The 55,982-nt window shown below is 69.1% G+C and carries 52 protein-coding genes (1 of these 52 only partly in view); 28 read left to right on the forward strand and 24 right to left on the reverse strand.

From position 1 onward, the window contains the following. Positions 1 to 707, forward strand: partial view of a phenylalanine 4-monooxygenase gene (locus EIP85_RS15260; protein ID WP_127903076.1) — the 3' portion only. It extends 94 nt beyond the left edge of the window; only the last 707 of its 801 coding nucleotides appear in the window; its start codon lies beyond the left edge, outside the window; the stop codon is at positions 705 to 707. A 113-nt stretch (positions 708 to 820) separates the two neighbouring features. Here EIP85_RS15260 and dnaE read toward each other — a convergent pair whose 3' ends face one another. Beyond that, entirely contained in the window at positions 821 to 4,321 is a 3,501-nt protein-coding gene (gene dnaE / locus EIP85_RS15265; protein WP_127903077.1) for a DNA polymerase III subunit alpha, read from the reverse strand. A 126-nt stretch (positions 4,322 to 4,447) separates the two neighbouring features. Between dnaE and EIP85_RS15270 the strand changes: the two genes are divergently transcribed. Beyond that, positions 4,448 to 4,633, forward strand: a complete 186-nt coding sequence (locus tag EIP85_RS15270; protein ID WP_127903078.1) for a hypothetical protein — start codon at positions 4,448 to 4,450, stop codon at positions 4,631 to 4,633. A 9-nt stretch (positions 4,634 to 4,642) separates the two neighbouring features. On the opposite strand, the gene EIP85_RS15275 is transcribed toward EIP85_RS15270, so the two are convergent. Continuing rightward, complete coding sequence (locus tag EIP85_RS15275; protein ID WP_164871757.1) at positions 4,643 to 5,605, reverse strand: cytochrome c oxidase assembly protein; 963 nt, start codon at positions 5,603 to 5,605, stop codon at positions 4,643 to 4,645. Between the two features lie 237 nt (positions 5,606 to 5,842). On the opposite strand from EIP85_RS15275, the gene xdhA reads away from it, so the two are divergent. The 10 genes from xdhA to EIP85_RS15325 all read left to right on the forward strand — a co-directional run bounded on the left by xdhA (position 5,843) and on the right by EIP85_RS15325 (position 18,566). Continuing rightward, the gene (gene xdhA / locus EIP85_RS15280) at positions 5,843 to 7,228 is read left to right on the forward strand and encodes a xanthine dehydrogenase small subunit (protein WP_127903080.1); all 1,386 of its coding nucleotides are present in this window, start codon (positions 5,843 to 5,845) and stop codon (positions 7,226 to 7,228) included. Further along, the gene (gene xdhB / locus EIP85_RS15285) at positions 7,225 to 9,564 is read left to right on the forward strand and encodes a xanthine dehydrogenase molybdopterin binding subunit (RefSeq protein WP_127903081.1); all 2,340 of its coding nucleotides are present in this window, start codon (positions 7,225 to 7,227) and stop codon (positions 9,562 to 9,564) included. The genes xdhA and xdhB overlap by 4 nt, the downstream gene beginning before the upstream one ends. Further along, positions 9,557 to 10,504, forward strand: a complete 948-nt coding sequence (gene xdhC, locus EIP85_RS15290) for a xanthine dehydrogenase accessory protein XdhC (protein ID WP_127903082.1) — start codon at positions 9,557 to 9,559, stop codon at positions 10,502 to 10,504. Before xdhB ends, xdhC begins: the two co-directional genes overlap by 8 nt. Next, entirely contained in the window at positions 10,501 to 12,027 is a 1,527-nt protein-coding gene (locus EIP85_RS15295; protein ID WP_127903083.1) for an ABC transporter ATP-binding protein, read from the forward strand. The genes xdhC and EIP85_RS15295 overlap by 4 nt, the downstream gene beginning before the upstream one ends. Continuing rightward, a complete protein-coding gene (locus EIP85_RS15300; protein ID WP_127903084.1) occupies positions 12,014 to 13,099 on the forward strand; it encodes an ABC transporter permease in 1,086 nt (361 codons plus the stop codon). Before EIP85_RS15295 ends, EIP85_RS15300 begins: the two co-directional genes overlap by 14 nt. Beyond that, complete coding sequence (locus tag EIP85_RS15305; RefSeq protein ID WP_127903085.1) at positions 13,096 to 14,025, forward strand: ABC transporter permease; 930 nt, start codon at positions 13,096 to 13,098, stop codon at positions 14,023 to 14,025. Before EIP85_RS15300 ends, EIP85_RS15305 begins: the two co-directional genes overlap by 4 nt. Before the next feature lie 49 nt (positions 14,026 to 14,074). Beyond that, a complete protein-coding gene (locus tag EIP85_RS15310; protein ID WP_127903086.1) occupies positions 14,075 to 15,160 on the forward strand; it encodes a BMP family ABC transporter substrate-binding protein in 1,086 nt (361 codons plus the stop codon). Positions 15,161 to 15,370: 210 nt separating this feature from the next. Next, complete coding sequence (locus EIP85_RS15315) at positions 15,371 to 16,741, forward strand: dipeptidase (RefSeq protein WP_127903087.1); 1,371 nt, start codon at positions 15,371 to 15,373, stop codon at positions 16,739 to 16,741. Between the two features lie 144 nt (positions 16,742 to 16,885). Further along, a complete protein-coding gene (locus tag EIP85_RS15320) occupies positions 16,886 to 18,169 on the forward strand; it encodes an NAD(P)/FAD-dependent oxidoreductase (protein WP_127903088.1) in 1,284 nt (427 codons plus the stop codon). 37 nt (positions 18,170 to 18,206) lie between these two features. Next, positions 18,207 to 18,566, forward strand: coding sequence for a carboxymuconolactone decarboxylase family protein (locus EIP85_RS15325; RefSeq protein ID WP_127903089.1), 360 nt, complete (start codon positions 18,207 to 18,209; stop codon positions 18,564 to 18,566). A gap of 34 nt (positions 18,567 to 18,600) precedes the next feature. Here the strand turns inward: EIP85_RS15325 and ruvB are convergent, their stop codons facing one another. The 4 genes from ruvB to ruvC form a co-directional block, all read right to left on the reverse strand. Further along, on the reverse strand, positions 18,601 to 19,629 hold the full coding sequence (gene ruvB, locus EIP85_RS15330) for a Holliday junction branch migration DNA helicase RuvB (RefSeq protein ID WP_127903090.1): 1,029 nt from the start codon (positions 19,627 to 19,629) through the stop codon (positions 18,601 to 18,603). A 93-nt stretch (positions 19,630 to 19,722) separates the two neighbouring features. Then, positions 19,723 to 20,637, reverse strand: a complete 915-nt coding sequence (gene htpX / locus EIP85_RS15335) for a zinc metalloprotease HtpX (protein ID WP_127903091.1) — start codon at positions 20,635 to 20,637, stop codon at positions 19,723 to 19,725. Positions 20,638 to 20,727: 90 nt separating this feature from the next. After that, the gene (gene ruvA / locus EIP85_RS15340) at positions 20,728 to 21,411 is read right to left on the reverse strand and encodes a Holliday junction branch migration protein RuvA (RefSeq protein WP_127903092.1); all 684 of its coding nucleotides are present in this window, start codon (positions 21,409 to 21,411) and stop codon (positions 20,728 to 20,730) included. Further along, positions 21,408 to 21,926 carry a crossover junction endodeoxyribonuclease RuvC gene (ruvC, locus tag EIP85_RS15345; RefSeq protein WP_127903093.1) on the reverse strand — a complete coding sequence of 173 codons (519 nt, stop codon included), beginning with the start codon at positions 21,924 to 21,926 and terminating at the stop codon, positions 21,408 to 21,410. The genes ruvA and ruvC overlap by 4 nt, the downstream gene beginning before the upstream one ends. A 341-nt stretch (positions 21,927 to 22,267) precedes the next feature. Between ruvC and EIP85_RS15350 the strand changes: the two genes are divergently transcribed. Next, complete coding sequence (locus EIP85_RS15350; RefSeq protein ID WP_127903094.1) at positions 22,268 to 22,480, forward strand: DUF1127 domain-containing protein; 213 nt, start codon at positions 22,268 to 22,270, stop codon at positions 22,478 to 22,480. A 150-nt stretch (positions 22,481 to 22,630) separates the two neighbouring features. Here the strand turns inward: EIP85_RS15350 and EIP85_RS15355 are convergent, their stop codons facing one another. The 5 genes from EIP85_RS15355 to EIP85_RS15375 all read right to left on the reverse strand — a co-directional run bounded on the left by EIP85_RS15355 (position 22,631) and on the right by EIP85_RS15375 (position 26,508). Continuing rightward, positions 22,631 to 22,993, reverse strand: a complete 363-nt coding sequence (locus EIP85_RS15355; RefSeq protein ID WP_127903095.1) for a hypothetical protein — start codon at positions 22,991 to 22,993, stop codon at positions 22,631 to 22,633. 199 nt (positions 22,994 to 23,192) lie between these two features. Beyond that, positions 23,193 to 23,723 carry a hypothetical protein gene (locus EIP85_RS15360; RefSeq protein WP_127903096.1) on the reverse strand — a complete coding sequence of 177 codons (531 nt, stop codon included), beginning with the start codon at positions 23,721 to 23,723 and terminating at the stop codon, positions 23,193 to 23,195. An 89-nt stretch (positions 23,724 to 23,812) separates the two neighbouring features. Then, on the reverse strand, positions 23,813 to 24,685 hold the full coding sequence (locus EIP85_RS15365; protein WP_127903097.1) for a 50S ribosomal protein L11 methyltransferase: 873 nt from the start codon (positions 24,683 to 24,685) through the stop codon (positions 23,813 to 23,815). Between the two features lie 27 nt (positions 24,686 to 24,712). Next, positions 24,713 to 25,267, reverse strand: a complete 555-nt coding sequence (locus EIP85_RS15370) for a P-loop NTPase family protein (protein ID WP_127903098.1) — start codon at positions 25,265 to 25,267, stop codon at positions 24,713 to 24,715. After that, positions 25,264 to 26,508, reverse strand: coding sequence for an MFS transporter (locus EIP85_RS15375; RefSeq protein ID WP_127903099.1), 1,245 nt, complete (start codon positions 26,506 to 26,508; stop codon positions 25,264 to 25,266). Before EIP85_RS15375 ends, EIP85_RS15370 begins: the two co-directional genes overlap by 4 nt. A 303-nt stretch (positions 26,509 to 26,811) precedes the next feature. Between EIP85_RS15375 and EIP85_RS15380 the strand changes: the two genes are divergently transcribed. The 6 genes from EIP85_RS15380 (at position 26,812) to EIP85_RS15405 (ending at position 31,740) form a co-directional block, all read left to right on the forward strand. Beyond that, positions 26,812 to 27,321: a sigma-70 family RNA polymerase sigma factor gene (locus EIP85_RS15380; protein ID WP_127903100.1), complete on the forward strand. Its 510-nt coding sequence runs from the start codon at positions 26,812 to 26,814 to the stop codon at positions 27,319 to 27,321. Beyond that, positions 27,318 to 28,106 carry an anti-sigma factor family protein gene (locus tag EIP85_RS15385; RefSeq protein ID WP_127903101.1) on the forward strand — a complete coding sequence of 263 codons (789 nt, stop codon included), beginning with the start codon at positions 27,318 to 27,320 and terminating at the stop codon, positions 28,104 to 28,106. The genes EIP85_RS15380 and EIP85_RS15385 overlap by 4 nt, the downstream gene beginning before the upstream one ends. Before the next feature lie 362 nt (positions 28,107 to 28,468). Beyond that, the gene (locus EIP85_RS15390; protein WP_127903102.1) at positions 28,469 to 29,176 is read left to right on the forward strand and encodes a DUF484 family protein; all 708 of its coding nucleotides are present in this window, start codon (positions 28,469 to 28,471) and stop codon (positions 29,174 to 29,176) included. Continuing rightward, positions 29,173 to 30,096 (forward strand): tyrosine recombinase XerC, encoded by a 924-nt coding sequence (locus EIP85_RS15395; RefSeq protein ID WP_127903103.1) that lies wholly within the window; start codon positions 29,173 to 29,175, stop codon positions 30,094 to 30,096. The genes EIP85_RS15390 and EIP85_RS15395 overlap by 4 nt, the downstream gene beginning before the upstream one ends. A gap of 102 nt (positions 30,097 to 30,198) precedes the next feature. Next, the gene (locus EIP85_RS15400) at positions 30,199 to 30,678 is read left to right on the forward strand and encodes a hypothetical protein (protein ID WP_127903104.1); all 480 of its coding nucleotides are present in this window, start codon (positions 30,199 to 30,201) and stop codon (positions 30,676 to 30,678) included. 366 nt (positions 30,679 to 31,044) lie between these two features. Next, positions 31,045 to 31,740 (forward strand): CDP-alcohol phosphatidyltransferase family protein, encoded by a 696-nt coding sequence (locus EIP85_RS15405; RefSeq protein ID WP_127903105.1) that lies wholly within the window; start codon positions 31,045 to 31,047, stop codon positions 31,738 to 31,740. 4 nt (positions 31,741 to 31,744) lie between these two features. Here EIP85_RS15405 and EIP85_RS15410 read toward each other — a convergent pair whose 3' ends face one another. Then, positions 31,745 to 32,194, reverse strand: coding sequence for a methylated-DNA--[protein]-cysteine S-methyltransferase (locus tag EIP85_RS15410; RefSeq protein ID WP_127903106.1), 450 nt, complete (start codon positions 32,192 to 32,194; stop codon positions 31,745 to 31,747). A 54-nt stretch (positions 32,195 to 32,248) separates the two neighbouring features. Continuing rightward, positions 32,249 to 35,179 (reverse strand): isoleucine--tRNA ligase, encoded by a 2,931-nt coding sequence (gene ileS, locus EIP85_RS15415; RefSeq protein WP_127903107.1) that lies wholly within the window; start codon positions 35,177 to 35,179, stop codon positions 32,249 to 32,251. A 243-nt stretch (positions 35,180 to 35,422) separates the two neighbouring features. Here ileS and EIP85_RS15420 point away from each other — a divergent pair, with 243 nt between their 5' ends. Further along, entirely contained in the window at positions 35,423 to 35,842 is a 420-nt protein-coding gene (locus tag EIP85_RS15420) for a group III truncated hemoglobin (RefSeq protein WP_127903108.1), read from the forward strand. Between the two features lie 72 nt (positions 35,843 to 35,914). Here the strand turns inward: EIP85_RS15420 and ftsY are convergent, their stop codons facing one another. Further along, positions 35,915 to 37,042, reverse strand: a complete 1,128-nt coding sequence (gene ftsY / locus EIP85_RS15425; protein WP_127903109.1) for a signal recognition particle-docking protein FtsY — start codon at positions 37,040 to 37,042, stop codon at positions 35,915 to 35,917. Between the two features lie 152 nt (positions 37,043 to 37,194). Here ftsY and EIP85_RS15430 point away from each other — a divergent pair, with 152 nt between their 5' ends. The 8 genes from EIP85_RS15430 to selD all read left to right on the forward strand — a co-directional run bounded on the left by EIP85_RS15430 (position 37,195) and on the right by selD (position 45,862). Continuing rightward, a complete protein-coding gene (locus EIP85_RS15430; RefSeq protein ID WP_127903110.1) occupies positions 37,195 to 38,235 on the forward strand; it encodes an alkane 1-monooxygenase in 1,041 nt (346 codons plus the stop codon). 100 nt (positions 38,236 to 38,335) lie between these two features. Next, positions 38,336 to 38,749 (forward strand): hypothetical protein, encoded by a 414-nt coding sequence (locus EIP85_RS15435; RefSeq protein ID WP_127903111.1) that lies wholly within the window; start codon positions 38,336 to 38,338, stop codon positions 38,747 to 38,749. Between the two features lie 79 nt (positions 38,750 to 38,828). After that, positions 38,829 to 40,106, forward strand: a complete 1,278-nt coding sequence (locus EIP85_RS15440) for a 3-deoxy-D-manno-octulosonic acid transferase (RefSeq protein ID WP_127903112.1) — start codon at positions 38,829 to 38,831, stop codon at positions 40,104 to 40,106. Next, complete coding sequence (locus EIP85_RS15445) at positions 40,036 to 41,127, forward strand: threonine dehydratase (RefSeq protein WP_241560060.1); 1,092 nt, start codon at positions 40,036 to 40,038, stop codon at positions 41,125 to 41,127. The genes EIP85_RS15440 and EIP85_RS15445 overlap by 71 nt, the downstream gene beginning before the upstream one ends. A 7-nt stretch (positions 41,128 to 41,134) precedes the next feature. Then, entirely contained in the window at positions 41,135 to 42,352 is a 1,218-nt protein-coding gene (locus tag EIP85_RS15450; protein ID WP_127903113.1) for a DEAD/DEAH box helicase, read from the forward strand. 238 nt (positions 42,353 to 42,590) lie between these two features. Continuing rightward, on the forward strand, positions 42,591 to 43,181 hold the full coding sequence (locus EIP85_RS15455; protein ID WP_127903152.1) for a thymidine kinase: 591 nt from the start codon (positions 42,591 to 42,593) through the stop codon (positions 43,179 to 43,181). A 25-nt stretch (positions 43,182 to 43,206) separates the two neighbouring features. Beyond that, a complete protein-coding gene (locus EIP85_RS15460; protein ID WP_127903114.1) occupies positions 43,207 to 43,626 on the forward strand; it encodes a bleomycin resistance protein in 420 nt (139 codons plus the stop codon). Positions 43,627 to 43,681: 55 nt separating this feature from the next. Then, positions 43,682 to 45,862, forward strand: coding sequence for a selenide, water dikinase SelD (gene selD, locus EIP85_RS15465; protein WP_127903153.1), 2,181 nt, complete (start codon positions 43,682 to 43,684; stop codon positions 45,860 to 45,862). An 87-nt stretch (positions 45,863 to 45,949) separates the two neighbouring features. Here the strand turns inward: selD and mnmH are convergent, their stop codons facing one another. From mnmH to EIP85_RS15515, 10 genes are all read right to left on the reverse strand, one after another. After that, positions 45,950 to 47,002, reverse strand: coding sequence for a tRNA 2-selenouridine(34) synthase MnmH (gene mnmH / locus EIP85_RS15470; protein ID WP_127903115.1), 1,053 nt, complete (start codon positions 47,000 to 47,002; stop codon positions 45,950 to 45,952). Between the two features lie 38 nt (positions 47,003 to 47,040). Beyond that, positions 47,041 to 48,240 (reverse strand): APC family permease, encoded by a 1,200-nt coding sequence (locus tag EIP85_RS15475; protein WP_206615554.1) that lies wholly within the window; start codon positions 48,238 to 48,240, stop codon positions 47,041 to 47,043. A 19-nt stretch (positions 48,241 to 48,259) separates the two neighbouring features. Continuing rightward, positions 48,260 to 49,252, reverse strand: a complete 993-nt coding sequence (locus tag EIP85_RS15480; protein ID WP_127903116.1) for an adenosine kinase — start codon at positions 49,250 to 49,252, stop codon at positions 48,260 to 48,262. Next, a complete protein-coding gene (nth, locus tag EIP85_RS15485) occupies positions 49,249 to 49,893 on the reverse strand; it encodes an endonuclease III (RefSeq protein ID WP_127903117.1) in 645 nt (214 codons plus the stop codon). The genes EIP85_RS15480 and nth overlap by 4 nt, the downstream gene beginning before the upstream one ends. Before the next feature lie 169 nt (positions 49,894 to 50,062). After that, on the reverse strand, positions 50,063 to 50,461 hold the full coding sequence (locus EIP85_RS15490) for a F0F1 ATP synthase subunit epsilon (RefSeq protein WP_127903118.1): 399 nt from the start codon (positions 50,459 to 50,461) through the stop codon (positions 50,063 to 50,065). 10 nt (positions 50,462 to 50,471) lie between these two features. Continuing rightward, positions 50,472 to 51,899, reverse strand: a complete 1,428-nt coding sequence (atpD, locus tag EIP85_RS15495) for a F0F1 ATP synthase subunit beta (protein WP_127903119.1) — start codon at positions 51,897 to 51,899, stop codon at positions 50,472 to 50,474. Positions 51,900 to 51,916: 17 nt separating this feature from the next. Further along, entirely contained in the window at positions 51,917 to 52,801 is an 885-nt protein-coding gene (locus EIP85_RS15500) for a F0F1 ATP synthase subunit gamma (RefSeq protein ID WP_127903120.1), read from the reverse strand. 24 nt (positions 52,802 to 52,825) lie between these two features. Then, the gene (gene atpA / locus EIP85_RS15505; RefSeq protein ID WP_127903121.1) at positions 52,826 to 54,364 is read right to left on the reverse strand and encodes a F0F1 ATP synthase subunit alpha; all 1,539 of its coding nucleotides are present in this window, start codon (positions 54,362 to 54,364) and stop codon (positions 52,826 to 52,828) included. Position 54,365: 1 nt separating this feature from the next. Further along, the gene (locus EIP85_RS15510) at positions 54,366 to 54,926 is read right to left on the reverse strand and encodes a F0F1 ATP synthase subunit delta (RefSeq protein WP_127903122.1); all 561 of its coding nucleotides are present in this window, start codon (positions 54,924 to 54,926) and stop codon (positions 54,366 to 54,368) included. A gap of 276 nt (positions 54,927 to 55,202) precedes the next feature. Beyond that, complete coding sequence (locus EIP85_RS15515; protein WP_127903123.1) at positions 55,203 to 55,949, reverse strand: class I SAM-dependent methyltransferase; 747 nt, start codon at positions 55,947 to 55,949, stop codon at positions 55,203 to 55,205. Positions 55,950 to 55,982 lie beyond the last annotated feature (33 nt).

Consider the following 55,982-nt stretch of genomic DNA (forward strand, 5'->3'; position numbering starts at 1 on the left):
TCTGGGGCGCGCTCTTCGACCGGCAGATGGACTACCTGCCCGGCCGCGTCGCGCCGGACTACCTTGCGGGGGTCGAGGCGCTGGGGCTGACCCGGGCGCATGTGCCGCAGGTCAGGGAGATCGACGCGCGGCTCGCCGGGCTGACCGGCGCGGGGGTCGAGGGCGTGCCCGCGATCATCCCGCCCTCGCGGTTCTTCGAGCTGCTCTCGCAGAAGAAATTCCCGGTCGCCACCTTCCTGCGGCGGCGCGAGGAGATGGACTACATCGAGGAGCCGGACATCTTTCACGAGGTCTTCGGCCATTGCCCGCTGCTGACCAACCCGGCCTATGCCGCCTTCATCGAGAAATTCGGCAAGCTCGGCGCGACGCTCGGAAAGCCTTACAGCTGGCGGCTGTTCCGGCTGTTCTGGTTCACGGTGGAATTCGGGATGATCCGCACGCCCGATGGGCTGCGCGCCTTCGGGGCCGGCATCGTGTCGTCGCCCGCCGAGGCGGAACATGCGACCTCTGGCAGGGCGGAGATGCTGGATTTCGACCTGATGACGATCTTCCGCACGCCCTACCGGATCGACATCCTGCAGCCGGTCTATTTCGTCATCGACAGCTTCGAGCAGATCGAGGCCGCGCTCGACGCCGATATCGCCGGCATGATCGACGAGGCCAAGCGCCTGGGCGACCTGCCGCCGCGCTTCGAGGCGGCCGCCTGAGGCCTCCGGCGGGGATATTCGGGCCAAGATGAAAAACCCTTTCACCTTGGCAAAATATCCTCGGGGGTGAATTGGCCAGAGGCCAAAAGGGGGCGGACAGCCCCCTTCTTTCCTCAGAGGTCCTCGACCAGCACGACGCCTGCGACATGCTTCAGCGCGCCCTTGATCTGGGGCGAGACCGGGAAGCCGTCACCGGCGGCGATGTCGATCTCGCGCCCCTGCTCGTCGGCGACGCAGAAGGTGATCGGGCCGCGCAGCCGCGCCGCCGCGCGGTCCTCGGCGAAGCGGGCGAGGATGCTGGCCACGGCCGCCGGCGCCTCGGGCCCGCCAAGGTGGATGCGCAGGCCGGAGCTGCCCGCCTGGGCCGCGACCTGGTCGATCGGCTGCACGCCCCGGGCAAGCAGCTTCAGCGTGTCGCCCTCGAGGTTGGCCTCCACCACCATCACCACCTTGTTGCCGGTCTCCAGCAGGTCGCGCGCGGCTTCCAGCGTGTCGGAGAAGACGGTGACCTCGTAGCGCCCGGTCGGGTCGGAGGCCTGCACGAAGGCGAAGCGGTTGCCGCGCGCCGATTTCCGCTCCTGCCGGCCGGAGACGGCGCCGGCAATCTTCGCCACCAGCGGCCCGCGGCGCGCGGCCTCCGTCACCTCGGCCAGCGTCTTCACGTCCTTGCGCTTCAGCGGCGCCATGTAATCGTCCAGCGGATGGCCCGAGAGGTAGAAGCCGATCGCCTGCTGCTCCTGGTCCAGCCGCTCGTTCAGGAACCAGTCGTCGCATTGTGCCAGCCGCGGCTCCGGCAGGTCCTCCCCCGCCTCGCCGAAGAGCGAGACCTGGCTGGAGGCCTTCTGCTCGTGGATCGCGGCGGAATAGGCGGCAAGCGCGTCGAGCGAGGCGAAGACGCGGTGGCGGTTGGCGTCGAGCTGGTCGAAAGCGCCGGCGCGGGCGAGCATTTCCAGCGGCCGCTTGCCGATGCGCTTCAGGTCGCAGCGGCGCGCGAAGTCGAAAAGCGTGACGAAGGGCTTGCCGTCGCGGGCTTCCACGATCAGCCGCATCGCCTCCACGCCCACGTTCTTCAGCGCGCCAAGCGCATAGACCACGCGGCCCTCTTTGACCGAGAAGGTGGCCAGCGAGCGGTTGACGCAGGGCGGGTCGATCTTGATACCAAGACCCTTGCGCACCTCCTCGGCATAGGCGCCGAGCTTGTCGGTAAGGTGGATATCGCAGTTCATGACCCCGGCCATGAACTCCACCGGGTGGTTGGCCTTCAGCCAGGCGGTCTGGTAGCTGACCACGGCATAGGCCGCGGCGTGGGACTTGTTGAAGCCGTAGTTGGCGAATTTCTCCAGCAGGTCGAAGACCTCGGAGGCTTTGCGCGCGTCCACCCCGTTCTTCTTCGCGCCCTCGACGAACTTGGGGCGCTCGGCGTCCATCGCCTCCTTGATCTTCTTGCCCATGGCGCGGCGCAGAAGGTCGGCGCCACCGAGCGAATAGCCCGCCATGACCTGGGCGATCTGCATCACCTGTTCCTGGTAAACGATGATGCCCTGCGTCTCGGCCAGGATGTGGTCGATCGTGGGGTGGATCGACTCGAGGTCCTTCAGCCCGTTCTTCACCTCGCAATAGGTCGGGATGTTCTCCATCGGGCCGGGCCGGTAGAGCGCCACGAGGGCGACGATATCCTCGATGCAGGTGGGCTTCATGCGCCGGAGCGCATCCATCATGCCCGAGCTTTCCACCTGGAAGACGGCGACGGTCTTGGCGCCCGCGTAAAGCTCGTAGGTCGGTTTGTCGTCGAGCGGGATGGCGTTGATCTCGTCCACCGCGCCCTCGGGGGGCTGGTAGAGCTCGGTCCCGTCGGCGGCGATGTGCAGGTGCCGGCCGGTGCCGCGGATCAGGTCCACGGCGTTCTGGATGACGGTGAGGGTCTTCAGCCCGAGGAAGTCGAACTTCACGAGACCCGCCGATTCGACCCATTTCATGTTGAACTGGGTGGCCGGCATGTCCGACCGCGGATCCTGGTAGAGCGGCACCAGCGCGTCGAGCGGCCGGTCGCCGATCACCACGCCCGCGGCATGGGTGGAGGCGTTGCGGAGCAGCCCCTCGATCTTCTGCGCGATCTCCAGCAGGCGCGCCACGACCTCCTCCGCCTTCGCGGCCTCGCGCAGGCGCGGCTCGTCGCTCATCGCCTTCTCGACGGAGACGGGCTTCACCCCCTCGACCGGGATCATCTTGGAAAGCCGGTCGACCTGCCCGTAGGGCATCTGCAGCACGCGGCCGACGTCACGCACCGCGGCCTTGGACAGCAGCGCGCCGAAGGTGATGATCTGCCCCACCTTGTCGCGGCCGTATTTCTCCTGGACGTAGTGGATCACCTCCTCGCGCCGGTCCATGCAGAAGTCGATGTCGAAGTCGGGCATGGAGACCCGCTCGGGGTTCAGGAACCGCTCGAAAAGCAGCGAGTAGCGTAGCGGGTCGAGGTCCGTGATGGTCAGCGCATAGGCCACCAGCGAGCCCGCGCCGGAGCCCCGGCCGGGACCCACCGGGATGTCATGCTCCTTGGCCCATTTGATGAAGTCGGCAACGATCAGGAAGTAGCCGGGAAAGCCCATCTGCTCGATGATGCCCAGCTCGAATTTCAGCCGTTCCTGATAGGCCTCGACCGAGGCCGCGTGCGGGATCACCTTCAGTCGCGCCTCGAGGCCCTCCCAGGCCTGGCGGCGCAGCTCCTCGACCTCGTCATCGGCGAAGCGCGGCAGAATCGGCGCGATCTTCTTCACCCGGTAGGCACAGCGCCGCGCGATCTCCACCGTGCTTTCCAGCGCCTCGGGCAGGTCGGCGAAGAGCGCGGCCATCTCCGCCTCGCTCTTGAAGTAATGCTGCGGCGTCAGCCGGCGACGCGGCTCCTGCTGGTCGACATAGGCGCCGTCGGCGATGCAGAGGAGCGCGTCATGCGCCTCGTACATCTCGGGCCTCGGAAAGTAGACGTCATTGGTCGCGACCAGCGGCAGGGCCATCGCATAGGCCATCTCGACATGGCCGCGCTCGGTCAGGCGCTCGGCCTCGGGCACCGCGCCGTCCTCGCCCCGGTGGCGCTGCAGCTCGACGTAGAGCCGGGTCGGGAAGATCGCGGCAAGACGGGCCATCAGCGCCTCCGCCTTCGGGCGCTGGCCGGCCTGCAACAGGCGGCCCACCGGCCCGTCGGGGCCGCCGGAGAGGCAGATGAGGCCCTCGGCATGTTCCTCCAGCTCCTCCAGCGTGACCTGCGGCAGAAGGCCGGGCTTGGTCAGGTAGAGGCAGGAGTTGATCTTCATCAGGTTGCGGTAGCCGGTCTCGGTCTGCGCCAGCAGCACCACCGGCGCGGGGTCGCGCGGCCGCTCGCCCGGCTGCACCGGATCGTAGGTCAGCGAGACCTGGCAGCCGATGATGGGCTGCAGCCCCGCGCCTGCGGCCAGCGTGGAAAATTCCAGCGCGCAGAACAGGTTGTTGGTGTCGGTCACGGCCACGGCGGGCATTTCCGCCTTCTGGCAGAGACCGATCAGCTTCTTCACCGGCACCGCCCCTTCGAGGAGCGAATATTCTGTGTGAAGGCGGAGGTGGATGAATCGGGGCGCGCTCATGGCGCAAGGGTAGTGCGGATCGCCGGGGCTCCGCAACGCCGCTCGGGGCCCGCGCGGGGCGAAAGGCCGCACCGGCTTGGAACCGCGCGCGCGAGGGCCTAGAGAAGACGGGGGAGAGAGGGCGCCATGAGTTCACAGACAGAGATGGAAGACGCCGGGCCGGAAGAGGCCGAGGGCCCCGCGACCGCGGCAGAGCAGCGCGTGCAGGTGGCCCGCGGCAACCGCAACCTCGCGCTGATCCTGATCGGCGGCGCGCTGGCGATGCTGGCCGCGGCCTTCGCGGTGGCGCTTCTGGTGGTCTACGGCGGCTGAGCCCGGAGCCTAGGCGGCCCGGCCGCGCACCTCCGCCTGGCCGCGCGCCCCGGCCGCGCGCCGCACCTCGACCCGGCGCATGTTGTTCAGCACCACGATCAGGGCCACCGCGCTCATCATCGCGGGGGGGATCCAGATGATGATCCCGCCGATCTGCTGGTCCATCACCGCCGAGATGCCGGGAAAGTACCGCCCGCAGAAGGCGTAGAACGGGTAGATGTCGTGGCCCGCGAAGGTGATCAGCGCGCCGAGCACGATCTGCGGGAACATGACGGCGACGGAAAGCGCCGCCCGGGTGCCGAAGCTGGCATGGGCGGCGGGCCGCGCGCGGGTGTCCAGCACCATCGCCCAGAACAGGATCCCGTCCAGCGCCATGGTCCAGTTCATGAAGTTGTAGATCGGCGTGTTCAGCATCGCGTAGAAATGCACCGGCGGGTAAAGCCAGAAGTAGAACGAGCCGGAGAACAGCACCGTCGCCACCGCGGGCTGCTGCAGCACCGCCATGACCCGCGCCGAAAAGCGGCTGTTCGCCAGCCGGGTCAGCCAGCCCGGACCACCCTCCAGGATCACCGGCCCGGCCATGGAGACCCCGATCAGCACCGGCCCGATATGGTGCAGGGCCACGTGCTGGATGCGGTTGAGAAAGAACATCCGCTGCGCCGGGTATTCGAACCCGGTCTGCACCACCGAATAGAGCAGCACGACCCCGGCAAGGAAGCTTGCCCGCCGCCACAGCGCCGGCCGCCGGGCGGGCGCAAGCCGCATCAGCCCGCGCAGGTACCAGAACAGCGTGAACGTCGTGGCGAGGTAGATCGAGGGCACGAAGTCATAGGGCCCGATCAGCGGCATGTCCGCCGGCATGCGTTCCGCCACGATCCACAGGAAGGCGCCGAAGACGAGGATCGCGGCCTGCAGGATCAGCCCCCGGGGATCGGGGCGCGCTTGCGCCGGGGCCTCTGCAGCGATTATCATGACATGGCTCCGCCGCGCACAAGGCGGTGGCGCGGTCTGCGCTGGTGCGGCGAATTCTTCGGCAAAACGTGAAACTCCTTCCCTCGGCGGGTTAAAAGTTGCACTTGCCATATTCCCGCCGCCCCGGCTTCATGGCCATAAGGGAATTGCAAGTACGGGCACGCGCTTTCGCTTTACGCCGCATCGGGCGAAGGCGCAACGGCCCAGGACGGGGAGAAGGCGGCGGGTCAAACACCCATGTCGGAGATCTTGTTTCTCCTGAACGGCGCGCCGGTGCGGATCGGCGACGCCCCTGCGACACGGACATTGCTGGACTGGCTGCGCGAGACGCGGCGGCTGACCGGCACGAAGGAAGGCTGCAACGAGGGCGATTGCGGGGCCTGCACCGTCATGGTCACCGATGCCGAGGGCAGCCGCGCGCTCAACGCCTGCATCCTGTTCCTGCCGCAGCTTCACGGCAAGGCCGTGCGCACGGTCGAGGGCATCGCCGGGCCGGACGGCGCGCTGCACCCGGTTCAGGCCGCGATGGTCGAGCATCATGGCAGCCAGTGCGGGTTCTGCACGCCGGGCTTCGTCGTCTCCATGGCCGTCGCGCATCTCAATGGCGAGCACGGGCATGACGACGCGCTGGCCGGCAACCTCTGCCGCTGCACCGGCTACGCGCCGATCGTGCGCGCGGCCGAGGCGGCCGCCGATCAGCCGGTGCCGGACTGGATGACGGCCGACCGCAAGGCGCTTGCCACCCTCGCCGCGGCAGAGACCGCCGGGGCGGAGTACCGTCCGACCAGCTCCGACGAGCTGGCAGCCTGGTACCTTGCCCATCCCGAGGCCACCCTGATCGCAGGCGCGACTGACGTGGGCCTCTGGGTCACCAAGTCGCTGCGTGACCTGCCCGAGGTCGCGTTCCTGAACGGCGTTGCAGACCTGCAGCATATCGAGCGTCGGGGCGAGGTCTTCGGCATTGGTGCGGGCGTCACGATCGAGGCGCTGCGCAAGGCGATGGTCGAGGTCCACCCCGACTTCGCCGAGATGCTGCGGCGCTTCGGCTCCACCCAGGTCAGGAATGCCGCGACGCTGGGCGGCAACATCGCCAACGGCTCTCCCATCGGGGACAGCCCGCCGGCGCTGATCGCGCTGGGGGCCGAGCTCTACCTGCGGCGCGGCGAAGAGATGCGCGCGATCCCGCTGGAGGATTTCTTCCTCGACTACGGCAAGCAGGACCGCAAAAAAGGCGAATTCGTGGCGGCGGTCACGATCCCTGCAAGCGCGCCGGCGCTGCGCTGCTACAAGCTGTCGAAAAGGTTCGATCAGGACATCTCCGCGGTTTGCGGCTGCTTCAATATCACGGTCGAAAACGGCGCGGTCACGGCCGCCCGCATCGCCTTCGGCGGCATGGCCGGAATCCCGAAGCGGGCCTCGGCGGTGGAGGCCGCGCTGATCGGCAAGCCGTGGAGCGAGCAGACCGTAAAGGCCGCCCTGCCCGCCTTTGCCAAGGATTTCACGCCGCTTTCCGATATGCGCGCCTCGGCTGACTACCGGCTGGAGAGCGCCCGCAACATGCTTCTGCGCTACTTCGCGGATCTCTCGGGCGCCCCTGTGCGCGTGCTGGAGGTGAGCGCATGAGCATTTCAAGACCCCTGCCCCATGACGCGGCCGAGCTGCATGTCACCGGCCAGGCCCGCTACGTCGACGACATCCCGGTGCCGGCGGACTGCCTGTACCTCGCCTTCGGCCTCTCGACGGTGGCGCATGGCGAGATCACGGGCTTGGACCTTTCCGAGGTCCGCGCCGCGCCGGGCGTCCTGGCCGTGCTTTCGGCTGAAGATTTCGAACATATGCCCGACTGCTCGCCCTCCGCCGAGGACGAGCCGCTGCTGGCGGTCGGAAAGGTCCATTACGTCGGCCAGCCGGTGTTCCTCGTCGTGGCCGAAAGCCACCTCGCGGCGCGCAAGGCCGCGCGGCTCGGCCGCGTCGACTACCGCGAGCTGCCCGCGATCCTGACCATCGACGAGGCCATGGCGGCCGGCAGCCGCTTCGAGGCCGGGCCGGTCACCTGGTCCAAGGGAGACGCCGCGAAGGCGATCGCGGGCGCGGCACGGGTCATCGAGGGCTCGATCGAGATCGGCGGGCAGGAGCATTTCTACCTCGAGGGGCAGGCCGCGCTGGCGCTGCCGCAGGAGGGGGGCGACATGATCGTCCATTCCTCCTCGCAACACCCCAGTGAGATCCAGCACAAGGTGGCCCATGCGCTTCACGCGCCGATGAACGCCGTGCGCGTCGAGGTGCGCCGCATGGGCGGGGGCTTCGGCGGCAAGGAGAGCCAGGGCAACGCGCTGGCCGTCGCCTGCGCCATCGCCGCCGCGCGCACGGGCCGCCCCTGCAAGATGCGCTACGACCGCGATGACGACATGGTCATCACCGGCAAGCGCCACGATTTCCGCATCGACTACCGCGTGGGCGTGGAAGAGGACGGGCGTCTCAGGGGCGTCGAGTTCCTGCAGCTCTGCCGCTGCGGCTGGTCGCAGGATCTGTCGCTGCCGGTCGCGGACCGGGCGATGCTGCATGCCGACAACGCCTATCACATCCCCGATATCCGGATCGAAAGCCACCGGCTGAAGACCAACACGCAGTCCGCCACCGCCTATCGCGGCTTCGGCGGGCCGCAGGGGATGCTGGGGATCGAGCGGGTGATGGACCATGTCGCGGCCGTCCTCGGGCGCGATCCGGCCGAGGTGCGGCGGGTGAATTTCTATGAGGAGGCGCCGGGGGCGCTGCCCCCGGACCCCCGGAGTACTTCTCCCAAGAAAAAGGCCGAAGTGCAGAGCACGCCCTATCATCAGCCTGTCGAGGATTTCATCCTGCATGGGCTGATGGCGCGGCTTGAGGAAACCTCCGGCTATCAGGCGCGGAAGGCCGAGATCGCGAAGTGGAACGCCTCGAACCCGGTTCTGAAGCGCGGCATCGCGCTGACACCGGTGAAGTTCGGGATCTCCTTCACGCTGACCCATCTGAATCAGGCCGGCGCGCTGGTGCATGTCTACCAGGACGGCTCCATCCACATGAACCACGGCGGCACCGAGATGGGGCAGGGCCTCTTCCGCAAGGTGGCCCAGGTGGCGGCGGCGGGCTTCGGCGTCGCGCCGGAGATGGTGAAGATCACAGCGACCGACACGGCGAAGGTGCCCAACACCTCCGCCACCGCGGCTTCCTCGGGCTCCGACCTGAACGGGATGGCGGTGAAGGCCGCCTGCGACATCATCCGCGGACGGATGGCGGCGTTCCTGGCCGAGCGGCACCAGGTGGCCGCGGAGGACGTGCATTTCGAGGAGGGCCGCGTCTTCGTCGGCGGGGCGGATTACGCCTTCGCCGAGGTGGCCAAGATGGTCTACGAGGCGCGCATCAGCCTGTCGGCCACCGGCTTCTACAAGACGCCCAAGATCACCTGGGACCGGATGAACGGCAGCGGCCGGCCGTTCTACTACTTCGCCTACGGCGCGGCGGTGACAGAGGTGGTGATCGACACTCTGACCGGCGAGAACCGGATCCTGCGCACCGACATCCTGCACGATTGCGGCGCCAGCCTGAACCCGGCGCTGGACCGCGGCCAGATCGAGGGCGGCTACGTGCAGGGCGCGGGCTGGCTGACCACCGAGGAACTGGTCTGGGACGGCAAGGGCCGCCTGACGACCCATGCGCCGTCGACCTACAAGATCCCGGCCTGCTCCGACCGGCCCGGCATCTTCAACGTCGAGCTCTGGGACGGCCGGAACGTCGAGGACACGATCTACCGCTCCAAGGCCGTGGGCGAGCCGCCCTTCATGCTGGGCATCTCCGCCTTCCTCGCGCTGAGCGACGCGGTCGCGGCCTGCGGCGACGGAAGCCACTACGTCTCGCTCGACGCGCCGGCGACGGCGGAGCGGGTGCTGGCCGCCGTGAACCGGGTGCGGGGCGATGTTTGACCTCGCCGCCCTCCGCGCGGCGGTCGCCGCCGAGGGGCGCGTCGCGCGCGTCGTGATCGCATCGCATGACGGCTCCTCGCCGCGCGAGACCGGGGCCGCGATGCTGGTCTGGCAGGGCGGGCAGTCGGGCACGATCGGCGGCGGCGCGCTGGAATGGGAAGCCACGCGGCGGGCGCTGGAGCTGCTGGACGCGGGCGGAAGCCGGATCGACCGGCAGGCGCTCGGCCCCGCGCTGGGCCAGTGCTGCGGCGGGGCGGTGACGGTGCTGACCGAGGTCTATGACGCCCGGGCCGTGGCCGGGCTGGAGGCCCAGGAGGTCATCGCCCGCCCGGTCGATGGCGCGCCGGCAGAAATGCCCCTTGCCGTGCGTCGGATCCTCAACCGGGCGCGGGCGGAGGGCATCCCTCCCCTGCCCCGGCTGGTGCAGGGCTGGATGGTCGAGCCGCTCGCCCGGCCCGCGCGCGAGATCTGGATCTGGGGCGCGGGCCATGTCGGCCGCGCGCTGGTTTCGGTGCTGGCGCCCCTGCCGGACGTGGCGATCACCTGGATCGACGTGGCCGAGGACCGGTTTCCCGCCGAGATCCCCGCGGGCGTGACCCGGCTCTGGGCCGCCAACCCGGCGGACCTGGCCGCCCGGGCGCCGGCCCGGGCCGAGCACCTGGTTCTGACCTATTCCCATGCGCTCGATCTGGAGCTTTGCCACCGGCTGCTGCGACAGGGCTTCGCCGGGCTCGGCCTGATCGGATCGGAGACGAAATGGGCGCGCTTCCGCAGCCGGCTGAAGGCCCTGGGCCATCCGCCGGAACGCATCGCCGCCATCCGGTGCCCGATCGGGGACCGGACGCTCGGTAAGCACCCACAGGCCATTGCGATCGGCGTCGCCGCGACGGCCCTGAAACATAACGACGCCGCGACAGGGAAGAAGGACAGCGCGGGATGAAGGACACGGAACTCCTCGCCGTCGAGGGGATCACCAAGGCCTATCCGGGGGTCGTCGCCAACAGCGACGTGTCCTTCCGCATACGCGAGGGCGAGGTGCATTCCCTTCTGGGCGAAAACGGGGCCGGCAAATCGACGCTGGTGAAAATGATCTATGGCCTCGTGAAACCGGACAGCGGGCGCATGCGCCTGCGCGGCGCGGCCTATGAGCCGAAGGAGCCGCGCGAGGCGCGATCCTCGGGCGTGGCCATGGTGTTCCAGCATTTCAGCCTGTTCGAGGCCCTGAACGTGGCCGAGAACGTCGCGCTGGGGATGGAGAACCCGCCGGCGCAGCGCGCGCTTGCCGAACGCATCCGCACCGTCTCGGAAGACTACGGGCTGCCGCTGGACCCGAACCGGCTGGTCGGCGATCTCTCTGCCGGGGAGCGCCAGCGGGTGGAGATCATCCGCTGCCTGCTGCAGGACCCGAAGCTGCTGATCATGGACGAGCCGACCTCGGTTTTGACGCCGCAGGAGGTGGAGATCCTGTTCAAGACGCTGCGCCAGCTCTCGTCCGAGGGCACGGCGATCCTCTACATCTCCCACAAGCTGGAGGAGATCCGCGATCTCTGCGACGGCGCGACGATCCTGCGCCGCGGCAAGGTTGTGGCCACCTGCACGCCGCGCGAGAAGACCGCACGCGAGCTGGCCGAGCTGATGGTCGGCGAGACGCTGACCCCGCCGGCGCGGGGCGAGAAGGTGCCGGGCGACGTGGCGCTCGACGTCGTGGGCCTGTCGGTCGCCTCGCCGAACCCCTTCGGGACCTCGCTGCAGAACGTCCACATGCGCGTACGGAAGGGCGAGATCCTCGGCATCGCGGGCGTCGCGGGCAACGGGCAGGACGAATTGCTGCTGGCGCTCTCGGGCGAGATCCCGACGGACCGCGACGCGGTGAAGATCGCCGGGCGCGGCGTGGGCGATCAGGGCCCCAACGCCCGCCGTCTCGCCGGCCTCGTCGCGGCACCGGAGGAGCGGCTCGGCCATGCCGCCGCCCCCGACATGTCGCTGACCGAGAACGCGCTGCTTTCCGGCGCGGTGCGCAAGGGCCTCGTCAGGCACGGGATGATCGACTGGGCCAGCGCACGCAGCTTCGCGGAGGGCGTGGTGAAGGATTTCGACGTCCGGACCCCGGGCGTGGGCACCGCGGCCCGTGCGCTGTCCGGCGGGAACTTGCAGAAATTCGTCATCGGCCGCGAGCTGAGCCAGGATCCGACCGTCATTGTCGTCAATCAGCCGACATGGGGCGTCGACGCGGCCGCGGCCGCCTCGATCCGGCAGGCGCTGATCGACCGGGCGGCGGCGGGTGCCGCCGTGGTGGTGATCAGCCAGGACCTGGACGAGCTGCTGGAGATCGCCGACAACTTCTGCGCCCTGAACGGCGGCCGGCTTTCGGCGCCGCGCCCGGTGCAGGGCCTGACGGTGGATGAGATCGGACTGATGATGGGCGGCGCCCACGGGATGGAGGTCGCCCATGCTCACGCTTGAGAAACGCCCTAACCCCTCGCGGGCCTGGGCCATTGTCACGCCGATCCTCGCCGTGATCCTGACGATGATCGCCGGCGGGCTGATGTTCGCGGTGCTCGGCAAGGACCCGGTGGAGGCGATCCGCACGATCTTCTGGGATCCGCTCTTCAACGCGCAGTTCGCAAGCTACTCGCGCCCGCAGCTTCTGGTGAAGGCCGGACCGCTGGTGCTGATCGCGGTGGGGCTGAGCTTCGGCTTCCGCGCCTCGATCTGGAACATCGGGGCGGAGGGGCAGTACATCATGGGCGCGATCGCGGCCATGGGCGTGGCGCTGGCCTTCTACCCGACGAACTACTGGTTCGTCTTCCCGCTGATGGTTCTGGCCGGCGCCTTCGGCGGCTGGGCCTGGGCGATGATCCCGGCCTTCCTGAAGAACCGCTACGGGACGAACGAGATCCTGGTCTCGCTGATGCTGGTCTACGTGGCCGAGAACATCGAGAGCTGGATGGCCTTCGGCCCGATGCGCAACCCGCAGGGCATGGGTTTTCCGGGCAGCCGCAACCTGCAGCAATACCCCGCTGCCCATAATTCCGAGCTGATCGCCGGCACCGGGCTGCACTGGGGCGTGGTGACGGCGGGTCTTGCCGTCATCATCGGCTACGTGCTGCTGAAGCGGCATATCTTCGGCTTCAACATCCAGGTCGCAGGCCAGGCGCCGCGCGCGGCCCGCTTCGCCGGGGTCGACCCCAAGCGGCTGTTCTCGCTCTGCATGGGGCTTTCGGGCGCCTGCGCGGGGCTGGCGGGGATGTTTGAGGTGGCGGGCCCCGCGGGCCAGATCACCGACAGCTTCAACGTCGGCTACGGCTTCACCGCCATCATCGTGGCCTATCTCGGCCGGCTGCATCCGATCGGGATCCTGCTGGCGGGCCTGCTGATGGCGCTGACCTATATCGGCGGCGAGATCGCGCAGCTCTCGCTCAACCTGCCCGCGGCGGCGATCCAGGCGTTCCAGGGGATGCTGCTGTTCTTCCTTCTTGGCGTCGACGTGCTGTCGAACTACCGGATCCGGATCAAGCGGAGGGCCCAGGCATGATCGCCGGCATCGATCCCGTCGTCCTCATCGCCTCTCTGATGGCGGCCTCCACGCCGATCCTGCTGGCCGCGCTGGGCGAGCTGGTGGCGGAACGCTCGGGCGTCCTGAACCTCGGCGTCGAGGGCATGATGATCACCGGGGCCATCTGCGGCTTCATCGTCGCGGTCCATACCGGGAGCCCCTTCCTGGGCTTCGTCGCGGCCGCCGCCGGGGGTGCGGCGCTGGCGCTGCTCTTCGCCTTCCTGACGCAGGTTCTCTTGTCGAACCAGGTGGCGACCGGGCTTGCCGCGACGCTCTTCGGCCTCGGCCTCTCCTCGCTCATGGGGCAGGGCTACAGCGGGATCAAGCCGCCGCCGACGGCCAACGTGCCCTTCGGGCCGCTGGCGCATCTGCCGGTCCTGGGCCCGATCCTCTTCTCGCATGACTGGGTGCTCTACTTCTCGCTCGCCCTCGTGGTGGGGACCTGGGCCTTCCTGAAATATACCCGCGCGGGCCTGGTCCTGCGCGCGGTGGGGGAGAACCACGACGCGGCCCATGCCCTGGGCTACCGCGTGCGGCTGATCCGGACGCTGGCGCTCGCCCATGGCGGGGCCTGCGCGGGGCTTGGCGGGGCCTATCTGAGCCTCGTGCGCGTGCCGCAATGGACGGAAGGCATCACCGCGGGCGCCGGCTGGATCGCGCTGGCAATCGTCGTCTTCGCCTCCTGGCGGCCGGGGCGGGTTCTGCTCGGTGCCTATATTTTCGGCGGGGTGTCGGTCCTGCAGCTCCGCCTGCAGGCGGCAGGGATTGCCATCCCGGTCCAGATATTGTCGATGGCGCCCTATCTGATAACGATACTGGTGCTTGTCGTCATGTCGGCCCGCCGGGGCCGCGCGGCGATCGGGGCGCCGGCGGCACTGGGCCGCGTGTTCCACGCCTCGGATTGATGAGGCCTAAACTCCGGGCAAGGTGCCCGGCAACAACGGGGAGACGGAAATGAAACGCAGAGATTTCCTTGCCGGGACGGCTGCCACGGGCACCGTTCTGGCGTCGGGGCTGGCAACGCAGGCCTCCGCGGCCGAGCCGCTCAAGGTGGGCTTCATCTACCTCGGCGTGCCGGGCGATGGCGGCTGGACCTACGAGCACGAGCAGGCCCGGCTGAAGATGGTGAAGCACTTCGGCAACAAGATCGAGACGAAGGTGATCCAGAACGTGCCCGAGGGGGCGGATGCCGAACGTTCGATCACCCAGCTCTGCCTCGCGGGCTGCAAGCTGATCTTCACCACCTCCTTCGGCTACATGGACCCGACGATCAACGTGGCCAAGAAGTTCCCGAACGTGAAGTTCGAGATGTGCACGGGCTACAAGGACGCGCCCAACGTCTCGAACTACGGCGGGCGGTTCTACCAGGGCCGCGCGGTGATCGGCAACATCGCCGGGCACATGACCAAGACCAACAAGATCGGCTATATCGCCACCTTCCCGATCCCCGAGGTCGTCCGCGGCATCAACTCGGCCTTCCTCTACGCCCGCAAGGTGAACCCGAAGGCGGAGATGAAGGTGGTCTGGGTGAACACCTGGTTCGACCCGCCGAAGGAAGCCGATGCCGCCCAGGCGCTGATCGACTCCGGGGTGGACGTGCTGATGCAGCACACCGATTCCACCGCCGCCATGGCCAAGGCCAAGGATGCCGGCATCCTCGCCTTCGGGCAGGACAGCGACATGATGCAATACGCGCCGAAGCCGCGGATTTCCTCGATCATGGACAACTGGGCGCCCTATTACATCCAGCGCGCGCAGGACGTGATGGACGGCAAGTGGACCGCCAAGGACAGCTGGCTCGGGATCGACACCGGCATCGTGCAGGTGGGCGAGATCTCGTCCGCCGTGCCGGCCGCCGTGAAGGCCGACGCGATGGCGCTGCACGACCGGATCAAGGCCGGCACCGAGCATGTGTTCACCGGCCCGCTGAACAAGCAGGACGGCTCGGCCTGGCTGAAGGCCGGCGAGACCGCCTCGGACGGGGCGCTGCTGGGGATGAACTTCTACGTCGAAGGCATGACGGGCAAGCTGCCGAGCTGACCCGCCGCAGGCGAGGAATTTGGATTGGCCCGGGTTTCGCCCGGGCCTTTTCATTTACGGGCGAGGCACTGGCCCTCCTCTGCGCAAGGCCCGTAGGGTGCGCATTTATCGCGCACCGCCCTCCGCCGCCGTGCTGCCCCTCCTCGCGCGCCCTTGCACCTCTCCCGCCGCCCGCGCAGGATCGCGGCCAACCGAACCGGGGAGCAGGACATGGGCTGGCAGGATTATCTCGACCGCGAGCAGGAACGCTTCGTCGCGGAACTCAAGGACTTCGTCCGCATCCCCTCGGTCTCCGCCAAGCCAGAGAACATCCCCGACGTGATGCGCGCCGCCGAATGGGTGCGTGACCGCCTCACCGCCGCCGGCGCCGAACATGCCGAGGTGCTGCCCACCGCCGGCCATCCCGTCGTCTGCGCCGACTGGCTCCATGCCGGGGCGGACAAGCCCACCATCCTGATCTACGGCCATTTCGACGTGCAGCCGGCCGAGCCGTTCGAGCTCTGGTCCTCGCCGCCCTTCGAGCCGGAGGTACGCGACGGAAAGCTCTGGGGCCGCGGCGCGTCCGACGACAAGGGCGGCATGTTCATCCCGATCCTCGCCGCAGAGGCGATGCTGAAGACCTCCGGCCGCCTGCCGGTCAACGTCCGCTTCTTCTTCGAGGGGCAGGAGGAGATCGGCTCGCCCGACCTGCCGCCCTTCGTCGCGGCCAATACGGACCGGCTGACGGCCGACATGATCTTCTCCTCCGACGGGCTGCAATGGGCGCCCGGCATGCCGCAGCTGGTGCTCGGGCTGAAGGGACTCGTGTCGCTGGAGATCATCCTGCGCGGCCCGCGCGGCGACCAGCATTCCGGCCTTTACGGCGGCGGGATCGCCAACCCGGCCATGGCGCTGGCGCAGGTGCTTGCCTCGCTGAAATCCACCGACGGCACCATCACGGTCGAGGGGTTCTACGACGACGTCATCCCGCTCTCGGACGCCGACCGCGCCGCCATCGCCCGCGTGCCCTATGACGAGGCCGAATTCCTGGCCGAAACCGGCGCCCCCGCCCCCTTCGGCGAGCCGGGCTACACCACACGCGAACGGCTCTGGGCCCGGCCCACGCTCGACGTCAACGGGCTGACCAGCGGCTGGCAGGGCGCGGGCACCAAGACCGTCCATCCGGCCGAGGCGCGGGCCAAGATCACCTGCCGCCTCGTCGCCGCGCAATCGCCGGAGAAGATCTTCGAGGCCATCCGCGCCCATGTCGAGGCCCATCTGCCGCCCGGCGTCACCGCCGAGGTCGCCCGCCTGCCCGGCCGCGCCGATCCCTTCCTCGTCCCCGCCGGGCACAACGCCAGCGCCACGGCCGCCGCCGTGCTGGAAGAGGTCTACGGCACCGCCCCGTTCCAGACCCGCGTCGGCGGCTCGATCCCGGTGATGACGACGCTGCTCGACACGCTCGGCGTTCATGCGGTGATGTTCGGCTTCAGCCATGGCGACGAGAACCTGCATGCCCCCGACGAGTTCTTTCGGCTCGACGCCTTCCGCACCGGCCAGACGGCCTATTGCCGGCTGATGGAGCGCCTCGGCAGCGGCTGACCAGGCCCGGACGGCCGCCCCCACCCCCCGCGCGTCGGCCCGAAATGCCGCAGGGGGCGGCTTGATCTGGGTCATATATATATTCCAAATCGGTGATATGATTTACCGACTCACGAGGAGGTGAGCCGTTCTGGAGGGTTGAACATGGCGCATATCGTCGTTCTGGGCGCGGGGCTCGGCGGTTCCATCATGGCCTATGAACTGAGCGAGCAGATCCGCAAGGAAGACCGGATCACGGTCATCACCAAGGATCCGATCTACCACTTCGTCCCTTCCAACCCCTGGGTCGCGGTCGGCTGGCGCAAGCGCGAGGACGTCACGATCGACCTCGCCCAGACCATGAAGCGCAAGGGCATCGCCTTCCGCCCCGTCGCGGCCGAGAAGGTGCTGCCGGAGGAAAACCGCATCACCCTCGTCGACGGAAGCTCGGTCGATTACGACTACCTGGTGATCGCCACCGGGCCGGAGTTGGCCTTCGACGAGATCGAGGGGCTCGGCCCCGAGGGGCACACCCAGTCGATCTGCCACCTCGACCACGCGCTTGCCGCGAACAAGGCCTTCGAGGATTTCTGCAAGAACCCCGGCCCCCTCGTCGTCGGTGCGGTGCAGGGCGCATCCTGCTTCGGGCCGGCCTATGAATTCGCCTTCATCCTGGAAACCGAGCTGCGCCGCCGCAAAATCCGCGACAAGGTGCCGATGACCTTCGTGACCTCCGAACCCTATATCGGGCATCTCGGCCTCGACGGGGTGGGCGACACCAATGGGCTGCTCGAGTCCGAGATGCGCGACCATCACATCAAATGGATGACCTCCTCCAAGGTGAAGAAGGTCGAAAGCGGCAAGATGACCGTCGAACAGATCGCCGACGACGGCACCAGCAAGGGCGAGAAGGAGCTGCCCTTCAGCTTCGCGATGATGCTGCCCGCCTTCCGGGGCATCAAGCCGCTGATGGGGATCGAGGGGCTGTCGAACCCGCGTGGCTTCACCATCGTCGACAAGCACCAGCAGAACCCGAAATACCGCAACATCTTCGGCATCGGCGTCTGCATCGCCATCCCGCCCACCGGGCCGACGCCGGTGCCGGTTGGGGTGCCCAAGACCGGCTTCATGATCGAAAGCATGGTGACGGCCACCGCCCATAACATCGGCAACCTGCTGCGCGGCAAGGAGCCCGACCAGGTCGCCACATGGAACGCCGTCTGCCTCGCCGATTTCGGCGACAACGGCGTGGCTTTCGTCGCTCAGCCGCAGATCCCGCCCCGGAACGTCAACTGGTCCTCCTCGGGCAAATGGGTCCACCTCGCCAAGATCGGCTTCGAGAAATACTTCATGCGGAAGGTGAAGAAGGGCACGTCCGAGACCTTCTACGAGGCCGCGACGATGAAGATGCTCGGCATCGACAAGCTGAAGAAGGTGGAGCAGGGCTGACCGCCCCGCCCAGCCCAGCCGCAGACGGGAGCCCGCGATGACCTACGAGGAGCAGATCCAGGAGATGCGCGGCGAACTGCGCGCGCTCTACAAGGCCGTGCCGGGCGCCACGAGGGGCTTTTCGGAGCTCTCCAAGGCCGTCCATGCCGAGGGCGTCCTGCCCGCCAAGATGAAGGAGCTGATGGCGGTCTCCATCGCCGTGGCCCAGCATTGCCAGCCTTGTGCGAACTACCACATCGAGGCGCTGCTGCGCGCCGGCGGCACCCGCGCCGAGTTGGGCGACGCGCTTGCCGTGGCGATCCAGATGGGCGGCGGCCCGGCGCTGATGTACGCCGGCCACGCGCTGGCCTGCTGGGACGCGCTCGAAGCCACGAAAAAGACCGCCCTGGAGGAGTGATCCGGGGGCTGCAAGGACAACGGTCGGGGGGGAGTTACTTCCCGAACAGGTCCGCCTGCCCGGCCGGTTTCGGCGGCTCGAGCCCGAGGTGGCGCCAGGCCTTCTGCGCCAGCATCCGTCCGCGCGGGCTGCGCTGGATCAGCCCCTGCTGAAGGAGGTAGGGTTCGATCACCTCCTCGATCGCGTCGCGACTCTCCGACAGCGCGGCGGAGATCGTCTCCACCCCCACCGGCCCGCCGCCGTAGTTCTCGGCGATCATGCTGAGGTAGCGGCGGTCGGCGCCGTCGAGGCCGAGGTGATCGACCCCGAGCCGCGTCAGCGCGCTGTCGGCGATGGAGCGGTGCAGGTTGCCGTCGCCCTCCACCAGCGCGAAATCGACGACCCGGCGCAGGAGCCGCCCGGCGATGCGCGGCGTGCCCCGGGCGCGGCGGGCGATCTCGCGGCAGCCCTCGGCATCGGCGGGGATGTTCAGAAGCCGCGCGCCGCGGGTGACGATCTCGTTCAGCTCCGCCTCCGTGTAGAAATTCAGCCGGGTCGGGATCCCGAACCGGTCGCGCAGCGGCGTGGTGAGAAGGCCAAGCCGGGTGGTCGCGCCGACCAGCGTGAAGGGCTGCAGGTCGATCCGCACCGTCCGCGCCGCCGGTCCCTCGCCGATGACGAGGTCCAGCGCAAAATCCTCCATCGCCGGGTAGAGCACCTCCTCCACCGCCGGATTCAGGCGGTGGATCTCGTCGATGAAAAGCACGTCGCGCGGCTCGAGGTTGGTCAGGATCGCGGCGAGATCGCCGGCCTTGGCCAGCACCGGGCCGGAGGTCATCCGGAACCCAACGCCAAGCTCGCGCGCCATGATCTGCGCAAGCGTCGTCTTGCCGAGGCCGGGGGGGCCGTGGAACAGCGTGTGGTCCATCGCCTCGCCCCGCATCCGGGCGCTTTCGATGAAAACCCGCAGGTTGGCCCGCGCCTCGGCCTGGCCGATGAAATCCTCCAGCTTCTGCGGCCGGAGCGCGCGGTCCGCGTCCTCGGGCAGCACATCGGGACGGAGGGTCGGGTCGGGGCTGGCCATCTGCCGGGGCGCCTGTTCAGGGATTGTTCACCGCTCGCCCCGACAATCGCCGGAAAGGCCCCCTGGTGCAAGGGGCGGTGGCGCAAGGGGCGGTCAGCGCCAGGGCCCCTCGTGGCGGCTGACGCGCGGGATCACGGTCGGGCGCAGCGGGCGCTCCGGGCCGCTCGCCTTGCCCTGCCCGGCCATCTTCCGCAGGCGGGCGATCCGGTTCTCCGTCGCCGGGTGCGAGGCGAAGAGCCGGTCCTGCGGCAGGGCATGCAGCGGGTTGATGATGAACATATGCGCCGTCGCCGGATGCCGCTCCGCCGCCGGGTTGTCGATCCGCTGCGCCAGCCCCTCGATCTTGCCCAGCGCCGAGGCCAGCCACAGCGGGCGGCCGCAGATCTCCGCCCCGATCCGGTCGGCCTCGTACTCGCGCGAGCGGCTGATCGCCATCTGCACCAGCCCCGCCGCCATCGGCGCCAGGATCATCATCGCCAGCGTTCCGAACAGGCCCATGCCGTTGCGGTCGCCGCCGCGGAAGAAGAAGGCGAAATTGGCGAGCATGGCGATGGCGCCGGCAAAGGTGGCCGTGATCGTCATGATCAGCGTGTCGCGGTGCTTGATATGGGCCAGCTCATGCGCCAGCACGCCCGCCAGTTCCTCGCGCGAGAGGGCCCGCATCAGGCCGGTGGTCGCGGCGACCGCGGCATGGTCGGGGTTGCGGCCGGTGGCGAAGGCGTTGGGCTGGTCGGCCTCGATCAGGTAGACCTTGGGCATCGGCAGCCCGGCCTCGCGGGCAAGGCCCGCGACGAGGGCGTGCAGATCCGGCGCCGTACGCGCGTCGACCTCCTGCGCCTGGTGCATCGCCAGCACCATGCGGTCGGAATTCCAGTAGGAAAACAGGTTCATGGCCCCGGCGAGGACGAGGGCGAAGACCATGCCCCCCTGCCCGCCGATCAGCCCGCCGATGCCGACGAAAAGCGCCGTCAGCGCCGCCATCAGGATGCCGGTCTTCACATAGCCCATCGCGCGTCCGCTCCTTCCTCTGCGATCCGAAGGAGATATGGGAAGCGCGGGAAACCCCGGCAAGATCGGGGCACGACCCTCTGCCCTGCCTTACCCCTTGGGCGCGAGCAGCTTCAGCGCGGCGCGGATCAGGCCGGAGGCCTCGGTCTCCGGCGCCTCGCCCGCTGCCTGGGCCACGGCCTGCGCGGCCTCCGACTGGCCATAGCCGAGATTGACCAGCGCCGAGAGTGCATCGGCGGAATGGGCCGCGCGGGTATCGACCGGCGCCACCGCGGCGCGGCCGCGTTTCGGGGCGGGACCCGGTGCGGCCTCGATCACCTCGCCCGCCTCCACCGTGGCCGCCCCCGGCATCCGCCCGGCCAGCGCCATCACCGCCGGCGCCTTGGCCTTCAGCTCCAGCACCACGCGCTGCGCGATCTTCGGCCCGATCCCCGGAGCGGCCCGGATCGCCGCCGCATCGCCCAGCGTGATCGCGCGCGATACGCCCTCCGTCCCCAGCGTCCCCAGGATCGCGAGCGCCGCCTTCGCACCCACCCCCTGCACCGTGGTCAGGAGCCGGTGCCATTCCTTCTCGATCATCGAAGGGAACCCGTAGAGCTGCAGCAGATCCTCGCGCACCACCAGCTCGGTATAAAGCGCCACCGCCTCGCCCGGGCCGGGCAGGCCCGCCAGCGTGCGCTCGGACACATGGACGATATAGCCCACGCCCCGCACGTCGATCAGCACGTGGTCGGAGCCGCGATAGTCGAGCACGCCCGCGATCCGCCCGATCATCGCCCGCCCCCGGCGGTGGCCCGCGCCAGCGCGGCTTCGAAGCGGCCGGCGGATTGCATGTGATGGGCGTGGCAGATCGCGACGGCCAGCGCGTCGGCCGCGTCGGGCCCGGCCACGTCGACGCCCGGCAGGTGCAGCCGCACCATGTGGTCGATCTGCGCCTTGGCGGCATGGCCGACGCCAACCACGGTCTTCTTCACCGCATTCGGGGCATATTCGCCCACCGTCAGGCCCGCCTGCGCCGGCACCAGCAGCGCGATCCCCCGCGCCTGGCCCAGCTTCAGCGTCGCCACCCCATCCTTGTTCACGAAGGTCAGCTCTACCGCCGCCGTGTCGGGCGCGTAGCGGCGCACCACCTCGGTCAGCTGCTCGTGCAGGGTCAGAAGCCGCGGCGCCAGATCGCCGGACTGAGAGTGGCAGATCCCATTTGCGACGTGGGTGAGTCGCGATCCAGCGACGTCGATCACCCCCCAGCCGAGGTTCCGCAGCCCGGGGTCGATCCCCAAAACCCGCATGTCCGGCCCTGCCCCTGTTGCTTTTGAGACACGACTAGCACGGATGGCGAACATCCGCCAGTGCGAAGCCCCGCCGGGCCGATCACGCGACACGCCACAATCCCGACACAATTAGCCGACGGGAGACGCCGAAATCGTCGCCCGCGAGATCGAAAACGACAGCACGATCACCGTCGGCGGCACCTTCGTTTCAGCCTTGTTTCAAAGGCCGAAAGCCATGCGGAAATTGCATGTGGGCCATGCGTTTTGGCCCGCTTGCGTCGGCCATCCGCCGGGCCTAAGTGCGGCTTCACTAGCGACATGCCCAATGCATGGGCACTTTTGAAACAAGGACCGACGCCATGGCCGCCCAAATGACGACCCGCCCGGCGCCCCTCGGCGCCATTACCGTCTACCGCATCGTGAGCTTCTTCTCCTCTGTCGGAACGATGCTCTCCGCCTGGAACGATGCGCGCATCACCCGCAACTCGCTCGAGACGCTCTCGGACCACGAACTGGACGATATCGGCCTGTGCCGTGGTGACATCGAGGACATCGCCCGCGGCCGGATCTGAGCGCCCACGCGGCGTAGCGGCGCCCTCCCCGCCGCGCAGGATCCAGCCCGAAGGAAAGGCCGCCCCGGAACCCCGAGGCGGCCTTCGCCATTTTGACCACCCGCCGAAGCAGTTGGCCCCCCATCAGGGCACTCCGTCCCCGAAACCTGCCTACTTGAACTGTGTGCGGGCGAAGCCGATCGCCTGCGCCGCGCGGGCGGTCACCGGATCGACGGTCATGATCACGGCGCCGATGCGACCGATCTGGTCGCCCTGCTCCAGCTCGGCAAGCCGCGCGGCATAGGCCGCGGGCCCGATATTCACGAAAATGGCAGCCTTCAGCACCGTCACCGCCGCCGCGGCGATCAGCGCGATGTGGAACAGGCGGCGCATCGGCAGGATCCGCACGGGCGGCGGCGGCACGAAATGCGCCCGGCCCAGTGCCCCGGCGGCCTCGAACCCACCGCCACGGCGGTATGCCTTCTGGATCCGGGTCACACGGCCATAGAAATCGCGGAGTTGCGCGTCAGCCATCACGGCCTCCAGTGTCGTCGCCCCCGACTGGTGACCTTAATGCGGTGCCTTTGCGTCAGAAATAAGGCAGACAGATCAATGGTTTGGTTAACAATCCATTAGGATTGTCGGCGGATCGGGGCCAATCGCCCCGGCCAGCCGCCGCACAATCGCCTTGTTCGGAAAGGCCGCCGTCGGGCAGCTTGCCGGCCCGACCCGCTCAGTGCGTCGGCGCGCCGGGCACGGCTACGAAATGGCCCGCGCCCTTGGGCAGGCTCGTCGAGCCATCGGCGGGGGCGACGCGCGCAGGCAGGAAGAAATTCCCCGTCGGGCGCGCCCGGTTCAGCACGATCGGCTGGCCCGGCGCCCGGGCCGGCGCCGTGGCCGCCGCCGTAGCCGCGGCCATCGCCTCCTGCGTCATCTGGGCGGAGCCAAAGGCCAGCCGCGCGGCGGATTGGGTAATGACATCCGGCTCCATCAGCGCGGCGCCGAGCCGCTCGATGCTGCCGCCCGACTGCAGGTCGGCGCGGTGCTGGGCATAGGCCTGCGGCCCCACCAGCAGCATCAGGCCGACCTTCACCCCGATCAGCGCAATCGCGGTGAGCGAGGCGAGCTTCAGCCCGCTCTCCAGCCTGCGCCACGGCCGGTGAACCGGCCGGCGAGTGCGCGTGGGGACCGGCGCCTGCGCCTTGCGGTCGACCTCGATCCGGCGGATGCGTTCCTCGAAAGAAGCGTGATTGCCCTGGTACATCAGAGACCACCTTTCCCACCAATTCGATGACAATTTGATGGGTCTCTGGGGCCGGGCGAGGGCCACGCATGGGCAATTTCGGGGCGTTTTCAGGCCCGCCGGGTCAGAACTAGCGCGCTCCACTCGCCGATGTCCTCGCGGCTTTCCAGCGTGAAGCCCACAGCCTCGTAGGCGGCAAGGATATCGGCCGCCTGCGTGATCAGCAGGCCTGACAGGATCGCCCGCCCGCCCGGCGCGACATGGGCCGCCATGGCCGGGGCCAGGGCGATCAGCGGCCCCATCAGGATATTGGCGAAGACCAGGTCGAACGGCGCGGCCTCGGCGATCTTCGGATGCGCGAACCCGGCCGCCTCCAGGCAGAGGACCCGGCCCGACAGCCCGTTCGCGGCCAGGTTGGCCTCCGCCACCTCGACCGCGACCGCATCGATGTCCGAGGCAAGGACCGTGCTCGGCCAGATCGAGGCCGCGGCCATCGCCAGCACCGCCGTGCCGCAGCCGATATCGGCGACGCGCGCGGGCTCCACCCCGGCCGCGGCCAGCCGCTCCAGCGCGCGCAGGCAGCCGAGCGTGGTGGCATGGTGCCCGGTCCCGAAGGCCATCGAGGCCTCGATCATCAGCGCCACGCGCCCCTCCGGCACCTTGTCCGCGTCATGGCTGCCGTAGACGAAGAACCGCCCGGCCTCCACGGGGGCCAGCTCGCGCCGGACCTTGGCGACCCAGTCGACCTCCGGCAGCTCCGACACCGCGAAGGGCCGCGCGCCGTGGACGGCGGCCAGCAGCGCCAGGGCCACCTCGTCGGGGGCTTCGGTGAAATAGGCCGCGACTTCCCAGAGGCCCGATCCATCCTCCACCTCGAACGTGCCGACGCCGGTCGGCGCGGGCTCCAGCGCCTCGATCGCCTCTGCAAGGACGAGCGCGGCCGGTTCCCCGGCAAGGGTGGTAAGGGCGGAATAGCTGGCCATGTCGGTCCCCGTCTGAACCCGCCCGCCCTAATCGGGCCGGGCCGTCCGGTCAAGCCAGCCGCGCACCGTCCGCGCCAGCACCGCGGGCTTCGCCCCGCCCTCCAGCCGCAGGACCGGGCAGGGCAGCGCCGCAAGCCACGCCTCCGTCCGGCGCAGGGAGCGCTGCGCGAAATCCGGGTCGTCGAACCCCGCAGCCCAGTCGAGGAAGTCCCGATGCTCCCCGGCCAGGTCCCCGCCGGGCGCGATCCGGTCGCCGTAGCGCTGCGCCTCCCGCGCCTTCAGCCGGGCGAGGCGCACCTCCGCCGGCAGGGTCAGCAGCACCGCATGGGTCAGCCGCGGGATCACCGCCTCGCCCCAGCCGATGAGCGATCCCGAAAGCACCCAGCTGGCCCGCGGCAGGAACACCGCCTCCATCAGCGCCAGCCGCTCCGCCTCCGGCCGCTTGCGCGCGAAGGGCGGGTCGGTCGGGTGCCAGAAGAAATCGTCGGTGTCGAACTGCTGGCTCGCCAGCTCCGTCGCCAGCGCGCGGCCCAGCGTCGAGGTCCCCGCCCCGCTGCCGCCGATGACAAGGACCCGGCTCATTCCGCCGGCGCGGACCTCAGAAGGCCCGCGAAGATCGTCTCGCGCCCCGGCTCGGGGTCGCGCGGCACCATCAGCGCCAGCGCAAGCGAGGTGCAGGCCATCCCCGCCGCGATGGCGAAGACGACACCCGGCGCGATGACCCAGACGTAGCCCAGCGCCGCCGGCAGGAAGACCGCGGCGATATGGTTGATGGTGAAGGCCACGGCGGCGGTGGGCGCCATGTCCCCCGGCGCGCCGATCTTCTGGAAATAGGTCTTCAGCGCGAAGGCCAGCGCGAAGAACAGCTGGTCGATGATGTAAAGGCCCGCCGCCACCTCCCAGCCCCAGCCGAAGTAATAGACCCCGGCGTAGGAGCTGAAGATCACGATCAGCCCGAGATATTCGAAGATCAGCACCTGCCGCTCGCCAAAGCGGGCGACCGCGCGGCCCATCACCGGCGCCAGCGTCATGTTCAGCACGTAGTTGATCAGGTAGAGCCCGGTCACCTGATCGACGTGGAAGCCGAACTTCTGCACCATCATGAAGGCCGCGAAGACGACGAAGATCTGCCGCCGCGCGCCCGACATCAGCTGCAGCGCGTAATAAAGCCAGTAGCGCTTGCGCAGCACCAGCTTCTTGCCCTGCGGATGGGGGCTCTCGAACTTCGGGAAGGCGAAGAAGCAGTAGAGAGCGATCAGAACCGTCACCCCGCCCGCCGCCATGTATACGAAGTTGAACGACAGATCGAAGGTCTTCCAGGTCAGGATCAGCACGACATAGGCCGCCAGCGCCGCGCCGGAGCCGACGGTGACGATGCGGCCCAGCACATGCGGCGCCTGCTTGCGGTCGATCCACTGCAACTGCAGCGACTGGTTGACCGTCTGGTAATAGTGGAAACCGATCGAGGAGATCATGGTGACGGTCAGAAGCCCGGCGAAGGTCGGAAACCATGCCGTCACCGCCACCGCGCCGCCAAGCACGACCAGCGACAGCACCGCCAGCGTCTGCTCGCGCATCAGAAGCAGCACCGCCAGCACGCCGACGGCCAGGAAGCCCGGGATCTCGCGCACCGATTGCAGCCAGCCGATGTCGACGCCGTTGAAGCCCGCCGCCTCGACCACGAAATTGTTCAGAAGCGCGTTCCAGGTCGCAAACGCGATCGGCTGCGCCGCGGCCATCAGGAACAATAGCGCGACCGGCCGGCGCCACGGCGGCAGCGCCTCCGCCTCGGCAAGCGTCAATTTGCGGTGAAACCCCTTCATGATCTGCGCTCTAAGCCCTTTCCGCGGCAGGGGGTAGAGCGAAAATGTGCGACGCCCCGCCCCCGCCGGGCGCGCGCCGCCGCGTCCCGGCACCCGGACCGCCCCGGCGCCGGTCCCGGAAATCTTCTGCCTCAATAACCATCACTCTTGCGTGTCTGCGGCCGAGTGTCGCATAAATTGTAATCAGGAGAGGGAGGAGACGATGCCAGCCGAGGGAGGACCGAGGCTCGATCTCGTACCGCACCGCGCAGGTGCCGACCCGGGCCGCAAGCCCGCCGGTCGAGGTTAGGGCGGGGGCCGCGGATGGATTTCCTTGAGGAGATCGAAGCGGCTGTACCGGCGATCCGGCGCTTTGCCCATGCGCTGGTGCAGGACCGCGAGGCCGCCGACGAGCTGGTGGAGGACTGCCTGCAACGCGCCCTCGCCCGCGGCGCACAGTGGCGCCGCGACGGCACGGTGAAGGTCTGGCTCTTCCGCATCCTTCTGAACCGCTACCGCGACCAGCTCCGCCGCCGCAGGCCGCGGCCGATGATGGCCGTGGCGGGTGGCGCCGGCTTCAACCATACCCAGCACGGCCACAACAGCCATGACGGCGCGTTTTCCTTCGACGAGGTGCAGGCCGCGCTGGCCCGCCTTCCCGCCGACCAGCGCGCGGCCCTCCTGCTCGTCGCGCTGGAGGAGATGAACATCGAAGAGGCCGCGCGCCTTCTCACCATCCCGCGCGGCCGGATGCTCTCCCGCCTCGCCCGGGCCCGCAGCACCTTCACCCAGATGCTCGGCCAGGAAGACGCGCCGCGGAGTGCCGCGCGATGACACAGGCCGATCTCCGCCCCGATCCGGTCCCGCTCGAAAGCCTGCTGCTGTGGCATTCCGGCGCACTGCCGGAACGCGAGCGCCGGCTGCTGGCCGACCGGATCGACGGCGATCCGGAGGCCCGCGCCACCCTCGCCACATGGCGCCGGCAGGACAGCACGCTGGCCTCCCTCTACGCCCCGGTGGCCGACCAGGTCCTGCCCGAGGAGATCTCGGCGCTGCTGGACGACGCCCGCACCGCGCCGATCCGCCCGCCCTTCACCCTGCCGCGCATCGGGCCGATGACGCTGGCGATCCTGTTCCTCGTGCTTGGCACATCGCTGGGCTGGGTGATCCATGACCGCTTCTTCACCGCGACCGGGCCCAATCCCGCGCTCGACGCCGCGCGGGCCTATCGCACCTATGTGGTCGAGACCCTGCACCCGGTCGAGGTGCCCGCCAGCGACGCCACCCACCTCACCGCCTGGGTCTCTGCCCGGCTCGGGCACGAGATCCACGCGCCCGACTTCACCCGCGCCGGCTTCCTGCTGATGGGCGGCCGGGTGCTGCCCTCCGCCGGCGGACCGGCGGCGCTGTTCATGTACCAGGACTCGGTCGGCCAGCGCCTGGCGCTCTACATCGCGCCGGGGGCCAGGGACGCCGGCGCCGGCCTGCGCTTCTACGCCGTCGACGGCACCCAAGGCTTCTGGTGGATCGACCGGGACCTGAGCTACGCGCTCGCCGGCCCGCTGCCACGATCGGCGCTGCAGCGCATCGCCACCATGGCCTACGACCAGATGCTCTGACTCGCCGCTGTGCGCTGGCGCACGGTTTCCGCCACGCGGCGGCACCGGCGTGCGTGTGCGCACATCGAAGCCTGCCGGCTACGGTGCGAAAGCGGTGCAAAAGCGGTGCTTTTTCGGCATTCGGTTTTCTTCGTCATTTCAGCTGCTTGACCCCGGATCGCCCGGCGCGGGGCGGCGCCCCGGCACGCCTCCGCAACCCTTCTTTAACCCGCCCCGGGGCCCAGCGCCGCACAGATGGCACAGCCCGCCCTGGATCCCCGTCCCGCCCGTCAAACCGCTGGCGCCCCCTTCGGGCTTTCGTGTAGTCTCGGGGCCAACCGGAGTTGAAAAGCCCTGAAAAAACGGGTGGCAGAGAGACAGGCATGGCGGAAACGGCACGGATCACCGAAGACTGGCGCGACCGGATCCTGGAGGATCCCGATCTCGTCCTCGAAGACCACGACCTCATGCGCGCCCTCGTCGCCGCCAACGAACGCGCGCTCGGCTCGAACGTCGTCGACCTGCGCGGCATCGCGATGGAGCGGCTCGAGGCACGGCTCGACCGGCTGGAGGATACCCACCGCTCGGTCATCGCCGCGGCCTATGAGAACCTCGCCGGCACCAACCAGATCCACCGCGCCATCCTGCGCCTGCTGGACCCGATAAACTTCGAGGAATTCTTGAGAAATCTCGGCGGAGACGTGGCCCAGACCCTGCGCGTGGACAGCGTGCGCCTGGTCCTCGAATCCCCTCACGCCGAGGAGGATCCCGGCCTCGACAGCATGGGCGGCATCCTGCAGATCGTCGATCCCGGCTTCATCGAGGAATACGTCGCCGCCGGACGCCGCCTGCCCGCCCGCGCGGTGACGCTGCGCCAGGTCATGCCGGAGGCCAACGGCATCTACGGCGAACAGGCAAGCTGGATCCGGTCAGAGGCGCTGATGCGGCTCGACCTCGGCGCAGGCCGCTTGCCCGGCATGCTCGCCTTCGGCGCCGAAGACCCGCACCATTTCCGGCCCTCGCAGGGCACCGACCTTCTGGCCTTCTTCTCCGGTGTCTTCGAAAGGGTCATGCGCCGCTGGCTGGCATGAGCCTCGCGCTCTCCCCCGCCGAACGCGACGCGCTGGAGCGCTGGATCACCCATCTCGGCGCGCTGAAGGGTCGGGCGCCCAACACGCTCACCGCTTACCGGCGCGACGTGACCGGTTTCCTTGATTTCCTGGCCCGCCACAATGGCGGGCCGATGGGCCTCAAACCCTTGGCGGACCTACCACAATCCGACCTGCGCGCCTGGATGGCGCAGGAGCGCGCACGCGGTCTTTCCGCCCGCTCTCTGGCCCGCGCGCTCTCCTCGGTGAAAAGCTTCCTGCGCTGGCTGTCGGACCGCGAGGGGGCCGAGGCCACCGCCGTCCTCTCCGCCCGCGGCCCGAAATTCCGCCGCAAGCTGCCGCGGCCCCTGACCGAGGATGCCGCGCGCGCCATGATCGCCACCGTCGGCGACGACGCGCGCGAGGACTGGATCGCCGCCCGAGACATCGCAGTGGTGACCCTGCTCTACGGCTGCGGGCTGCGGATCTCCGAGGCGCTCTCGCTCACCGGCGCGGCGGCCAGGCTGCCGGACACGCTGAGGATTCGCGGCAAGGGCGGCAAGGAGCGGCTTGTTCCCGTGCTGCCCGCCGCGCGCGAGGCCGTCTCGCACTACGCGGCCCTCTGCCCCTTCGACCTGGAGCCCGAGGCGGCGCTTTTCCGTGGCGCCCGCGGCGGTCCCCTCTCCCCCCGCCTGATCGCCAGGGCGATGGAGGGCGCGCGCCATCGTCTGGGCCTGCCCGCGACCGCCACGCCGCACGCGATGCGCCATTCCTTCGCCACCCATCTGCTGGCCGCCGGGGGGGACCTGCGCGCGATCCAGGAGCTTCTGGGCCACGCCTCGCTCTCCACCACCCAGGCCTACACGGCGGTGGACGCGGCGCGGCTGATGGAGGTCTACGACAAGGCCCATCCCCGAGCCTGATCCGGCCTCAACCCTTTCTCAACGTTTTCGCGGCACAACGGTCCAAGGCACCTGCCGGCAAGGCATCTGCCGGAACCGCCTGACGCCCGAAAGGATCGCCCCATGTCGATCGCCGCGCTGACCCAATCGCTTCCCTTCCTGCAGCCGCCGCCGCTGCGGGCCCCTCAGTCGGCCAGCGAGACCGCCTCGCTCAGTTCCGCCACTGGCACCGCACCGGGTGGCGGCAGGGGACCCGGCGGCGCAGGCGGCCCGCCCCCGCCGCAAGGCGCGGGGCCGGGCGCAGCGGCCACCGCGAACGGCCAAGATTCCATCGCGACCGTGCTCCAGGCGATTCTCTCCAACCTGTCCTCGGCAGATCAGAACGGTGATGCCGCAACGCAGGGCACGGTCACCGATGGCGGCACGCTTACCGCGCCGGGCACGGTTTCGAACAACGCCGCGGCCTCCGCCCTCGCCGGCGCGACGGGGCTGGGCCTTGCAGCAGCCGCCGGCACCGGGCAGGCCAGCCAATCCGGCGCTCAATCAGGGAACGGCCCCGACCGCGAATTGCCGGGCGAGGTCGAGGCAGGCCAGGGCAGCTGATCCCCGGATCGGCGCCCGGCGGTCACACCCGGCGGATCAGAGCCAAGGGCCTGGCCCACAGGGCCGCCCGGCCAGGCCGCGACCCCTCCCCCCCGGGGTCGCGGCCTGACTTCATTCCCGGGCACCACGGGCAGAAGCGGGGACCGGGGATGCATCTGGCCCATGACCAAGGCGAGCAATGGCGGATCGAGGCGGGCGTTTCCCAGCGTTTGGCGGATTGAGCCCCGATGGCGCCCCCCGGCCCGGACGGGCCAAGAACCGGTGTGGCGAAAATGCGCTGGCAAATCACCCGCCCCGGGCTACTCGGGCCGCCCGCCCCGAGGTTCCGCCATTGCCTCTCAGCCCGGTTTCCGTCATGAAACCAACATGAATGAGAAGCAGCGCGCCTATTCCGTCCACCTGCTCACCGGCACCGGCGCCGTCATCTCCATGCTGGCCATGCTTGCCGCGGTGGAGATGAAATGGTCGCTGATGTTCCTTTGGCTGGTCGTGGCCTTCGCCGTCGACGGGATCGACGGCCCCCTGGCGCGCAAATATCAGGTGAAGACCCATGCCCCGCAGATCGACGGCGTGCTTCTCGACCTGATCATCGACTACCTGACCTATGTCTTCATCCCGGCCTTCGCACTATTCAAATCCGGGCTTCTGCCCGGCTGGACCGGCTGGATCGCGATCTTCGTGATCACCTATGGCAGCGGCCTCTATTTCGCCGATACACGTATGAAAACGAAGGACAATTCCTTCGCCGGCTTCCCTGGCTGCTGGAACATGTTCGCTATCGTCATCTTCGCGCTGAAGCCGGATTTCTGGGTCACGCTGGCCATCGTCGTGATCCTCGCCGCGGCGATGTTCACGCCACTGAAGTTCATCCACCCCGTCCGCACCGAGCGCTGGCGCAAGGTCTCGCTGCCCATCGCCTTCGTCTGGACCTTCTTCGCCGCCTGGGCCGCCTGGACGAATTTCGCCTCCGGGCCGATCGCCCACGCCGGCCTGCTGCTGACCAGCCTCTACCTGGTCTTCGCCGGCATCGCCCAGCAGATCGTGCCGCCGAAGCGCGCCTGAGCGTTCAGATCAGCAACCCCGCCGCACCTTCCAGCTTCAGAAGCGCCACCTTCGTCTCCACCCCGACCCCGCCGGAAAACCCGCCAAGCCCGCTGGCCCCCAGCACCCGGTGGCAGGGGATAAAGATCGGGATCGGATTGGCCCCGCAGGCCTGGCCAATGGCCTGTGCGCTGACCCCCATCTCGCGCGCGATCTCGCCATAGGTGCGTGTCTCGCCGTAGGGAATCGCCCGCAGGATCGCCAGGAACCGCCGCTGGAAGTCGTCGCCGCCGGGCGCGAGCGGCAGATCGAACGCCTGCCGCTGCCCGGCGAAATATTCCCCCAGCTGCGCCCCGGCGGCGTCAAGCAGGTCCGAGCGGTCCGCCCCACCCCGGCCCCAGCGGGCAGAGGTGATGGCATGGTCGTCGGCCTCGATCGTCACCGGGCCCGTGGGGGTTTCGACTGTGGCTTTCATCGCCTGATCCTGCGCCCCGGCCGGGCCGGGGCGCAAGCCCTCACACGAACAGGCTCAGCCCAGGGCCTCGTTGCAGCGGGCGCAGGTCCCGGGATGCGCGTGGGAGCCTGCATCGGGCAGGATCTTCCAGCAGCGCTGGCACTTCTCGCCCTCTGCCGCCTCGAAGACCACGCCGACCCCGTCAATCTCCGGCAGGCGGAACGCCTCCTGCGGCATCGGATCGGTCGACACCTGGATACCGGACGTGATGCAGAGATCGGCAAACTCCATGCCGCGCAGCAGCTTTGCCGTCTCGGCGTCGACATGGACCACGGGGGCCGCCTCGAGGCTCGCCCCGATCACCTTCGCCGTCCGCTGCACTTCCAGCGCGGCGGTGACGACGCGGCGCACCTGGCGCACCTTCTCCCATTTCGCCGCGAGCGCGGCATCGCGCCATTCGGCAGGTGTCGCCGGCATGTCGCACAGGTGGACCGAGGACTCCTCGCCCGGGAAGCGCGACAGCCACACGTCCTCCATCGTGAAGACGAGGATCGGCGCCAGCCAGGTCACCAGCCGGTGGAAGATCAGGTCCAGCACGGTCCGCGCCGCGCGCCGCCGCAGGCTGCCCGGCGCGTCGCAGTAGAGCGCATCCTTCCGGACGTCGAAATAGAGCGTAGAGAGGTCGATGGTGCAGAACTGGAAGAGCTTCTGGAACACGCCCTGGAAGTCATAGGCGGCATAGCCCGCCCGCACCTCGGCATCGAGCTCGGCGAGCCGATGCAGCACCCAGCGCTCCAGCTCCGGCATCTGCGCCGGGGCGACGCGCTCGGCCTCTTCGAAGCCCTTCAGGTTGCCCAGCGTGAAGCGCAGCGTGTTGCGCAGCCGGCGATAGCTGTCGGCCGTGCCCTTCAGGATCTCCTTCCCGATCCGCTGGTCCACCGTGTAGTCGGACTGCGCCACCCAAAGCCGCAGGATATCGGCGCCGTACTGGTCGATCACCTCCTGCGGAACCACCGTGTTGCCCAGCGACTTGGACATCTTCATGCCCTTCTCGTCGAGCGTGAACCCATGGGTGACGACGCCTCGGTAAGGCGCGCGGCCGATCGTGCCGCAGGCCTGCAGCATCGAGGAATGGAACCAGCCGCGGTGCTGGTCCGTCCCTTCGAGGTAGAGATCGGCGATTCCGTCCGCCGTCCCGTCCGGCCGGTCGCGCAGCACGAAGGCATGGGTGGAGCCCGAGTCGAACCAGACGTCGAGGATATCGAACACCTGCTCGTAGGCGGCCGGATCGTGCAGCCCGTCGAGCATCTTCTCCTTGAAGCCCGGCAGGTACCAGGCGTCGGCCCCGCCCTCCTCGAACGCCGCGACGACGCGGGCGTTGACCTTGGCGTCGCGCAGCAGGAAATCCTCGTCCGTCGGTTTGGCGCCGATGCGGACGAAGCAGGTCAGCGGCACGCCCCAGGCCCGCTGGCGCGACAGCACCCAATCCGGGCGCGCGGCGATCATGGAATGCAGGCGGTTGCGACCGGAGACCGGGTGGAACTTCACCAGCGCCTCGATCGAGTTGAGCGCGCGGGTGCGGATCGTGTCCTGCCCGGTCGGCCCGTTCAGCCCGTCGTCGAGCGGATGATCGATCGCCACGAACCACTGCTGGGTATTGCGGAAGATCAGCGGCGCCTTGGAGCGCCAGCTGTGCGGGTAGGAATGCTTGATCTTGCCCTTGGCGAACAGCTTGCCGGCCCAGGCGAGCTGCTTGATGACGGCAACATTGGCGCCGCCCTCCTTGCCGTCGGGCGTGATGATGACCTCGCCCCCGAAAAGCGGCAGATCCTTGCGGTAGGAGCCGTCGGGCTCGACGTTGTAGGTCATCTGCAGCCCCGGGAAGGTGTCCCGGAACGCGAGGTAGACCTGGTAGTCGTCATCGCCGTGGCTGGGCGCGGTATGAACGAACCCGGTGCCCGCGTCGTCGGTCACATGCTGACCGGGCAGCAGCGGCACGTCGAACTCCCACTCGCCCTCGGCCCCTTCGACGCCACGGAAGGGATGGGCGAGGGTCAGCGCCGAAAGCTCCTCGGCCGTCACGTCGGCCATGCGCCGATACATCGTGTCGTCGAGCTTGGCCGCCGCGAAGACCTGCTCGGCCAGGTTGTCGGCGAGAAGCAGGTATTCTCCGATCGTCGCCTGGCTCTGCTCGGGCCGGCCGGTGACCTCGTACATGCCGTAGGAGATCTCGGGATTGAAGCAGACGGCCCGGTTCTGCGGGATGGTCCAGGGCGTTGTGGTCCAGATCAGCACCTTGGCGGCGGAGAGCCGGCCCGTGGCGCCCGCGACCACCGGGAAGCGCACCCAGATCGTGTGGCTGGTGTGGTCGTGATACTCGACCTCGGCCTCGGCCAGCGCGGTCTTCTCGACCGGCGACCACATCACCGGCTTCGAGCCCTGGTAGAGCGAGCCGTTCATCAGGAACTTCATGAATTCCTCGGCGATCACCGCCTCGGCGTGGAATTTCATGGTCAGGTAGGGGTCGTCCCAGTTGCCGGTCACGCCGAGCCGCTTGAACTCCTCGCGCTGGATGTCGATCCAGCCCTCGGCGAACTTGCGGCACTCCTGCCGGAAGGCCACGATGTCGACCTTGTCCTTGTCCAGCCCCTTGGCGCGGTACTGCTCCTCGATCTTCCACTCGATCGGCAGGCCGTGGCAGTCCCAGCCCGGCACGTAGCGCGCATCGCGGCCCATCATCTGCTGCGAGCGGACGATCATGTCCTTGATGGTCTTGTTCAGCGCGTGGCCGATATGCAGGTGGCCGTTCGCGTAGGGCGGGCCGTCATGCAGGATGAAAGGCTTGCGGGTACCGTCGGCGGCCTGCTCGCGCAGCCGGTCGTAGATCCTCAGCCGCTCCCACCGGGCGAGCCATTCCGGCTCGCGCTGGGGCAGGCCGGCACGCATTGGAAAGTCGGTTTCGGGCAGGAAGACGGTATTGCGATAGTCGGGCAGGTCGGCGCACATGTCGGCGGTCCTTGAAATCAGGCGGGAGGGGGGCGGCAGGCCGCGGCTTGGGATCCCGGCGGCTGAAATTCAGCCAGCCGGGCCAATAATTCGACGCCCGCGGGGGCCTTGTGCGAATTCCCGGTCCATGCGGCGGCTTATACGCAAGGGGGCGGGCGTGGTCCAGAGCCTGCGACGGCACGCCCGCTTGCCGATTTCGCCGCACTGCGGCAGGGTCGCCGCACTGCCAGACGGAGCCCGAAGATGACCGCCCTGCCCCCGCGTTTCCCCCTCACCCCGGATCAGATCGACCGGGTGGTCGCGGCTTTCTACGCCCGAGTCCGCCGCGACCCCGCGCTCGGCCCCGTCTTCCGCGCCCATGTCGGTGAAAGCGACGCCGCCTGGGCCGCGCATGAGGACAAGATCGCCCGCTTCTGGAAGAACGCGATCCTGCACGAGGGCGGCTACGACGGCCGCCCGATGGCCGTGCACCGCGCCGCCGGGGACGTGGCGCCGGAGCATTTCCCGGTCTGGCTCGGCCTTTTCGACGAGATCTTGGCCCAGAACCTCCCGCCGCAGAGCGCGCTGGCCTGGTCCGCCCTCGCCCATCGCATCGGCGGCAGCTTCCGCATGGGCGTCGAGGATGCCCGCCGCCCGGCCGATGCGGTGCCGCGGCTCGGCTGATCGGCAGCGTCTTCTGTCATTGAATATTCCTGCCGGAGGCCGGGGGCGTCCCGGGCCGGACCTGGCCGACCCTCAGGCGTCGAGCCCCACCAGCGCGCGGGCGAAATCCTCCGGGTCGAAGGGCGCGAGGTCGTCGATCTGCTCACCCACCCCGATCGCGTGGATCGGCAGGCCGAAGCGGTCGGCCAGTGCCACCAGCACGCCGCCCTTCGCGGTGCCGTCGAGCTTGGTCATGATCAGGCCCGAGACATCGGCGAGCTTGCGGAAGGTCTCGACCTGGCTCAGCGCGTTCTGGCCGGTGGTGGCGTCGAGCACCAGCAGCGTGTTGTGCGGCGCGTCGGGATCCTTCTTGCGGATCACGCGGACGATCTTCGCCAGTTCCTCCATCAGGTCGGCGCGGTTCTGCAGCCGCCCGGCGGTATCGATCATCAGAAGGTCCGCCCCCTCCGCCTGTGCCTTGGTCATCGCGTCGAAGGCGAGGCTTGCGGGGTCAGAGCCTTCGGGCGCGGTCAGCACCGGCACCCCGGCCCGTTGGCCCCAGACCTGCAGCTGCTCCACCGCCGCCGCGCGGAAGGTGTCGCCCGCGGCGATCACAACCGACTTGCCGGCGGCGCGGAACTGGCTGGCGAGCTTGCCGATCGTCGTCGTCTTGCCGGAGCCGTTGACGCCCACGACCAGCACCACCTGCGGCTTCGTCGGGTAAAGCGGCAGCGGCCGGGCGACAGGGGCGAGAATGCGGGCGACCTCGCTCGCAAGCTGGCGCTTCAGCTCTTCGGCCGTGATCCGGCGGCCCATCCGCCCCTCGGCGATATTGGCGGCGACGGAAAGCGAGGTCTCCACCCCCATGTCGGACTGGATCAGCAGCTCTTCGAGGCTTTCGAGCATCGCGTCGTCGAAGATCCGCCCGCCGGCGACGGCCCCGGTGAGGCGGGAGATCAGGCCCGGCGCCTTCGGCGCGGCAGCGGGCGGCGCGATGGGTGCAGGGGACAGGGACGCAGGCTGCGGGCTGGGCGGCGCCGGCGGAGCGGGCCGGTCGGCCCCGGGCGGAGGCGTCACATCCCGCGCGGGCTCCGGCGCTGGGGGCGTGGGCGGCGCCTGCGGCGCGGCCTCCGCCTCGCCGCTGACGAGGTCCTCCAGCCCCGCGTCGATCCGCGAGGAGGATTTCGTCAGCCGGTCCCGGAGTTTGGTGAAGAACGACATGCGGAGCGCCCCTTTTCTGGCCCTCCCTGTCCCTAAACCGAAGGGCCCGCAGAGGGAAGACCGCGGCAGGCCGAGAGATGCGATCCCGGCCTTGGAAACGCTCCATTCCGCGGCGATACTGCCGCCCGGACCCGCCCGTTTCAGGAGACGCCATGCCGCGCCAGATCCTCGTCTTCGCCATCGCCACGGTCACCCCGGTCCTGCTGCTGATGATCGCCGCGGGCTTTGGCGGCCTCTGGGCCTGGCTCGCGCTCGGCTACATGACCGTCTTCGTCTTCGCGATGGACGAGCTGATCTCCTACGTCGCGCCGGCGGTGGAGCCCGAGACGGAGTTCCCGGCGGCCGACGAGCTCTCCATTACGCTCGGCGCCTCGCATTTCATCCTGCTTCTGGTCGCGGTCTACGCCATCGCCGGGCACACCGACCTCGGCTGGCTGCCGCGCGTGGTGCTGTTCTTCGCCTTCGGCCTCTTCTTCGGACAGGTCAGCAATTCCAACGCGCACGAGCTGATCCACCGCTCCGAAAAGGGGCTGTTCAGCCTCGGCATGTGGATCTTCATCAGCCTGCTCTTTGGCCAGCACACCTCGGCGCACCGGCTGGTCCATCATCGTCACGTGGCCACGCTGGAGGATCCGAACTCCGCCCCGGCGGGGGAGAGCTTCTGGCAGTTCCTGCCGCGCGCCTGGGGCGGGGCCTTCGTCGCGGGCTACCAGGCGGAGCGGGAGCTGCGGGCACGGGCTGCGTCGGAAGGGGTGAACCCCTATGCGATCTACATCCTCGGCGCGCTCGGCTTTCTGCTGCTCTTCTACCTTCTGATGGGCTGGGGCGGGCTGGCGGTCTACCTGCTTCTGGCGGGCTATGCACAGCTGCAGCTGATGCTCTCGGACTACGTCCAGCATTACGGGCTGGAGCGTCAGATTGGCCCGGACGGCAGGCCCGAGCCGTTCGGCGACGGACATTCCTGGAACTCCGGGCGCTGGTATTCGTCGGCGCTGATGCTGAACGCGCCGCGCCATTCGGCGCATCACGCCCACCCCGCTTGGCATTATCCGGAACTGACGCTGCCGCAGCCGACGGAAGCCCCGCGCCTGCCCTTCAGCCTGCCGGTGATGGCGACCCTTGCGCTGATCCCGCCGCTCTGGTTCCGCGTCATCACGCCGCGGCTGGGGCGCTGGCTGGAAGCTGCGGGCTGAGGCCGCCGCCCATCCCGTCCGCGCCGCCCTTCCCCGCAGGCTGGCCGCGCGAGCGGTTCCGTGGCAGGATGGGCCATCGCGCCTGCCTCCGAGGTTTCCGATGCCGCGCCTCCTGCACCTGCTGACGCTGCTGGCCCTGACGCTTCCCGCCCTGCCGGCCCCTGCCGCGGACAAGCCGATGTCCGCCGCGGAATTCGACAGCTATTCGTTAGGAAAAACTCTCTACTATGCCATCGGCGGCAAGCCCTACGGGGCAGAGACCTACCTGCCGGACCACAAGGTGGTCTGGGCCTTCCTCGGCCAGCCCTGCAAGCGGGGCAGCTGGTACGAGGCCGGCGGGCTTCTCTGCTTCGTCTATCCCGGCGACGACCGCGGGCCGCAATGCTGGAGCTTCTTCCGTGCCGGCGCCGGGTTGAAGGCACATTTCGCAGGCGATCCCGACGGGACCGACCTGATCGAGGTGCGCCAGAGCGACAAGCCGCTGATCTGCCCCGGCCCCAAGGCCGGGGTCTGAGGTCCAACGCCGGGTCAGCCGCCTTGCCAGCCGGGGCGGGCCTGCCTAAAGCTCGGGCCATGGCAGGAGGCGGGCGGCAATGCGGATCTACCGGGGCATTCTGAGGCTGGCGGCCCCCCTTGTGCTGCTCTGGCTGCTCTGGCGTTGGCTGCGGGGCCGGGACGGCGCCGGCGCGCTGGCCCAAAGGCTCGGCCGCGGCCCAGCGGAGCCGGAGGCGGTGCGGCTCTGGCTCCACGGCGCCTCGAATGGCGAGCTCGCCTCCGCCCGCTGGCTGGTCGCCGGACTGGTGGCCCGCAGCGACGAGATCGCCGTCGTCGTCACCACCAATACCGAGACCGGGCGCGACATGGTGCTGGGCTGGGGCCTGCCGCGGGTCGACGCGGTGCTGGCGCCGCTCGACACCGCCGGCCCCTTGCGCCGTTTCCTCAACCGCTGGCACCCGCGCGCACTGGTGATGCTGGAAAACGAGCTTTGGCCCAACCGCATCGCCACTGCGCATGAACACGGGGTGACGGTGCTTCTTTTCGGCGCGCGGATGTCGGAGAAAAGCGCCGCCGTCTGGCACCGCCTGCCGGGCCTCGCGGCCGATGTCATGGGCCGGATCGACTGGATCTCGGCCCAGGACCCGGCATCGGAGGCGCGATTCCGCGCGCTTGGCGTGCCGGCGGAGCGGATCGGCCCGGTGGTGAACCTCAAGGCCCGCCCCGCCCCGGCCCACGCCACCCCCGAGACGCTGCTCGAGGACGGGCTGCGCATGGCGTTCCACCCGACGGTGACGCTGCTGGCCGCCTCAACCCATTCCGGCGAGGACGAGGTTCTGCTCGACGCCTTCGCCCAGGCCCGCGAGGCCGGCGATGTCGAGCGGCTGATCCTGGCGCCGCGCCACCCCCGCCGGGCGCCCGAGATCGCCGAAGCGATCCGCGCCGCGGGCCTCGATTTCGCGACCCGCTCGGCTGGGGAGCCGCCGGGCCAGGCGCCCGTCTACCTTGCCGACACGATGGGCGAGATGGACCTCTGGTACCGGCTGGCCGGGATCACTTTCGTCGGCGGCTCGCTGGTGCCAGCGGGCGGGCATACCCCGTTCGAGCCGGAACGCTACGGCTCGGCCATCCTGCACGGGCCGGAAGTGGCGAATTTCGCCGAACCCTACGGCGCGCTCGACCGCGCCGGCGGGGCGATGGAAGTGCAGGACGCGCTGAGCCTCGCCCGCGCGCTGGGTGAACTCGCCGACCCGGTCCGCCGCGCCCGGATGGCGGCGATCGCCCGCGAAGTGCTGGAGGCCGCGCATGACGGCGGCGAGGCTGCGCTCTACGCCGCTCTCGCCAAGGCGCTGCACCTGCCCGAGCTTCACGCTTGACCCGGGCGCCCCCGCGGGCGAGGACGGGGCGAAGGAGCATCGCATGACCCCCTATTTCACCCGCGAGGAGCTGGCCGAGGCCGCCACGCTCGTCCACCGCCAGATGGCGCCGACCCCGCAATACGCCTGGCCCCTGCTCTCGCGGGAGACCGGCTGCAGCACCTGGGTGAAACACGAGAACCACGGCCCCACCGGCGCCTTCAAGGTGCGCGGCGGGATCACCTTCATCGACTGGCTGAAGCGCACCCGGCCGGACTGCCCGGGCGTCATCACCGCGACCCGCGGCAACCACGGCCAGAGCCAGGCCCGCGCCGCCCGCGCTGCGGGCCTGCGCGCGGTCATCTATGTCCCCAGGGGCAACTCGGCCGAGAAGAACGAGGCGATGCGCGCCTTCGGCGCTGAGCTGGTCGAATTCGGCGAGGATTTCGACACCGCCCGGGAAGAGGCGATGCGCGTCGCCGCGCAGGAGGGGCTTCAGCCCGTGCCCCCCTTCCACCGCGAACTGGTGCGCGGCGTCGCCACCTACGCCTTCGAGCTTTTCACGGCCAAGCCGGACCTCGACACCGTCTATGTCCCGATCGGCTGCGGCTCGGGCATCTGCGGCGTGATCGCCGCGCGCGACGCGCTGGGGTTGAAGACCCGGGTGGTGGGCGTCGTCTCCACCGAGGCGCTGACGGCCAAGCTCTCTGCCGAGGCCGGCCGCCCGATCGAGACCCCGAGCGCACGCACCTTCGCCGATGGCGTGGCCGTGCGCGTCCCGGTGCCGGAGGCGCTGGAGATTTACGGCAAGGGCGCCGACCGCATCCTCGCCGTGAGCGAGGACGAGATCGCCGAGGCGATCCGGCTTTATTTCCGCACCACCCATAACGCGGCCGAGGGCGCCGGCGCCGCGGCGCTGGCCGCGCTGTGCCAGGAGCGGGCGGCGATGCAGGGCCGCGAGGTGGGCGTGATCCTTTCCGGCGGCAATATCGACACCGACTGGATGGCAGGCATCCTGGCCGGCCAGACCCCACGGCTCTGAGGGCGTGATGGGCGGCTTCGGCGAACTCGGCCTGAACGACCACCTCCTTGCCCGGCTCGCCGAGGCGGGGCTGGCGGAGCCGACACCAATCCAGGCGCAGGCGATCCCGGCGGCGCTGGCCGGGCGCGACCTGCTTGGCCTCGCCCAGACCGGAACGGGGAAGACCGCGGCCTTCGGCCTCGCCCTTGTGCAGCGGCTGATGCGGATCGGAAAGCCACCCGCCCCAGGCACCGCCCGGTCTCTTGTTCTCGTGCCCACGCGGGAGCTTGCGGCGCAGGTCGGCCGCGCACTCTCGGGGTTCGCAAAGGGGAGCCACATCAAGGTGCTCTGGGTCGCCGGTGGCACCTCCATGGGCCGGCAGGAGGAGCGGCTCGCCCCCGGGATCGACATCCTCGTGGCCACGCCCGGGCGCCTTATCGACCTGCTGAAGCGGCAGGCGGTGACGCTTGACGCGGTGCGCAACCTCGTGCTCGACGAGGCCGACCACATGCTCGACCTCGGCTTCGGACCGGGGCTGGAGCGGATCGGCCGGCAGCTGCCCGCGAAGCGGCAGGTGCTGATGTTCTCCGCCACCATGCCGCCGCAGATCGAGGCGCTGGCCCAGGGCTGGCTCTCCGATCCCGTGCGCATCGCGGTCGCCCCGCCCGGCCGCCCGGCGGAGAAGCTGTCCCAGGCGGTGCATTTCACCTCCGGCCGGGCCAAGGCGGCGCTGTTGCGGACCTATCTCGACGGCCACCCCGGCGAACGCGCGCTGGTCTTCGCCCGCACCAAGGACGGGGCCGGCAAGCTCGCAGCTCTGCTGACCCATTGGGGCATCGCAGCAGAGCCGATCCACGGAGACCGGACCCAGACGGAGCGGAGCGCCGCACTGGAGGGCTTCCGCTCGGGCACGACGCTGGTGCTGGTCGCGACCGACCTCGCCGCCCGGGGGATCGACATTCCCGGCGTCGGCCATGTCTACAACTACGACCTGCCCGCGACGGCGGAGGCCTATGTTCACCGCATCGGCCGCACCGCCCGCGCCGGTGCCGAGGGCCGCGCCATCAGCCTCTGCGCCCCGGCCGAGATGGAGGCGCTCGCGGCGATCGAGACGGCGCTCGGCCAGAAGCTCGCGGTGGCAGGCGGCACGCCGCACGCCGCGGCGCCATCCACGCCCGGCCCCCGGCGCGAGGGACGCAAGCCCCGTGTCAAACCCTCTCGCCCCGGACCGCGCCGCGGCCGGTGACCGGCCCGCGCGCAGGCCGAGCAGCCGCAAGGCGAATTCCGGCAATAAAGTGCAAGCGAGGCGTGTGCATTAATGCTTCGTTAACTACCGCCTCCTAACGTCGACCCTGCACAAGGGACGCCGGGCAACCGGGGAGTAACGAGTAACCGGCGGGGTCCGGCGCGCCCGATCTTCGGGTTGGCCGGGCCCTGTCTTGTCTGCCTTGCGGCCGGGCCGGGCCTTCGGCTATCTGCGGGAGATGGCCAAGCTCTATTTCCAGTATTCGACGATGAACGCGGGCAAGTCGACGCTGCTTCTCCAGGCGGCGCATAACTACCGCGAGCGCGGCATGGTGCCCTACCTCGTCACCGCACGCTTCGACACCCGCGCCGGCGAAGGGCGCATCGCCTCGCGCATCGGCATCGGGGAGCCGGCCGACACCTTCGGCCCCGAAGAGGACCTCTACGCCAAGATCGAGGCGCGGCTGGCCGAGGGTCCGGTGGCTTGCATCTTCTTCGACGAGGCGCAGTTCCTCTCCCGCACCCAGGTCTGGCAACTCGCCCGCGCGGTCGACGATCTCGGGGTGCCGATCATGTGCTACGGGCTGCGGGTGGATTTCCGGGGCGAGCTTTTCCCCGGCTCGGCCGCTCTGCTCGCGCTGGCCGACGAGATGCGCGAAGTCCGCACCATCTGTCACTGCGGCAAGAAAGCGACGATGGTGGTCCGCAAGGGTCCTGACGGCGCCGTGCTGCGCGACGGTGCGCAGGTGCAGGTCGGCGGGAACGAGACTTATGTCTCGCTCTGCCGCCGCCACTGGCGCGAGGCCGTGGGCGACGGGGCCGCGCCCTGATGCCCGCCCGCCGGGGAAGGCGCGGATGAGCAACGCCCTCGTCCCTGAACTCGCGGTCTCCGACTGGCAGACATCCCGCCGGTTCTATTGCCAAACCATCGGCTTCAGCTGCCTCTACGAGCGGCCGGAAGAGGGGTTCAGCTACCTCGCGCTTGACGCGGCAGAACTGATGATCGATCAGATCGACCTCGGGCGGACCTTCGATGACGGTCACGCGCCGGAGGGGCGGCCCTTCGGGCGCGGCCTCAACCTGCAGATCAGGGTGCCCGCCATCCGCCCGCTTCTTGCCGCGCTGGAGGCCGCAGGGTGGCCGCTGCTCCTGCCCCCTGAGGATCGCTGGTACCGGCGCGACGATGGTGCGCTTGGCAACCGGCAGTTCGTTGTCGCCGATCCCGACGGCTACCTTCTGCGCTTTTACGAGGACCTCGGTTGGCGCAAGATCTGATGGCCCGGCCCCGCCCTTCGGACCCGCCGCAGCGCGCTTGGGAGAGATGATGACCATGCAGCCGCAGATCCCCCTGACCCGCGACCTCGTGCTGATCGGCGGCGGTCATGCCCATGCGCTGGTATTGCTGCGCTGGGGGATGAAGCCCCTGCCCGGCACCCGGCTGACCGTCATCGATCCGAACCCGACTGCGCCCTATACCGGCATGCTCCCGGGCCTGATCGCCGGACACTACGCCCCGGAGGAGCTGCAGATCGATCTCGTCCGGCTCGCCCGACATGCCGGCGCCCGGCTGATCCTTGGCCGCGCGACGGGGATCGACCGTGCCGCGCGGCGCATCGCGGTGCCCGGCCGGCCGGACGTACGCTACGACCTGGCCTCGATCGACATCGGTATCACCTCCGACCTGCCCAGCCTTCCCGGCGCAGCGGAGCATGCGGTGGCGGCCAAGCCGCTCGGCGCCTATGCCGTGCGGTGGGACGCGTTCGTTGCCGCCCCGCCCGATCCCGCGCCGGTGGTGATCCTCGGCGCCGGGCTGGCGGGGGCGGAACTGGCGCTGGCCACGGCGCACCGGCTGCGCCGCGCGGGAATCGAACGGCCCGAGGTAAGCCTTGTCGAGCAGGCCGCCACGCCGCTGGCCGGGGTTGGCGCCGCGACCCGCCGGGCGCTTCTGCGCCACATGGCGCGGCAGGGGGTGGAGCTGATCACAGGCACCACGGCGGCCGAGGTCACGGAAGGCGCGGTGCGGCTGTCCGATGGCCGGGTGCTGCCCTCGGCCTTCACTCTCACCGCCACCGGCGCACGGCCGCATCCCTGGCTGGCGCAGACCGGGCTGGAGCTGACCGACGGCTTCATCACCGTCGGCCCCACCCTGCGCTCGACGACCGACCCGGCGATCTTCGCAGCCGGCGACTGCGCCCACCTGGCCCATGCGCCACGGCCCAAGGCCGGGGTCTTCGCGGTGCGCGAGGCGCCGGTTCTCTTCCGCAACCTCAGGGCCGCCCTGACCGGCGCGCGCCCGCGCCGATACCACCCGCAGCGGGACTACCTGAAGCTCGTCTCCACCGGCGGACGGGGAGCGGTAGCCGACAAATGGGGCCGTGCGCTGGACGGGTGGCTGCTGTGGCGCTGGAAGGACCGGATCGACCGGCGCTTCATGCGGATGTTCCGGCACCTGCCACAGATGCCGCCGCCCCACCTGCCGCACCCCCTGACGCTTGGCGTGGCAGAGGAGCTTTCGGGTTCAAAACCGCTCTGCGGTGGCTGCGGCGCGAAGATCGGGCCGGGGGCCCTGGCGGCGGCGCTCAGCGGGCTGCCCGGGCCGCAGCGGGCCGACGTCCTCTCCGGCCCCGGCGACGATGCGGCGGTGATCGAGCTTGGATCGACCCGCGAGGTGATCACGACCGACCACCTCCGCGCCTTCTGCGAGGATCCGTACCTGATGGCCCGGATCGCGGCGACCCATGCCCTGGGCGACATCTGGGCGATGGGCGCGGCCCCGCGCGCGGCGCTGGTGCAGGTGACGGTCCCGCGCGCCTCCGAAAGGCTGCAGGCCGACATGATGGCAGAGCTGATGGCCGCGGCCTCCGCGGTCTTCCGCGCCGCAGGGGCCGATATCGTTGGCGGTCATTCCTCGATCGGGGCGGAGCTGACGATCGGCTTCACGGTGACCGGTCTCGCCGAGAGACCCATCTCCAAGGCCGGCGCACAGCCCGGCGACGCGCTGATCCTGACCAAGCCCCTCGGCACCGGCACCGTGCTGGCCGCCGAGATGGCCCGTGCCGCGCCCGGCGACGCGGTGGCGGCCGCCTGGGCTTCGATGATCCGCCCCCTCGGCCCGGCGGCCGCGATCCTCGCCCCCGAGGCCCATGCGATGACCGACGTCACCGGCTTCGGCCTCGCTGGGCATCTGCTGGAGATCCTCGAGGCCTCTGGCGCCGCAGTCGAAATCGACCTCGACGCAGTGCCGTGCCTGCCGGGTGCCGAGGCGCTCGCGGCGGCGGGTGAGGCGTCCACGCTCGCGCCGGCCAACCTCGCCGCCGTGGCGCCGCAGCTTTCGGTGCCCGAGGGGCCGAAGGCGGCGCTGCTGGTCGATCCGCAGACCGGCGGCGGGCTGCTGGCCGCGGTGCCGGGTGCGGCGGCGGAGGGGCTGCTGACGCAGCTGCGCGCGGCCGGCGAGGAGGCCGCGATCATCGGACGGGTGGTGGCGGGGACGCCGCATATCGCAGCCGCCTGAACCCGTGGCAGGGGCCGGATGCGAGTATTTGGGCCAAGGAGAAGCACAGGGTTTTCTTCTTGGCTGAAATACTCCCTTTGGTGCGGCTCAGAACCCCGCGATACGCTCGGCCAGCCTGTCCGCGAGAGGGGCCAGGGTTTCCGGCGTGAGGTCGGGCGTCGAGAACACCTCCGAACCTTCGGTGGCCGTGCGGGCGCGCTGCTTGGCGTAGCGCGGGTCGTAGTGATGCTCCATCAGCCCGGCGGCCAGCGGCTCGAAGCGGCCCGTGGCCGCAAGCCCCTGCCAATGCTCGATCCGTTCGGCGGGATGGTGCGGGCGTAGCAGATCGATCACCCGGGCGATCTCGTCCGGGTCGGCGGTAAGATCGGCATAGGCGCGTGCGAGGTAGCGGGCGCGGGCGGCAAGCGGGGCGGCGACGGAAAGGCGCGGGGCCGCGCGCATCGCCTTCCAGAGCGGCGGCGGGAGCGAGACATCGCCAACCTTGCTCGATTCTGCTTCCACCACCACGGGGCGGGCGGGATCGAGCCGCAGGAGAGCGGCGGCAAGGCGGCTTTCGAAAGCCTTCTGCGCCGGCTGCCCGCCGGCGCGATGGCCGAAGAGAGAGCCACGGTGATTGGCGAGCCCCTCGAGGTCGATCACCTGCACCCCGCGCGCGGCGAGAAGGTGCAGAAGCTCCGTCTTGGCGCTGCCGGTATTGCCGTCGAGCAGGACCACGCGCGAGGGCACCGGCGCCTCGTGGACCGCCTGCACCACAAGCGAACGATAGGCCTTGTAGCCGCCCTTGATCGTGTCCACCCGCCAGCCGATCTGCGCCAGGATCGAGGCGAAGGAGCCCGATCGCTGCCCGCCGCGCCAGCAGTAGACCAGAGGCTTCCAGCCCCCGGGCTTCTCTGCCAGCGGCCCTTCCAGATGGCGCGCGGCATTGCGGGCGACCAGCGCGGCGCCGATCTTGCGGGCGCGGAACGGGCTGTCCTGCGTGTAGATCGTGCCGACGCGGGCGCGTTCCTCGTTGTCGAGCGCGGGCAGGCTGATCGCGCCGGGGATATGATCCTCCTCCCATTCGGCGGGGGAGCGGACGTCGATGATCTCGTCGAAGTCGAGCGTGGCGAGGTCCGAAAGGGCGGTGAGCGTGACGGGCATGGCAGAGGCATAGCCGATGGCGCGCGGCGCCGGAAGCCTCAGGCGGCAGCCGGTTCGCCGAAGATCACCGCCACCCCGCCAAGCACGGCCAGTGCCGCGAAGGCAAACGCCAGGCCCGCCCGCCTGCGCCGCGCAGCACGCAGGCTCGCGACAGCCGCCTGAAGCGTGTAATAGGCCGCGAAGGCGCGGGAGGCATAGGCGATGATGTGGAAGACGTCGGCCACCCAGGTCAGGCAGAGCCCGAACCCCGCCAGAAGGCCGTAGCCCACCCGCTCGGTCAGCCTGCGATGGGTCAGCTCCGCGATCAGCCCTCCGCCGCCGCCGGTATCGGCAACCGCCGCCGAGAACTGCGCCGCCAGCGCCCCGGCGACCAGGATCACCGGCAGGATCGGTGTCACATGCGCCATCATCCCGAGGATCGCCGTCTCCGACAGCTTCACCTCGCCCTTCGGGAAGGAATAGGCGAGGAGTGCGATATAGCTCAGGTAGACCAGCGCCGAGACGATCTGCGCCCATCGCATGGAACGTTCCCGCACCGGCTCCGGATACTCCGCGCCGAGGTAGCGCGAGGTCTCGAACCCCTGCACGATGACGATCAGCCCGAAACCGACGCTGAGCGCATGCCAGCCCGAAAGCGTGGGCGCGAGGCTTTGCAGCGCGCCGGCCGTCACCTTGCCCGCGAAGAAGAGCACGAGGCCCGCGAGCAGGCCGCCGATGATCGAGAGATTGACGGTGACGGAGCCGTATTCGATCCGCTCCAGCAACTTGAACCCCCTCGTCCAGCCGACGCTGAGGATCACCGCGTAGACCGCCGAGGTCACCAGATGGGCGGCGAGCGTCCCGTGCCACGGCGTCAGCCGCGTGGCGAAGGCGCCGAAGAGGTTGAGGTAGTAGCAGACGGAGATCACATAGGCGAAGGCCAGCGCCCAGTCCGACAGCCGCGCCAGCGCCAGCTCCGCTGGCGGGCGGGCCGTGTCGGTCTCCACCCCCGTCGCCATGGAATAGCGGATCGCCGCGCCGAAGGCCCAGGCCGCTGCGCAGAGAAGTGCCATGGCGACCGGCGCAAAGCGGCCGTAGCTGGCATCCAGAAGGGGGCCAAGGACGAGGAAGCCCGAGCCGATGATGGAGGCGAGCGGCGTGATCGTCGCGCGCCAGAGGCTCGATCCGCGCAGCCGCGGCCAGAGCAGGATCCCGGCAAGCGCCAGGGCGGTGACAAGGACGGCGGCGGAGGTCAGCATCGATCCGCCCCCGCCCGGCTCAGAGTGCCCCGTGAGCCTGGAACAGCGCCCGCAGATCCGCCTCGGGCCGCGCGCCGACGTGGCTGATGATCTCCGAGGCCGCGATGCAGCCCATCCGGGTACAGGCCTCCAGGTCGTGCCCCTCGGTCAAGCTCCAGAGGAAGGCCCCGGCGAAAAGATCGCCCGCGCCGGTCGCATCGACGATCTTCGTCGGGATAGCGGGCACATGGCGGTGCTGTCCGTCCCACAGGACATGGGCGCCCTTCTCGCTCTCCGTCGCCGCGACGATGTCGACCTCGGCGGAGGCCGCCGCCATGGCGGTGGCGAAGTCGTCGGTCTGGTACATCGACATCAGCTCCGCCCGGTTGGCGAAGAGGAGGTCCACGTCCTCGCGGATCATGCGGCGGAAGGCGTCGCGGTGGCGCTCGACACAGAACGGGTCAGAAAGCGTCAGCGACACGCGGCCGCCGGCGGATTTGCAGGCTGCGATGGCCTTGGCGAAGGCCTCGTGGCTTTCCGGCCCATCGAAGCGGTAGCCCTCGAGGTAGATCCATTCCGCCTCGGCCATCTGGCGCTCGTCGATGTCGGATGGGGCGAGGAACTCGGTGACCCCGAGGTAGGTGTTCATCGAACGCTCGCCGTCGGGCGTAACGAGGATGATGCAGCGCCCGGTCTCCTGCTCCGCCGTCTTCGCGGCGAAGGGGGTCTCGTACACCGCGCCCTGCGCGCGCAGGTCATGGGTAAAGATCGCGCCGAGCTGGTCGTCCTTCACCTTGCCGACATAGGCGGTGCGCCCGCCAAGCCTGGCCACGCCCGCGATCGTGTTGGCCGCCGAACCGCCGGAGACCTCCTCCGCCGGGCCGATATTGCCGTAAAGCTCGATCGCGCGGGGCATGTCGATCAGCTGCATGATCCCCTTCTCGATCCCGAGCCGGGCCAGCGCCTCCTCCTCGGCATGGGCGATCACGTCGACCATGGCATTGCCGATGCCGACGACCTGGAATTTCTTCATTCTGTCTTGTCCTCGTATGGGCAAAGATCGCTGATCAGGCAGTCGCGGCAGCGGGGCTTGCGGGCGGTGCAGATGTAGCGGCCGTGCAGGATCAGCCAGTGATGCGCGTGCTGCTGGAACTCGGCGGGGATGTTGTCCTCGATCGCCCGCTCGACGGTTTCCACGTCCTTGCCGGGCGCGATGCCGGTGCGGTTGCCGACGCGGAAGATATGGGTATCGACTGCCTGGGCAGGCACATGCCACCACATGTTCAACACCACATTCGCGGTCTTGCGCCCCACCCCCGGCAGCGCCTGAAGCGCGGCCCGGGAGGATGGCACCTCGCCGCCGTACTGGTCGACAAGGATCTGGCTCAGCCGGATGACGTTCTTGGCCTTGTTGCGGTAAAGGCCGATGGTCTTGATGTGCTCGATCAGGCCGTCCTCGCCGAGGGCCAGCATCTTCTGCGGCGTGTCGGCGATCTGGAATAGCCTGGCGGTGGCCTTGTTCACCCCGGCGTCGGTCGCCTGCGCCGACAGCGCCACCGCGACGAGCAGCGTATAGGCGTTGACATGCGCCAGTTCCCCCTTCGGTTCAGGCTCTGCGGCCTGGAACCGGCGGAAGACCTCTCGCAGGGTCAGAAAGTCGAGTTGCCGTGCCATCCGGCGCGGTATGCAACGCGGCGCGCGTCCGGGCAAGCGGCGAGCGGGCCGGGATGCGGCAAATGCGGTCGATTTCGCCACCAAGGGCCACCGATTGTCGGCCGGAATGACAAAGGCCCCGGAAAACCGGGGCCCTTGCGGATCTTCTGGCCTGCGTTCAGCGTGGCGATCAGATCGCCATGGTGCCGCGCAGCATCTCGATGTCATGCACCAGCTTCTCGCAGGCGTCGCGGTCTTCCGGCAGGGCGGCGGCGAGCAAGCTGCGCGCCTCGTCCAGCATCGAATCCACCACGGTGCCCGTCGCCTCCTCGATCGGGATCGCCCGCTCGGCCAGGACCGAGACAGACGCGCCGTTCACCTCGGCGAAGCCGCCCGAGACCACGAAGGACTTGTAGCCATCCGCCCCCGTCGCCCGCAGCACGCCCGGCTTCAGCGAGGAGATCACCGGGGCATGCCCGGGCATCGCCGCGAAGTCGCCCTCGGCGCCCGGGATATCCACTTCGCTGACCTCGAACGAGGCCAGCTTGCGCTCCGGCGTCACCAGATCGAATTGCATCATCTCAGCCATTCAAGCCTCCTCAGGCCGCAGCCGCCAGACGCTCCGCCTTGGCAACCGCTTCCTCGATGTCGCCGACCATGTAGAAGGCGGCTTCCGGCAGGTGGTCGTATTCACCGGCCACAACCGCCTTGAAGGACGCGATGGTCTTCTCCAGCGGCACCTGCACGCCCGGCGAACCGGTGAACACCTGCGCCACGTCGAACGGCTGCGACAGGAAACGCTGGATCTTCCGGGCGCGGGCCACGGTCAGCTTGTCCTCTTCGCTCAGCTCGTCCATCCCGAGGATGGCGATGATGTCCTGCAGCGACTTGTAGCGCTGCAGGATCCCCTGCACCGAACGCGCCACGCTGTAGTGCTCTTCACCAAGGATCTGCGGGTCCATCAGGCGCGAGGTCGAGTCGAGCGGGTCCACGGCCGGGTAGATCCCCAGCTCGGAGATCGCGCGGCTCAGCGTAGTCGTCGCGTCGAGGTGGGCAAACGAAGTCGCCGGCGCCGGGTCGGTAAGGTCGTCGGCCGGCACGTAGATCGCCTGCACCGAGGTAATCGAACCCGCCTTGGTCGAGGTGATGCGCTCCTGCAGGGCGCCCATGTCGGTGGCGAGAGTCGGCTGGTAACCCACGGCCGACGGGATCCGGCCCAGCAGCGCCGACACTTCCGAACCCGCCTGGGTGAAGCGGAAGATGTTGTCGACGAAGAACAGCACGTCGGTGCCCGAGCTGTCGCGGAACTGCTCGGCCAGCGTCAGGCCGGTCAGCGCGACGCGGGCACGCGCGCCCGGCGGCTCGTTCATCTGGCCGTAGACCAGCGCCACCTTCGATTCCGACAGGTTCTCGGTCTTGATGACGCCGGATTCGATCATCTCGTGGTAGAGGTCGTTGCCCTCACGGGTCCGCTCGCCCACGCCGGCGAACACGGAGTAGCCCGAGTGCACCTTCGCGATGTTGTTGATCAGCTCCATGATGAGCACGGTCTTGCCCACGCCGGCGCCGCCGAACAGGCCGATCTTGCCGCCCTTGGAGTAGGGCGCCAGCAGGTCGATCACCTTGATGCCGGTCACGAGAATCTCGGAGGAGGTCGACTGCTCGTCGAACTCCGGGGCCGAGGCGTGGATCGGACGGGTTTCCTTGGCGTCGACCGGGCCCTTTTCGTCCACCGGCTCGCCGATGACGTTGAGGATGCGGCCCAGCGTGGCGTCGCCGACGGGCACCGAGATCGGGGCGCCCATGTCCTTCACCACCGTGCCGCGCACGAGGCCTTCGGTCGCGTCCATGGCGATGGTCCGCACGGTGTTCTCGCCGAGGTGCTGGGCAACTTCCAGAACCAGGCGCTTGCCGTTGTTCTCGGTTTCCAGCGCGTTCAGGATCGCCGGCAGGTCGCCGTCGAACTGCACGTCCACGACGGCGCCGATGACCTGGGTGATCTTGCCCTGAGCTTTCGCGTCTGCCATCTCGTCTCTCCGGTTCGTCAGAGCGCCTCGGCGCCCGAAATGATTTCAATCAGCTCTTTGGTGATCGCGGCCTGGCGCGAGCGGTTGTACTGGATCGTCAGCTTGTCGATCATGTCGCCCGCGTTGCGCGTGGCGTTGTCCATCGCGCTCATCCGCGCGCCCTGTTCAGAAGCGCCGTTCTCGAGCAGCGCCGTGAAGATCTGCGTCGCCACGCCCCGCGGCAGCAGGTCGGCCAGGATCGCCTCTTCCGAGGGCTCGTAGTCGTAGACGGTAGAAGCCGTCTCGGTCTCCGATCCCGCCGCGGCGTCGAGCTTGGCCGGAATGATCTGCTGCGCCGTCGGGATCTGCGAGATCACCGACTGGAAGCGGTTGAAGAAGATCGTCGCGACGTCGAACTCTTCCGCGTCGAACCGCGCCAGGATGTCCTTGGCGATGGCCTGCGCGTTCACGTAGCCGATCCGTTTAACATCGGAGAGATCGACATGGCCGATCACATAGCTGCCGTAGTCGCGGCGAAGCTGCTCGCGCCCCTTCTTGCCGACGGTGATGATCTTCACCGTCTTGCCGGCGGCCTGAAGCTCGGCCACCCGCGCACGGGCGAGCCGCACGATGGAGGAGTTGAAGCCGCCGCAGAGTCCGCGCTCCGAGGTCATCACCACCAGCAGGTGGGTCTTGTCGGAACCCGTGCCGGCCAGAAGCCGCGGTGCGCCTTCGCCCGTGCCGACCGAAGCGGCAAGGCTCGACATCACCGCCTGCATCCGCTCGGCATAGGGCCGGCCGGCCTCCGCGGCCTCCTGCGCACGGCGCAGCTTGGCTGCGGCCACCATCTGCATGGCCTTGGTGATCTTCCGCGTCGATTTGACGCTTTCGATCCGATTTTTTAAATCCTTGAGGCTAGGCATCTACCCGTCTCCCGCACCCGTCGCTTAGGCGAAGTCCTTCGCATATTCGTCGAGCGCGGAGCGGATCGACGTCTCGAGGTCGCCCGCAACTTTGCGGTCGTTGGTGGTGATATCGTCCAGCAGCGCCTTGTGGGTGCCGCGCAGGTGCTTCAGCAGACCCGCTTCCCAGCGCCCGACGTCGCGCACGGCGACCTTGTCGAGATAGCCGTTGGTGCCGGCGAAGATGATGCAGACGATCTCGGCGTTGGTGAGCGGCGAGTACTGCGGCTGCTTCATCAGCTCGGTCAGGCGCGCGCCCCGGTTCAGAAGCGACTGGGTCGCCGCATCGAGGTCCGAGCCGAACTGGGCGAAGGCCGCCATTTCGCGGTACTGCGCAAGTTCCAGCTTCACCTTACCTGCCACCGACTTCATCGCCGAGGTCTGGGCCGAGGAGCCCACGCGGCTCACCGACAGGCCGGTGTTCACCGCCGGGCGAACGCCCTGGTAGAACAGCTCGGTCTCAAGGAAGATCTGCCCGTCGGTGATCGAGATCACGTTGGTCGGGATGTAGGCCGACACGTCACCCGCCTGGGTTTCGATGACCGGTAGCGCGGTGAGCGAGCCGGCACCGAAATCCTCGTTCAGCTTCGCGGACCGCTCCAGCAGACGCGAATGGAGGTAGAACACGTCGCCCGGATAGGCTTCACGCCCCGGCGGACGGCGCAGCAGCAGCGACATCTGGCGATAGGCGACGGCCTGCTTGGAAAGGTCGTCGTAGATCATCAGCGCGTGGCGGCCGTTGTCGCGGAAGAACTCGCCCATCGCGGTCGCGGTATAGGGGGCGAGGTACTGCATCGGCGCCGGGTCGGACGCGGTCGCGGCGACGACGATCGAGTAGTCGATGGCGCCGGTCTCTTCCAGCTTCTTGACGAGCTGGGCGACGGTCGAGCGCTTCTGGCCGATCGCGACATAGACGCAGTAGAGCTTCTTGCTCTCGTCGTCGCCGGCGGCCTCGTTGTAGCTCTTCTGGTTCAGGATCGTGTCGAGCGCGATCGCGGTCTTGCCGGTCTGGCGGTCGCCGATGATCAGCTCGCGCTGGCCGCGGCCGATCGGGATCATCGCGTCGACCGACTTCAGGCCGGTGGCCATCGGCTGGTGAACCGACTTCCGCGGAATGATGCCCGGGGCCTTCACGTCGGCGACGCGGCGCTCCTTGGCCTTGATCGGGCCCTTGCCGTCGATCGGGTTGCCAAGGCCGTCGACCACGCGGCCGAGCAGCGCGTCACCCACCGGCACGTCCACGATGGACTTGGTGCGCTTGACGGTGTCGCCTTCCTTGATCGTCCGGTCCTCGCCGAAGATCACGATACCGACGTTGTCCTGCTCGAGGTTGAGCGCCATCCCGCGGATCCCGCCGGGGAACTCGACCATCTCGCCGGCCTGGACATTGTCGAGGCCGTAGACGCGGGCGATCCCGTCGCCGACCGACAGAACGCGGCCGACTTCGGCAACTTCCGCTTCCTGGCCGAAGTTCTTGATCTGCTCCTTGAGGATCGCGGAGATCTCGGCAGCTTGGATACCCATGTTATCCGACCTCTTTCATTGAATTCTTAAGGGCGTCGAGCTTCGAACGGATCGAGTTGTCGATCATCTTCGAGCCGACCTTGACCACGAGCCCACCGATGAGCGCGGGCTCCACGGCGGTCTTCAGTTTCACATCCTTGCCAACGCTCGCCTTGATCGTGGCGGCGAGCTTCTCGGCCTGCGCCTTGGTCAGCGCCTTGGCGCTCTTGACCTCGGCGGTCATCTCGCCCTTCTCCTCGGCGATCATCGCCTCGAGCTGGGACACCATCTGCGGCAGCACGAAGAGCCGGCGCTTGGAGGCCATCAGCGAGAGCGTATGAGCGAGGAGCTGCGTCAGCCCCATCTGGTCGGCCAGCGCGGCGATCGCGGCGCCCTGTTCGCTGCGCGAGAACAGCGGCGAGGCGATCATCGTGCGCAGGTCGGCGCTGGCGTCGAGCGCCCCTTCGAGCGCCTCGACATCCTTTTCAAGCGACGGCAATGCCCCGTCCTCGCGGGCAAGTTCGAAGACCGCTGTCGCGTAACGTTCGGCAATGCCGGCAGAGATCGAAGCTGGTTCGGACACGTCCACCCTTCCGCTGTTCGGGGCCCGCCTCGGCGCCCAGCCGGCGCGCTGGACAGGCCTCCCATATTAGCGTGCAGGCGCACGCCCCCGTCAAATTCGGCGTGGGTGTAGCAGAGGTAATCCCGTCCCGCAACCGTAATGCTCACGCGTTGGTGAGGGTCACGACACACGAATTCAAGGGCTTAGCCCCAACTCACAAAACTGCGACACTATGGGGCCGCAATGCTGGCCGCATTGCCGCAGGTTTTCATGTCCGCGCCAGTCGAAATTGGTGAATCACGCCGGTTCAACGCCCGGAACCGGCAAGCCTTCCAGGACTTTGAGCGGCCGCCGCACCACCTCGCGCAGCCCAGGTTTCGTGGGCGCGTAGACCTGTTTTGACGCCTCCACCATAAGCACCCCGCCCGAGAGCCACGGCAGCACCGTCCGGCCCGCCTTTTCCCAATAGGGTGCCGTGCGCAGCCAGAACCGCTTGTGCGAGGGCGGGGCGTAGAGCGCGGAGAGATGCCGCTCGGTGGTAAAGGCATGCTGGCGCAGCTGCCCCTCCAGCTGGCTCAGCGAATAGGGGTGGCCGTAGCCGAAGGGCGTGACATCTCGCCGCGCCCAGAGCCCGCCGCGCGACGGCACGATGAAGATCACCCGCCCGCCGGGGCCCAGGACGCGCCAGCATTCCTCAAGCAGGGCCGCCGTGCTGTCGGAGGTCTCGAGTCCATGCATAAGCACCAGCTTGTCGACCATACCAGTGGGGATCGGCCATTGCGTCTCCTCGGTCAGGACCGAGGTGTTGGGCATCCCCGCGGGCCAGGGCATCACTCCCTGCGGCGCGGGCATCAGCGCGATCACCCGCCGCGCGTCTGACAGGTAGGGTCTGAGCAGCGGCGCCGCGAAGCCGAATCCCACCACCGTCTGCCCCTTCGCCTCGGGCCAGAGCGCCAGCAGCCGGTCGCGCACGGCCTTCTGAGCCGCGCGGCCCAGGCCGGTGCGATAATAGAAGTTCCGCAGGTCGAGCACGTCCAGATGCACCGGGTTCCTCCTTGGCGCCGCCCGCGGCCGCGC

Origin of the sequence: Solirhodobacter olei (assembly GCF_004010155.1) — a bacterium.
GTDB classification, from domain to species: domain Bacteria; phylum Pseudomonadota; class Alphaproteobacteria; order Rhodobacterales; family Rhodobacteraceae; genus Solirhodobacter; species Solirhodobacter olei.

Coding starts and splice junctions, on each gene's coding strand:
- dnaE (WP_127903077.1), bottom strand. CDS start 4,321: ATGAGCGCGCCCCGATTCATCCACCTCCGCCTTCACACAGAATATTCG.
- EIP85_RS15270 (WP_127903078.1), top strand. CDS start 4,448: ATGAGTTCACAGACAGAGATGGAAGACGCCGGGCCGGAAGAGGCCGAG.
- EIP85_RS15275 (WP_164871757.1), bottom strand. CDS start 5,605: ATGATAATCGCTGCAGAGGCCCCGGCGCAAGCGCGCCCCGATCCCCGG.
- xdhA (WP_127903080.1), top strand. CDS start 5,843: ATGTCGGAGATCTTGTTTCTCCTGAACGGCGCGCCGGTGCGGATCGGC.
- xdhB (WP_127903081.1), top strand. CDS start 7,225: ATGAGCATTTCAAGACCCCTGCCCCATGACGCGGCCGAGCTGCATGTC.
- xdhC (WP_127903082.1), top strand. CDS start 9,557: ATGTTTGACCTCGCCGCCCTCCGCGCGGCGGTCGCCGCCGAGGGGCGC.
- EIP85_RS15295 (WP_127903083.1), top strand. CDS start 10,501: ATGAAGGACACGGAACTCCTCGCCGTCGAGGGGATCACCAAGGCCTAT.
- EIP85_RS15300 (WP_127903084.1), top strand. CDS start 12,014: ATGCTCACGCTTGAGAAACGCCCTAACCCCTCGCGGGCCTGGGCCATT.
- EIP85_RS15305 (WP_127903085.1), top strand. CDS start 13,096: ATGATCGCCGGCATCGATCCCGTCGTCCTCATCGCCTCTCTGATGGCG.
- EIP85_RS15310 (WP_127903086.1), top strand. CDS start 14,075: ATGAAACGCAGAGATTTCCTTGCCGGGACGGCTGCCACGGGCACCGTT.
- EIP85_RS15315 (WP_127903087.1), top strand. CDS start 15,371: ATGGGCTGGCAGGATTATCTCGACCGCGAGCAGGAACGCTTCGTCGCG.
- EIP85_RS15320 (WP_127903088.1), top strand. CDS start 16,886: ATGGCGCATATCGTCGTTCTGGGCGCGGGGCTCGGCGGTTCCATCATG.
- EIP85_RS15325 (WP_127903089.1), top strand. CDS start 18,207: ATGACCTACGAGGAGCAGATCCAGGAGATGCGCGGCGAACTGCGCGCG.
- ruvB (WP_127903090.1), bottom strand. CDS start 19,629: ATGGCCAGCCCCGACCCGACCCTCCGTCCCGATGTGCTGCCCGAGGAC.
- htpX (WP_127903091.1), bottom strand. CDS start 20,637: ATGGGCTATGTGAAGACCGGCATCCTGATGGCGGCGCTGACGGCGCTT.
- ruvA (WP_127903092.1), bottom strand. CDS start 21,411: ATGATCGGGCGGATCGCGGGCGTGCTCGACTATCGCGGCTCCGACCAC.
- ruvC (WP_127903093.1), bottom strand. CDS start 21,926: ATGCGGGTTTTGGGGATCGACCCCGGGCTGCGGAACCTCGGCTGGGGG.
- EIP85_RS15350 (WP_127903094.1), top strand. CDS start 22,268: ATGGCCGCCCAAATGACGACCCGCCCGGCGCCCCTCGGCGCCATTACC.
- EIP85_RS15355 (WP_127903095.1), bottom strand. CDS start 22,993: ATGGCTGACGCGCAACTCCGCGATTTCTATGGCCGTGTGACCCGGATC.
- EIP85_RS15360 (WP_127903096.1), bottom strand. CDS start 23,723: ATGTACCAGGGCAATCACGCTTCTTTCGAGGAACGCATCCGCCGGATC.
- EIP85_RS15365 (WP_127903097.1), bottom strand. CDS start 24,685: ATGGCCAGCTATTCCGCCCTTACCACCCTTGCCGGGGAACCGGCCGCG.
- EIP85_RS15370 (WP_127903098.1), bottom strand. CDS start 25,267: ATGAGCCGGGTCCTTGTCATCGGCGGCAGCGGGGCGGGGACCTCGACG.
- EIP85_RS15375 (WP_127903099.1), bottom strand. CDS start 26,508: ATGAAGGGGTTTCACCGCAAATTGACGCTTGCCGAGGCGGAGGCGCTG.
- EIP85_RS15380 (WP_127903100.1), top strand. CDS start 26,812: ATGGATTTCCTTGAGGAGATCGAAGCGGCTGTACCGGCGATCCGGCGC.
- EIP85_RS15385 (WP_127903101.1), top strand. CDS start 27,318: ATGACACAGGCCGATCTCCGCCCCGATCCGGTCCCGCTCGAAAGCCTG.
- EIP85_RS15390 (WP_127903102.1), top strand. CDS start 28,469: ATGGCGGAAACGGCACGGATCACCGAAGACTGGCGCGACCGGATCCTG.
- EIP85_RS15395 (WP_127903103.1), top strand. CDS start 29,173: ATGAGCCTCGCGCTCTCCCCCGCCGAACGCGACGCGCTGGAGCGCTGG.
- EIP85_RS15400 (WP_127903104.1), top strand. CDS start 30,199: ATGTCGATCGCCGCGCTGACCCAATCGCTTCCCTTCCTGCAGCCGCCG.
- EIP85_RS15405 (WP_127903105.1), top strand. CDS start 31,045: ATGAATGAGAAGCAGCGCGCCTATTCCGTCCACCTGCTCACCGGCACC.
- EIP85_RS15410 (WP_127903106.1), bottom strand. CDS start 32,194: ATGAAAGCCACAGTCGAAACCCCCACGGGCCCGGTGACGATCGAGGCC.
- ileS (WP_127903107.1), bottom strand. CDS start 35,179: ATGTGCGCCGACCTGCCCGACTATCGCAATACCGTCTTCCTGCCCGAA.
- EIP85_RS15420 (WP_127903108.1), top strand. CDS start 35,423: ATGACCGCCCTGCCCCCGCGTTTCCCCCTCACCCCGGATCAGATCGAC.
- ftsY (WP_127903109.1), bottom strand. CDS start 37,042: ATGTCGTTCTTCACCAAACTCCGGGACCGGCTGACGAAATCCTCCTCG.
- EIP85_RS15430 (WP_127903110.1), top strand. CDS start 37,195: ATGCCGCGCCAGATCCTCGTCTTCGCCATCGCCACGGTCACCCCGGTC.
- EIP85_RS15435 (WP_127903111.1), top strand. CDS start 38,336: ATGCCGCGCCTCCTGCACCTGCTGACGCTGCTGGCCCTGACGCTTCCC.
- EIP85_RS15440 (WP_127903112.1), top strand. CDS start 38,829: ATGCGGATCTACCGGGGCATTCTGAGGCTGGCGGCCCCCCTTGTGCTG.
- EIP85_RS15445 (WP_241560060.1), top strand. CDS start 40,036: ATGACGGCGGCGAGGCTGCGCTCTACGCCGCTCTCGCCAAGGCGCTGC.
- EIP85_RS15450 (WP_127903113.1), top strand. CDS start 41,135: ATGGGCGGCTTCGGCGAACTCGGCCTGAACGACCACCTCCTTGCCCGG.
- EIP85_RS15455 (WP_127903152.1), top strand. CDS start 42,591: ATGGCCAAGCTCTATTTCCAGTATTCGACGATGAACGCGGGCAAGTCG.
- EIP85_RS15460 (WP_127903114.1), top strand. CDS start 43,207: ATGAGCAACGCCCTCGTCCCTGAACTCGCGGTCTCCGACTGGCAGACA.
- selD (WP_127903153.1), top strand. CDS start 43,682: ATGCAGCCGCAGATCCCCCTGACCCGCGACCTCGTGCTGATCGGCGGC.
- mnmH (WP_127903115.1), bottom strand. CDS start 47,002: ATGCCCGTCACGCTCACCGCCCTTTCGGACCTCGCCACGCTCGACTTC.
- EIP85_RS15475 (WP_206615554.1), bottom strand. CDS start 48,240: ATGCTGACCTCCGCCGCCGTCCTTGTCACCGCCCTGGCGCTTGCCGGG.
- EIP85_RS15480 (WP_127903116.1), bottom strand. CDS start 49,252: ATGAAGAAATTCCAGGTCGTCGGCATCGGCAATGCCATGGTCGACGTG.
- nth (WP_127903117.1), bottom strand. CDS start 49,893: ATGGCACGGCAACTCGACTTTCTGACCCTGCGAGAGGTCTTCCGCCGG.
- EIP85_RS15490 (WP_127903118.1), bottom strand. CDS start 50,461: ATGGCTGAGATGATGCAATTCGATCTGGTGACGCCGGAGCGCAAGCTG.
- atpD (WP_127903119.1), bottom strand. CDS start 51,899: ATGGCAGACGCGAAAGCTCAGGGCAAGATCACCCAGGTCATCGGCGCC.
- EIP85_RS15500 (WP_127903120.1), bottom strand. CDS start 52,801: ATGCCTAGCCTCAAGGATTTAAAAAATCGGATCGAAAGCGTCAAATCG.
- atpA (WP_127903121.1), bottom strand. CDS start 54,364: ATGGGTATCCAAGCTGCCGAGATCTCCGCGATCCTCAAGGAGCAGATC.